Origin of the sequence: Deinococcus psychrotolerans, from assembly GCF_003860465.1 — a bacterium.
Classification (GTDB): domain Bacteria; phylum Deinococcota; class Deinococci; order Deinococcales; family Deinococcaceae; genus Deinococcus; species Deinococcus psychrotolerans.
The window spans coordinates 2,244,933-2,301,052 of sequence record NZ_CP034183.1 but is presented as its reverse complement, the minus strand read 5'-3'; the positions used below and the strand labels follow the sequence as shown (position 1 = coordinate 2,301,052).

Annotated in this window: 54 protein-coding genes (2 of these 54 cut by a window edge); 28 read left to right on the top strand and 26 right to left on the bottom strand. The window is 62.1% G+C overall.

Annotated features, from left to right (window positions below; translation table 11 throughout):
- Positions 1-824, top strand: the 3' portion of a protein-coding gene (locus tag EHF33_RS11340) for an agmatine deiminase family protein (protein WP_124871469.1). The gene continues 247 nt to the left of window position 1, outside the view; 824 of the gene's 1,071 nt are visible here — the last part of the coding sequence; its start codon lies off the left edge, out of view; it ends in the stop codon at positions 822-824.
- Between the two features lie 143 nt (positions 825-967).
- On the opposite strand, the gene EHF33_RS11335 is transcribed toward EHF33_RS11340, so the two are convergent.
- A complete protein-coding gene (locus EHF33_RS11335; RefSeq protein ID WP_124871467.1) occupies positions 968-1,927 on the bottom strand; it encodes a potassium channel family protein in 960 nt (319 codons plus the stop codon).
- Between the two features lie 64 nt (positions 1,928-1,991).
- On the opposite strand from EHF33_RS11335, the gene aguB reads away from it, so the two are divergent.
- Together aguB and EHF33_RS11325 are read left to right on the top strand one after the other, a co-directional pair.
- On the top strand, positions 1,992-2,897 hold the full coding sequence (gene aguB / locus EHF33_RS11330; protein WP_124871464.1) for an N-carbamoylputrescine amidase: 906 nt from the start codon (positions 1,992-1,994) through the stop codon (positions 2,895-2,897).
- An 80-nt stretch (positions 2,898-2,977) separates the two neighbouring features.
- Positions 2,978-3,919, top strand: coding sequence for a hypothetical protein (locus EHF33_RS11325; RefSeq protein ID WP_124871461.1), 942 nt, complete (start codon positions 2,978-2,980; stop codon positions 3,917-3,919).
- A gap of 16 nt (positions 3,920-3,935) precedes the next feature.
- Here EHF33_RS11325 and EHF33_RS11320 read toward each other — a convergent pair whose 3' ends face one another.
- Positions 3,936-5,216: a DUF4127 family protein gene (locus EHF33_RS11320; RefSeq protein WP_124871458.1), complete on the bottom strand. Its 1,281-nt coding sequence runs from the start codon at positions 5,214-5,216 to the stop codon at positions 3,936-3,938.
- Positions 5,217-5,271: 55 nt separating this feature from the next.
- Complete coding sequence (locus tag EHF33_RS11315; protein WP_124871455.1) at positions 5,272-5,799, bottom strand: M23 family metallopeptidase; 528 nt, start codon at positions 5,797-5,799, stop codon at positions 5,272-5,274.
- A gap of 104 nt (positions 5,800-5,903) precedes the next feature.
- On the opposite strand from EHF33_RS11315, the gene EHF33_RS11310 reads away from it, so the two are divergent.
- From EHF33_RS11310 to EHF33_RS11285, 6 genes are all read left to right on the top strand, one after another.
- Positions 5,904-6,725, top strand: a complete 822-nt coding sequence (locus EHF33_RS11310) for a hypothetical protein (RefSeq protein ID WP_124871452.1) — start codon at positions 5,904-5,906, stop codon at positions 6,723-6,725.
- Positions 6,726-6,897: 172 nt separating this feature from the next.
- Complete coding sequence (locus tag EHF33_RS11305; RefSeq protein ID WP_124871449.1) at positions 6,898-8,421, top strand: sugar ABC transporter ATP-binding protein; 1,524 nt, start codon at positions 6,898-6,900, stop codon at positions 8,419-8,421.
- Positions 8,418-9,416: an ABC transporter permease gene (locus EHF33_RS11300; RefSeq protein ID WP_206431582.1), complete on the top strand. Its 999-nt coding sequence runs from the start codon at positions 8,418-8,420 to the stop codon at positions 9,414-9,416. Before EHF33_RS11305 ends, EHF33_RS11300 begins: the two co-directional genes overlap by 4 nt.
- 121 nt (positions 9,417-9,537) lie before the next feature.
- Positions 9,538-10,488: an ABC transporter substrate-binding protein gene (locus tag EHF33_RS11295; protein ID WP_124871447.1), complete on the top strand. Its 951-nt coding sequence runs from the start codon at positions 9,538-9,540 to the stop codon at positions 10,486-10,488.
- A 141-nt stretch (positions 10,489-10,629) separates the two neighbouring features.
- Complete coding sequence (locus tag EHF33_RS11290) at positions 10,630-11,637, top strand: sugar phosphate isomerase/epimerase family protein (protein WP_124871445.1); 1,008 nt, start codon at positions 10,630-10,632, stop codon at positions 11,635-11,637.
- Positions 11,634-12,770 carry a Gfo/Idh/MocA family protein gene (locus EHF33_RS11285; protein WP_124871443.1) on the top strand — a complete coding sequence of 379 codons (1,137 nt, stop codon included), beginning with the start codon at positions 11,634-11,636 and terminating at the stop codon, positions 12,768-12,770. The genes EHF33_RS11290 and EHF33_RS11285 overlap by 4 nt, the downstream gene beginning before the upstream one ends.
- A gap of 10 nt (positions 12,771-12,780) precedes the next feature.
- Here the strand turns inward: EHF33_RS11285 and EHF33_RS11280 are convergent, their stop codons facing one another.
- Entirely contained in the window at positions 12,781-13,677 is an 897-nt protein-coding gene (locus EHF33_RS11280; RefSeq protein ID WP_124871440.1) for an ROK family protein, read from the bottom strand.
- An 81-nt stretch (positions 13,678-13,758) separates the two neighbouring features.
- Between EHF33_RS11280 and EHF33_RS11275 the strand changes: the two genes are divergently transcribed.
- The 3 genes from EHF33_RS11275 to gcvP all read left to right on the top strand — a co-directional run bounded on the left by EHF33_RS11275 (position 13,759) and on the right by gcvP (position 18,053).
- Positions 13,759-14,547, top strand: coding sequence for an SDR family oxidoreductase (locus EHF33_RS11275; RefSeq protein ID WP_124871437.1), 789 nt, complete (start codon positions 13,759-13,761; stop codon positions 14,545-14,547).
- Positions 14,548-14,653: 106 nt separating this feature from the next.
- The gene (locus EHF33_RS11270) at positions 14,654-14,914 is read left to right on the top strand and encodes a hypothetical protein (protein WP_124871434.1); all 261 of its coding nucleotides are present in this window, start codon (positions 14,654-14,656) and stop codon (positions 14,912-14,914) included.
- A 289-nt stretch (positions 14,915-15,203) separates the two neighbouring features.
- Positions 15,204-18,053, top strand: a complete 2,850-nt coding sequence (gcvP, locus tag EHF33_RS11265) for an aminomethyl-transferring glycine dehydrogenase (protein WP_124871431.1) — start codon at positions 15,204-15,206, stop codon at positions 18,051-18,053.
- Positions 18,054-18,086: 33 nt separating this feature from the next.
- Here the strand turns inward: gcvP and EHF33_RS11260 are convergent, their stop codons facing one another.
- Positions 18,087-18,554: a DUF4411 family protein gene (locus tag EHF33_RS11260; protein WP_124871427.1), complete on the bottom strand. Its 468-nt coding sequence runs from the start codon at positions 18,552-18,554 to the stop codon at positions 18,087-18,089.
- Positions 18,551-19,738, bottom strand: a complete 1,188-nt coding sequence (locus EHF33_RS11255) for a helix-turn-helix domain-containing protein (RefSeq protein WP_124871424.1) — start codon at positions 19,736-19,738, stop codon at positions 18,551-18,553. The genes EHF33_RS11260 and EHF33_RS11255 overlap by 4 nt, the downstream gene beginning before the upstream one ends.
- A gap of 152 nt (positions 19,739-19,890) precedes the next feature.
- On the opposite strand from EHF33_RS11255, the gene EHF33_RS11250 reads away from it, so the two are divergent.
- Entirely contained in the window at positions 19,891-20,334 is a 444-nt protein-coding gene (locus EHF33_RS11250; RefSeq protein WP_124871421.1) for a hypothetical protein, read from the top strand.
- 4 nt (positions 20,335-20,338) lie between these two features.
- Complete coding sequence (locus tag EHF33_RS11245) at positions 20,339-20,527, top strand: hypothetical protein (protein WP_124871419.1); 189 nt, start codon at positions 20,339-20,341, stop codon at positions 20,525-20,527.
- Positions 20,528-20,755: 228 nt separating this feature from the next.
- Here the strand turns inward: EHF33_RS11245 and EHF33_RS11240 are convergent, their stop codons facing one another.
- Both EHF33_RS11240 and EHF33_RS11235 read right to left on the bottom strand, forming a co-directional pair.
- Positions 20,756-20,995: a toxin-antitoxin system HicB family antitoxin gene (locus EHF33_RS11240; RefSeq protein WP_124871415.1), complete on the bottom strand. Its 240-nt coding sequence runs from the start codon at positions 20,993-20,995 to the stop codon at positions 20,756-20,758.
- Entirely contained in the window at positions 20,992-21,426 is a 435-nt protein-coding gene (locus EHF33_RS11235; RefSeq protein WP_124871411.1) for a putative toxin-antitoxin system toxin component, PIN family, read from the bottom strand. The genes EHF33_RS11240 and EHF33_RS11235 overlap by 4 nt, the downstream gene beginning before the upstream one ends.
- A 496-nt stretch (positions 21,427-21,922) precedes the next feature.
- On the opposite strand from EHF33_RS11235, the gene ppk1 reads away from it, so the two are divergent.
- Positions 21,923-24,172: a polyphosphate kinase 1 gene (gene ppk1, locus EHF33_RS11230; protein ID WP_124871408.1), complete on the top strand. Its 2,250-nt coding sequence runs from the start codon at positions 21,923-21,925 to the stop codon at positions 24,170-24,172.
- 33 nt (positions 24,173-24,205) lie between these two features.
- On the opposite strand, the gene EHF33_RS21110 is transcribed toward ppk1, so the two are convergent.
- A complete protein-coding gene (locus EHF33_RS21110; RefSeq protein WP_164473460.1) occupies positions 24,206-24,358 on the bottom strand; it encodes a hypothetical protein in 153 nt (50 codons plus the stop codon).
- An 88-nt stretch (positions 24,359-24,446) separates the two neighbouring features.
- Between EHF33_RS21110 and alaS the strand changes: the two genes are divergently transcribed.
- Positions 24,447-27,134: an alanine--tRNA ligase gene (alaS, locus tag EHF33_RS11225; RefSeq protein WP_124871405.1), complete on the top strand. Its 2,688-nt coding sequence runs from the start codon at positions 24,447-24,449 to the stop codon at positions 27,132-27,134.
- 72 nt (positions 27,135-27,206) lie between these two features.
- Here the strand turns inward: alaS and EHF33_RS11220 are convergent, their stop codons facing one another.
- From EHF33_RS11220 to def, 4 genes are all read right to left on the bottom strand, one after another.
- Positions 27,207-28,556 (bottom strand): BCS1 and AAA domain-containing protein, encoded by a 1,350-nt coding sequence (locus EHF33_RS11220; protein WP_124871402.1) that lies wholly within the window; start codon positions 28,554-28,556, stop codon positions 27,207-27,209.
- Between the two features lie 169 nt (positions 28,557-28,725).
- On the bottom strand, positions 28,726-29,694 hold the full coding sequence (locus tag EHF33_RS11215) for a GNAT family N-acetyltransferase (protein ID WP_124871398.1): 969 nt from the start codon (positions 29,692-29,694) through the stop codon (positions 28,726-28,728).
- A gap of 49 nt (positions 29,695-29,743) precedes the next feature.
- Positions 29,744-30,694, bottom strand: coding sequence for a methionyl-tRNA formyltransferase (gene fmt / locus EHF33_RS11210; protein WP_124871395.1), 951 nt, complete (start codon positions 30,692-30,694; stop codon positions 29,744-29,746).
- Positions 30,691-31,359 carry a peptide deformylase gene (def, locus tag EHF33_RS11205; RefSeq protein WP_420889942.1) on the bottom strand — a complete coding sequence of 223 codons (669 nt, stop codon included), beginning with the start codon at positions 31,357-31,359 and terminating at the stop codon, positions 30,691-30,693. The genes fmt and def overlap by 4 nt, the downstream gene beginning before the upstream one ends.
- A 183-nt stretch (positions 31,360-31,542) precedes the next feature.
- Here def and EHF33_RS11200 point away from each other — a divergent pair, with 183 nt between their 5' ends.
- From EHF33_RS11200 to EHF33_RS11190, 3 genes are all read left to right on the top strand, one after another.
- A complete protein-coding gene (locus EHF33_RS11200) occupies positions 31,543-32,040 on the top strand; it encodes a DcrB-related protein (protein ID WP_124871392.1) in 498 nt (165 codons plus the stop codon).
- Positions 32,041-32,304: 264 nt separating this feature from the next.
- A complete protein-coding gene (locus EHF33_RS11195; protein WP_124873110.1) occupies positions 32,305-32,718 on the top strand; it encodes a hypothetical protein in 414 nt (137 codons plus the stop codon).
- A 176-nt stretch (positions 32,719-32,894) separates the two neighbouring features.
- Positions 32,895-33,983 (top strand): M20/M25/M40 family metallo-hydrolase, encoded by a 1,089-nt coding sequence (locus tag EHF33_RS11190; protein WP_124871389.1) that lies wholly within the window; start codon positions 32,895-32,897, stop codon positions 33,981-33,983.
- Positions 33,984-33,990: 7 nt separating this feature from the next.
- Here the strand turns inward: EHF33_RS11190 and EHF33_RS11185 are convergent, their stop codons facing one another.
- Positions 33,991-34,710: an ABC transporter ATP-binding protein gene (locus tag EHF33_RS11185; RefSeq protein ID WP_124871386.1), complete on the bottom strand. Its 720-nt coding sequence runs from the start codon at positions 34,708-34,710 to the stop codon at positions 33,991-33,993.
- Positions 34,707-35,861 (bottom strand): ABC transporter permease, encoded by a 1,155-nt coding sequence (locus EHF33_RS11180; RefSeq protein WP_124871383.1) that lies wholly within the window; start codon positions 35,859-35,861, stop codon positions 34,707-34,709. The genes EHF33_RS11185 and EHF33_RS11180 overlap by 4 nt, the downstream gene beginning before the upstream one ends.
- Positions 35,862-35,967: 106 nt before the next feature.
- Here EHF33_RS11180 and EHF33_RS11175 point away from each other — a divergent pair, with 106 nt between their 5' ends.
- Positions 35,968-36,678: a metal-dependent hydrolase gene (locus tag EHF33_RS11175; protein WP_241191146.1), complete on the top strand. Its 711-nt coding sequence runs from the start codon at positions 35,968-35,970 to the stop codon at positions 36,676-36,678.
- A gap of 177 nt (positions 36,679-36,855) precedes the next feature.
- Positions 36,856-37,839, top strand: a complete 984-nt coding sequence (locus EHF33_RS11170; RefSeq protein ID WP_124871380.1) for a serine/threonine-protein kinase — start codon at positions 36,856-36,858, stop codon at positions 37,837-37,839.
- 46 nt (positions 37,840-37,885) lie between these two features.
- Here the strand turns inward: EHF33_RS11170 and EHF33_RS11165 are convergent, their stop codons facing one another.
- Positions 37,886-38,323: a 23S rRNA (pseudouridine(1915)-N(3))-methyltransferase RlmH gene (locus tag EHF33_RS11165; RefSeq protein WP_124871377.1), complete on the bottom strand. Its 438-nt coding sequence runs from the start codon at positions 38,321-38,323 to the stop codon at positions 37,886-37,888.
- 195 nt (positions 38,324-38,518) lie between these two features.
- Between EHF33_RS11165 and EHF33_RS11160 the strand changes: the two genes are divergently transcribed.
- From EHF33_RS11160 to EHF33_RS11150, 3 genes are all read left to right on the top strand, one after another.
- The gene (locus EHF33_RS11160) at positions 38,519-40,606 is read left to right on the top strand and encodes a DUF5693 family protein (RefSeq protein ID WP_206431581.1); all 2,088 of its coding nucleotides are present in this window, start codon (positions 38,519-38,521) and stop codon (positions 40,604-40,606) included.
- Positions 40,603-41,571: a polysaccharide pyruvyl transferase CsaB gene (gene csaB, locus EHF33_RS11155; RefSeq protein ID WP_124871374.1), complete on the top strand. Its 969-nt coding sequence runs from the start codon at positions 40,603-40,605 to the stop codon at positions 41,569-41,571. Before EHF33_RS11160 ends, csaB begins: the two co-directional genes overlap by 4 nt.
- 103 nt (positions 41,572-41,674) lie before the next feature.
- Complete coding sequence (locus EHF33_RS11150; protein WP_124871371.1) at positions 41,675-42,229, top strand: type I phosphoribosyltransferase; 555 nt, start codon at positions 41,675-41,677, stop codon at positions 42,227-42,229.
- Between the two features lie 54 nt (positions 42,230-42,283).
- On the opposite strand, the gene tatA is transcribed toward EHF33_RS11150, so the two are convergent.
- The 8 genes from tatA to EHF33_RS11110 form a co-directional block, all read right to left on the bottom strand.
- A complete protein-coding gene (gene tatA / locus EHF33_RS11145) occupies positions 42,284-42,577 on the bottom strand; it encodes a twin-arginine translocase TatA/TatE family subunit (protein WP_124871368.1) in 294 nt (97 codons plus the stop codon).
- Positions 42,578-42,733: 156 nt separating this feature from the next.
- Positions 42,734-43,723: a hypothetical protein gene (locus EHF33_RS11140; protein ID WP_124871366.1), complete on the bottom strand. Its 990-nt coding sequence runs from the start codon at positions 43,721-43,723 to the stop codon at positions 42,734-42,736.
- Between the two features lie 50 nt (positions 43,724-43,773).
- Entirely contained in the window at positions 43,774-44,982 is a 1,209-nt protein-coding gene (locus tag EHF33_RS11135; protein WP_124871362.1) for an ABC transporter permease, read from the bottom strand.
- Positions 44,979-45,746, bottom strand: coding sequence for an ABC transporter ATP-binding protein (locus EHF33_RS11130; RefSeq protein WP_124871358.1), 768 nt, complete (start codon positions 45,744-45,746; stop codon positions 44,979-44,981). Before EHF33_RS11130 ends, EHF33_RS11135 begins: the two co-directional genes overlap by 4 nt.
- A complete protein-coding gene (locus EHF33_RS11125; protein ID WP_124871355.1) occupies positions 45,743-47,092 on the bottom strand; it encodes an efflux RND transporter periplasmic adaptor subunit in 1,350 nt (449 codons plus the stop codon). Before EHF33_RS11125 ends, EHF33_RS11130 begins: the two co-directional genes overlap by 4 nt.
- A 145-nt stretch (positions 47,093-47,237) precedes the next feature.
- Complete coding sequence (locus EHF33_RS11120) at positions 47,238-47,966, bottom strand: YIP1 family protein (protein ID WP_164473459.1); 729 nt, start codon at positions 47,964-47,966, stop codon at positions 47,238-47,240.
- Between the two features lie 107 nt (positions 47,967-48,073).
- On the bottom strand, positions 48,074-49,078 hold the full coding sequence (locus EHF33_RS11115; RefSeq protein WP_124871349.1) for a CPBP family intramembrane glutamic endopeptidase: 1,005 nt from the start codon (positions 49,076-49,078) through the stop codon (positions 48,074-48,076).
- Between the two features lie 27 nt (positions 49,079-49,105).
- On the bottom strand, positions 49,106-50,140 hold the full coding sequence (locus EHF33_RS11110) for a threonine aldolase family protein (protein WP_124871346.1): 1,035 nt from the start codon (positions 50,138-50,140) through the stop codon (positions 49,106-49,108).
- A gap of 143 nt (positions 50,141-50,283) precedes the next feature.
- On the opposite strand from EHF33_RS11110, the gene EHF33_RS11105 reads away from it, so the two are divergent.
- Both EHF33_RS11105 and EHF33_RS11100 read left to right on the top strand, forming a co-directional pair.
- Positions 50,284-51,030 (top strand): CoA transferase subunit A, encoded by a 747-nt coding sequence (locus EHF33_RS11105; protein ID WP_124871343.1) that lies wholly within the window; start codon positions 50,284-50,286, stop codon positions 51,028-51,030.
- Positions 51,031-51,032: 2 nt separating this feature from the next.
- The gene (locus EHF33_RS11100; protein ID WP_124871340.1) at positions 51,033-51,662 is read left to right on the top strand and encodes a CoA transferase subunit B; all 630 of its coding nucleotides are present in this window, start codon (positions 51,033-51,035) and stop codon (positions 51,660-51,662) included.
- Positions 51,663-51,726: 64 nt separating this feature from the next.
- Here EHF33_RS11100 and EHF33_RS11095 read toward each other — a convergent pair whose 3' ends face one another.
- Positions 51,727-52,440, bottom strand: coding sequence for a peptidylprolyl isomerase (locus EHF33_RS11095; protein ID WP_241191145.1), 714 nt, complete (start codon positions 52,438-52,440; stop codon positions 51,727-51,729).
- Between the two features lie 133 nt (positions 52,441-52,573).
- Between EHF33_RS11095 and EHF33_RS11090 the strand changes: the two genes are divergently transcribed.
- Together EHF33_RS11090 and EHF33_RS11085 are read left to right on the top strand one after the other, a co-directional pair.
- Positions 52,574-53,332, top strand: a complete 759-nt coding sequence (locus EHF33_RS11090; protein ID WP_124871337.1) for a phosphodiester glycosidase family protein — start codon at positions 52,574-52,576, stop codon at positions 53,330-53,332.
- Between the two features lie 31 nt (positions 53,333-53,363).
- Positions 53,364-54,884 carry a Ppx/GppA phosphatase family protein gene (locus tag EHF33_RS11085; protein WP_124871334.1) on the top strand — a complete coding sequence of 507 codons (1,521 nt, stop codon included), beginning with the start codon at positions 53,364-53,366 and terminating at the stop codon, positions 54,882-54,884.
- Positions 54,885-55,132: 248 nt separating this feature from the next.
- Here EHF33_RS11085 and EHF33_RS11080 read toward each other — a convergent pair whose 3' ends face one another.
- Positions 55,133-56,120, bottom strand: partial view of a tyrosine-type recombinase/integrase gene (locus tag EHF33_RS11080; RefSeq protein ID WP_124871331.1) — the 3' portion only. 197 nt of this gene lie beyond the right edge of the window; 988 of the gene's 1,185 nt are visible here — the last part of the coding sequence; the start codon falls outside the window, past its right edge; its stop codon occupies positions 55,133-55,135.

Here is a 56,120-nt window from a genome sequence, read left to right as displayed (position 1 = left end):
CCAATGTCACCTACCACCGCCAAGCCCTAGACGACGTATGGCTGCGCGACAGCGGCCCGATTTTCGTCAGGCGCGGCCAGCAAGTCGGCCTGATCAATTGGCGCTTCAACGCTTGGGGCGGCAAATTTGAATTTGAAAACGACAACCAAGTACCGGAATATGTGGCGGGAGCGCTCGGCATGGCGCACTGGGACAGGCCCGAGGTGCTGGAAGGCGGCGGCCTGGAAGTCAACGGCGCGGGCGTGGGCCTGACCACCCGTTCGTGCTTTTTGACGGATACCCGCAACCCTGATTTGACCGAAGCGGGGTACGCGGCGCTGCTGCAACAGACGCTGGGCTTAGAAAAATTGCTGTGGCTCGGCGGCGGCCTGGAAAACGACCACACCGACGGCCACATCGACACCATCACCCGCTTTGTGAGTGAAACCACTCTCGTGACCAGCGTGGAGAGCGACCCTGACGACGCCAACTTTGCCCCGATGCAGCGCAATCTAGCTGCCCTGCGCGAGATGACCGACGCGAGCGGCCAGCCTTTCACAGTCGTGGAGTTGCCGCTGCCCGCCGCCCGCTTGGAAGGCGCAGAAGGCCGGCTGCCGCCCACCTACGCCAACTTTTATATCGGCAACGGCTTTGTGGTGGTGCCGCAGTACCACGACGCCAACGACAAAAAAGCTTTGGAGGTGCTGAGGCCGCTTTTTCCGGGCCGCCAAGTCATCGGCCTGCCCAGCCGCCAACTTATCGAGGGCGGCGGCTCGTTTCACTGCGTCACTCAGCAGCAGCCAGCGGGCGAGGTGTGGAGGGGCAAGGAGGTTGAGCTGTCCTAAATACGGCCAGACTGCCGTTTCGGAATTCCTCGTTTTGGGCAAAGCGGCGTCTTGACCAGAGAAGCGCCGATGACGACGCTTGGCCGCACCTCTTTGGGCCTGCCCGCTCCGCCCGGTTTATCTCAAGATGAGCGCTGTTTTCCTTAGCTTCCCACCCCCGCCACTTCGGCCGCCGTTCCGGCCAGCAGCAAGGTGTCGGTGCTCAGCAAGACTTCCTGCGGACGAGCACGCAGAGCTTGGTTGTTCCGCCAAATCGCCACCACCAGCGCTCCGCTGTCTTGGCCGAACTGCTCGATGGTTTTGCCCACGTAACTGCTCGGCACCGCACCCTCGCGCACTGCGAAGTGGCCGGAATCAAGGTCGCTGTTCAGGAAGCGGGCCAAGTGCGGCGCGATCATCAAGCGGGCGATTCGGTTGCCGCTGAGCTGATAAGGGTTGACCACTTCGCTGGCCCCCGCCCGGCGCATTTTGCGGGCCGCACTTTCATCACTGGCCCGCGCAATGATTTTGAGTTCTGGCACCAAGCCCCTGGCTGAGAGCACCACATACAAATTGGCCGGATCAGAATGGATGACGCTGACCAGAGCGCCGGCCCGTTCAACGCCTGCCCGCTTGAGCACTTCCTCGTCGGTGGCGTCACCGCCCAGCACCTGCAACCCGTGCGCCGACGCGTAGGCCAAGCGCTCCGCGTCGGTGTCGATCACCACCACGCTGCGGCCCGCTTCCTTGAGGGCGGCGCAGACCGCTTCACCGACTTGGCCGTAACCGCACACCAACGTATGACCCCTGAGCATGTTCAATCGCCGCTCCTTTCTGCGCCGCGCCCTTTGCGGATCGACCACGCCGCGCAGCGCACTTTCGGCCAAGACGGTCAGCAAATACAGCATCAGCCCGATGCCCACCACCATCAAAACATCAGTGAAGTACTCGCCTGGGCGGCTGAGTGGATGCACTTCATTGAAGCCCACGGTGGTCAGCACCATCAGCGTCATGTACACGCTGTCTGACCAGTTCCAGCCTTCCAGCCAGTAGTAGCCCGACGCGCCGCCACCGATGAGGGTCAGCAGCACCAACACCAACCAGATCGGGCGCACGCTGGACATACACCTAAGTATGAAGGGTTGGCAAGCTTGCCTTCTTGCGGCGGGTTTGAGCTACCCTCAAAGCATGTCCATTCCCGCTGCGCCAACGCCTTCAACCGTCAATCTGGCCGTTATTCAAATGCACGTCACCGACCAACTCGCCGACAACCTGACGCGGGCCGAGCAGCATGTCAGAGACGCCGCCGGGGCAGGCGCGAACGTCATTTTGCTGCCGGAATTGTTTGAAAGCCTGTACTTTTGCCAAGTGGAGCGCGAAGACTACTTTGCTCTGGCGCGTCCGGTGGAGGGTCACCCCTTTTTGGGCCGCTTTCAAAATCTGGCCGCCGCACTCGGCGTGGTGTTGCCGATCAGCTTTTTTGAAGCGGCGGGCCAGACCCATTACAACTCGCTGGCCTGCATTGACGCGGACGGCAAAATGCTCGGCGTCTACCGCAAAGCCCACATTCCTGACGGTCCAGGCTACGAAGAAAAATACTATTTCACGCCCGGCGACACCGGCTTCAAGGTCTGGCCGACCCGGTACGGGCGCATTGGCGCGGGCATCTGCTGGGATCAGTGGTATCCCGAATCGGCGCGGGCCATGCTGCTGCTCGGCGCTGACTTTTTGCTGTACCCCACCGCCATCGGCTCAGAACCTGAGGGCGTGGAAAGCCCCAACAGCCACGCCATGTGGCAGCGGGCCATGCAGGGCCACGCGGTCAGCAACTCCAGCTATGTCGGCGCGGCCAACCGCATCGGCGCTGAAGTGGTGGCGGGGCTGACCCAGACCTATTACGGGCACAGTTTTATTAGTGATTACACCGGCGAATTGGTGGCCGAATTTGGGAGCGCCGAGGAAGGAGCGCTGATTCACCCGATGAACTTGCAAGAAGCCCGCAAATTTCGGGCAGGCATGGGCTTTTTTCGGGATCGCCGGCCCGAACTCTACGGCCCACTGCTGACCATGGACGGCGTGACGCGGCGGGGCTGAGCCATGCCCCAACTCCAGCACCAACTTCAGCCCCAGCGCCCACTTTTGAGCGCCCTCAGCGGCGCTAGAGTAAAGCGGCCATGACGCGCTTGCTGCTCCTCACCTCTGCCGGCCTCGCGCTTCTGAGCGCCTGTGCGCCGATGGCCAGCATCAGTCCAGTGGTGTACCAGCCGCCGGGTTTGGCCGAGCAACTGCGCTTTACCCAGCGCCCGGTGGGCAGCCCCGACGTGCTGATCTTCGGCATTTCGGGGCGCTGCGGCCCGCCTTGCCAAGCGCCGCAGGACAACTGGGATTACCTCGGTGAGCGCGGCACGCTGGCGACCATTGCCAAGGTCTTCGAGCAGCGCGGCCTCAAGACCGAAGTTCACGGGTACGCCGAGCGCATCACCGCCGATTTCACCTCGCGCCGCTCCAAGTTGCCCCAGCGCGGCGTCCTCGATTTGCTCAGCGACTACCAGCGGCTGATCAAAGCGTATGTCACGGGCCGCAGCAACCCGGCCCGCATCGTGTTGGTGGGCCACTCGCACGGCGCGGTGTGGGCCCACTACCTGAGCACCCTATTTGGGCAGGTGCCGATCGCCGCCCTGATTGATTTGGACGCCAACTGCGCGGCCTGGAACGTAGACCACAGCCCCGAACTGTTGGCGGCCCAATCGGCGGTCTGGGGCAACGACCCCCAGCGCTCACCGCTGCTGGCCTGCAACAGCGTGCTGGTGAACGGCAAAACCGTGCGTCTCAAAGACACCGTCTGGCCCAATGTGGCGGTGAATCTGGAAGTGCAGAGCAAACGGTGGCCTGCCAGCAGCGGCACGACGCCCGGCCTTTACGTCAACTACCTGTTTGAGCTGACGCCCAACCAGCGCTTGGACGGCAGCAAGAGCGGCATCAAGACCTTTGTCTCGGCGCGTGAAGACCACAGCGGCGTGTCTTATGCCAAAAGTCAGGCGATTGGCTGGGTGGCTCAGCAGCTCGAAACGCTGCCCTGGCTGACCCAGCAGACTGCCATGCCCGCTTCGCCTTGAAATAAATAAAGCAAGCTCAGGGCAGCTTCTTCAACTCGAATTGCCATTCGAATGACCGGCCCCAAGGAAAAGAAGCCTCGGTCAGGGTGTAGCGCTGGGCAAATTGCAGCGGGAAATCCTTTTGGGCCAGTGCCAGCGCCACCTGCGAGGCTTTGGCACTGCTCAGCTCGGCTTCGGGCAGGGCTTTGCGAATTTGCGGGCGGAGCTGAGCGCTGTAGATCACGTCGTTGGTGTACTCGCGGGCCAGCAGCGCGTCTTGCTTGATCGGGTCAGCGCCGTGCAGCACCAGCTTGGCGTGGGCCAGCGCCGAGCCGAGGTTGTTGCCGGGCGTGCCCCACGCGGCCAGCGCGGCCAAATTCTCCGGGCGGCGCAGGGTGGTGAGGTCACTCCACAGCCCCGGATTGCCCTGATTGACCGCGTTGACATCCACCACCGCCACCTTGCCCCGCCGCAGCAGCGCCGAAACCCGCAGCGCCGCTGTGCGCGAGTCGCCGCCGTTGTAGACATATAACGTCAGCAGCGCACTCTCCCCCGCCGCTACCAAAGTAAAGCCGGTGGCCTGAGCGTGCAGGGCCACGCTGCGCGACAGGGCAATCCCCTCGTATTTGATGACCGCGTCCGCCTTTGCGGGGTCGCTGTACTCCACTTTGACGCGGGCGGCTTCCGGCGCGAGGGCGCGAGCCACCAAGCTGCTCAGCACCTCGTCCGCGCCCGGATAAACCAGCACGTTGGCGGGCGCGGTTTTGGCGAGTTCCGCGCCTTCTTGCGGTGCGGGCGAGCCGGGCAGGGCGTCGTCCCAGGTGATGTGCAACTCCCTAAAGGTGCCGTCGGCGGCCCAGCTCAGCATCTCGCGTGCCACTGCCAGATTCCGCGCCCGGTCGGTGGCGTCGGGCGAGCGCGGCAGGGTGATAAAGGCGTAGATCGGCTGCTTCTCGGCGGCTTTGGTTTTCAGGACTGCAAGCCGCGCCAGGGCAGCGTCCACGCTGATGGGCGAGGTGCGCGACTGCACCAGCCCGCCGTAAGCTAGCGCGTCCAGCGAGACGATCAGCGGCAGGTCTTGCGGTGTGGTCTGGGCGGCCAGCCACGCCTGAAGGGGGGCTTCGGCTGCTCCCTGCTTCAGTGCGCCGAGCAGCCACTGGGGAGCCAGCCGCACGTCGGGGCTGACGAGTCCGGCGATGTCGGCAGGCAAGGTGGAAGTGGCCGGGCGCGAGTCGAGCGGCAGCAGAATCTGGGCCTGGGCAGCAGGAAGCAGCAGCACAGCGGAGGCGAGCAGGCGGTGGGAAAAGCGGGACGTCATGCGTTTAAGCTAGCGAAGAAAAGTGAGGAAAGCGGTCAGGGAGAAGAGCCAGCGGTCAGTTTTTGAGCCACGCCTTCTTCAGCAGCGGATAAGGATTGATGGCCCCGCCGCTTTGGTAAATCCCGTAATGCAGGTGCGGCGGCGTGCCTTTGGCGTTGCCACTGTCGCCGACGTAGCCCACCACTGCGCCCGCCTTGACCCAGTCGCCGCGCTTCAAATTGGGATAGCGCTCCAGGTGCGCGTAGTAATGTCTCGCGCCGCTTGGCCCCAGAATCATCACCGTTCGGCCTCCCAGACGGTCGGGCCCGACGTTCAAAACCATTCCCTCAGTGGTCGCCACGATCTCCGTACCGCGCGGCGCGAAGATGTCCACGCCCTCGTGTCTGCGCCCCTCTGAGCGGGCACCCCCCCAGGTATCGGCGAAGCGCACCCCCGGCAGTGGCAGCGGCAAACTGCTCGGCGTGGGCACGGGAGCCGACAGCAGCGCCGCGTACCGCTGGGCATTCTGGATGAAGGGCCAGGCCAGATAAGTGCCGCCCGCAAGCAGGATAAGAGTCAGGAGCCAGCCGAATAAACGGCGCATAGAGCTGTATTTTCAGGCTTACGGGTGAGGACGGCTTGAGCGGCGGACGCAAATTAACCGGGCCTTTCGTCTGCGGATTATGAAAACAAGCTATCTCATAGGGCGTGACGAATCTCAGCACCAACGATTCCACGACAGGGCGCAGTTCGTTCGCCGTCGGGGGCCGCGAGGCGTCGCGCACCACGCCGAGCACGGAAAGGAAAGTTATGATGAGCCATGACCTCCAGCACCCTCGATGTTCGCGGCGCACCTTTCTTGAGTGGGCCGGGCTGGGCTTCCTGAGCCTGCCCGCTGCCAGTTCGCTGCAAAGTTCAGCGAAAGCCGCACAACGCAACCCCGCGCCCTCAGTCGCCGCGCCCAAAATTATGCTGATTCGCCATGCCGAGAAACCCAACGCTGATGTCGGCAGCCCGCTGGGCATCACCGCTGCAGGTCAGCCCGATCCCAAATCGCTGACGGTGCGCGGCTGGCAGCGGGCCGGAGCGCTGGCGCAACTGTTCAGCCAGGCTCCACTGCTGGGTGAGCCTCACTTCAGCGCCTTAGCGCAGCCGACCCGGCTCTTCGCCTCGGCAATAGGTCAGGGCAGCACCAGCCAGCGCCCCGCCGAAACGCTGATGCCGCTGGCCGAGCGCCTGAGCCTCACGCTTGAGCAGCCGTACCTCAAAACCCAGACCGACTTGCTCGGCCAGATGCTCGGCGCAGCGGCGCGGAAGGGCGGCGCTCAGGGGGCCGTGCTGGTGGCCTGGGAACATGCCCTGATTTCCGAGATGGTACAGGCCATCACCGGGCAGCCTGATTTGATTCCAGCTCAGTGGCCCGACCAGCGCTTCGATCTGATCTGGGTGCTGGACTGGCAGGGGGGCAGCCAGTACTTTAGCTTGACGCAGGTGGATCAGCGGCTATTGGCGGGCGACATCGGACTTTAAGGAATTGGCCGCTCAATAACGCGCAGGCCGTTCGAGCGCCGAGCCGCCGCCTGCCCATCCATCGGCCACTAGAAAATCGATTTCGTTGACCCGATTTTGTGTTATCTTCACTTCACCGACAATCCACACGCCTTGATCACCCTCTTCTGTCCCGCGCTTTGCAGGTGAATTCTTGAGTCAACCTTCTTACGCCGCCGAATTCAAATCCATCACCAAGTCGTTTGGCCCCGTCGAGGTGCTGCACGGTGTCAGCTTTGGCATCTTGGCGGGCGAGGTGCAGGCACTGATCGGCGAGAACGGCGCGGGCAAGTCCACCCTGATGAAAATTCTGGGTGGCTACCAGCCCCCGACTTCCGGTGAACTGATCATCGCCGGGCAGCCCGCCACGCTGCACAGCAGCCGCGACGCCGAGGCAAGGGGCGTGGTGCTGATTCACCAGGAATTCAACCTCGCCGACGATCTGACGGTGGCGCAAAACATCTTTCTGGGGCGCGAGATCGGCGGAGCGCTGCTCAACGACGCGGCCATGAACCGTGAAGCGGGCGCGGCGCTCCTCCGGCTGGGCGTCACGCTCGATCCTCGCTCACGGGTGCGCAACCTCAGCGTGCCGCAAAAGCAACTCGTCGAAATCGCCAAGGCGCTGGCGCGTCAGGCCCGCGTGCTGATCATGGACGAGCCGACGGCAGCCCTGACCGTGCGCGAAACGGAAGTGCTGTTCGGGCTGATTCGCCAGCTCCGCAGCGAGGGCGTGACCATCCTCTACATCAGCCACAAGCTGGAGGAAGTCAAAGCGCTGGCCGACACCGTGACGGTTCTGCGTGACGGCGCGGTGGTCCAGACTGGCCCAGCCGCCGAACTGACCCCGCACCAGATGGCCAATTTGATGGTCGGACGTGAGCTGGAGGATATGTTTCCGGTCAAGGGGCAGCCGACTGGTCAGGAACTGCTGCACGTCGAAGACCTGAGCGTGCCGGGCTGGGCGCGGGGCATCACCTTTACCTTGCGGGCGGGCGAGGTGTTGGGCCTGGCGGGGCTGGTCGGATCGGGCCGCACCGAGCTGTTCGAGGGGCTGCTGGGGTTGCGCCCGCGCACGCTGGGCAAAGTCCGCATCGCCGGAAAGGCCGTGCGCCTCAACTCTCCCCAGGATGCCGCCCGCGCCGGATTGGTCTACCTCTCCGAGGACCGCAAGGGCAAGGGCCTGCTGGTGGATTTCAAGTTGCGGCCCAACCTGACCCTGATGACGCTGGAACACTACGCCCACCCGCTGCTCAACGTCAAAGCCGAGCAAGTGGCGCTGACCAAAGCGGTGGGGGACTACGGCATCCGCAGCGGGCGGCTGGATGTTCCGGCCAGCGCCCTGTCGGGCGGCAATCAGCAAAAGCTGGCGCTGGCCCGCATTCTGGAAGTCAACCCGCAGGTGATCGTGCTGGACGAACCGACGCGGGGCGTGGACGTGGGAGCCAAGCGCGAGATTTATCTGCTGATTCACCAACTGGCGGCCAGTGGCAAAGGAGTGATCGTGGTGTCAAGCGAACTGGCCGAGCTGCTGGGCCTGTGCCAGCGCCTGCTGGTGGTGCGGGAAGGCCAGATCGTGGGTGAACTCAGCGGAGCCGAGATGAACGAACAGGAAGTCATTCAGTACGCCACCGGCCTCAAGGTCGCTTCGGCCCAACCCGCCCACAGGGAGAGCGCGTGACCACCAAACCCAGCGATATTCAAACCTCACCCCGCCCTTCAATCCTCAGCCGGATCGGTTCGCTGGGGCCGCTGCTGGGCCTGGCGGCGCTGATGATCGTGGCGACCCTGCTCAACTCTGACTTTCTGACCCTCGCCAATCTGTCCAACGTGCTGACCCGCGCCGCCTTTATCGGCATCATCGCGGTGGGAGCCACCTTCGTGATCATCTCCGGCGGCATTGACCTTTCAGTGGGTTCAATGGCTGCGCTGATCGCCGGGTCGATGATCCTGGTCATGAACGCCATCAGTCCTAGCCTCGGCTCGGTGGGCATCATCCTCATCGGGATGCTGTGCGCCCTGCTGATCGGCGCGGGCGCGGGGCTGCTGCACGGCACGGTCATTACCAAAGGCCGGATCGAGCCGTTTATCGTGACGCTGGGCACGCTGGGCATCTTCCGCTCGGTGCTGACGTACCTCTCGCAGGGCGGCAGCATCTCGCTGAACAACACCCTCAGCGACGCGTACAGCCCGGTGTTTTACGGCAAGCTGCTGGGCATTCCCATTCCGATTCTGGTGTTCGCCGCCGTCGCGCTGCTGGGCGGACTGATTCTCAACCGCACCCGCTATGGCCGCTACGTACAGGCCACCGGCAGCAACGAGCAGGTGGCCCGCTACGCCGCCGTCAATGTCACGCAGGTCAAGATCATCACTTACGTGATTCAGGGCGTCTGCGTGGCGCTGGCCACCCTGCTGTATGTGCCGCGCCTCGGCAGCGCCAGCCCCAGCACCGGCCTGCTGTGGGAGCTGGAAGCCATCGCCGCCGTCATTATCGGCGGAACGGCCCTCAAAGGCGGCTCGGGGCGCATCTGGGGTACGGTGGTCGGGGCGATTTTGCTGGTCACCATTGAAAATGTCCTGAACCTCACGTCCATCATCAGCGTGTACCTGAACGCCGCTGTGCAGGGCGTGGTCATCATCATCGTGGCGTTCATGCAGCGGGGGAAACGGACGTGAGGGGGCTGCCGCAGGGTTTGCCACCTTAGCAGATTCGCTGCGCTCGCTCCCCCCTTTCCTGAAGAGGGAGGGCAACCGATAAAACCCCTTAGTTTCTTAGCCTCTCGTCAAAGGAGTCACCATGAAACAGTTCAAAACGCTCGCATTCCTCTCCCTCACACTCCTCGCTTCCGCCGCGCTGGCGCAGACCAAGCAGGTCATGGGCGTTTCGATTCCCTCCGCCGATCACGGCTGGACGGCGGGCATAGTTTACTGGGCCAATCAGGCCAAAGCCGAACTCGAAAAGCAGTATCCGGGGCTGACCGTCATCGTCAAGACCGCCAAGGACGCCAACGAGCAGGCCAACCAGATTCAAGACCTGTCGGCAGTCAACAAGATCAACGCGCTGGTGATCTTGCCGCAGGAAAGCGCTCCGCTGACCCGTCCGGTGGGCAACCTCCAGAAAAAAGGCGTGTTCACAGTGGTCGTTGACCGCGCCCTGACCGACCCCACCGCTCAGAGCGCCTACGTGGCGGGCGACAATCCGGGCCTCGGTAAAGTCAGCGCCGAGTACGTGGGTAAAACGCTGGGCGGCAAGGGCAACGTCGTGGTGCTGCGCGGCATCGCCACCGTGATCGACAATCAACGGGTGGACGGCTTCGAGAGCACCCTCAAGGCCAAGTACCCGAACGTCAAGATTCTGGACAAGCAGTACGCCAACTGGAACCGCGACGACGGCTTCAAGGTCATGCAGGATTACCTGACCCGCTTTCCCAAAATCGACGCGGTGTGGGCACAGGACGACGACATCGCCGTGGGCGTGCTCAAGGCCATTCAGCAGGCCGGGCGCAAGGACATCAAGTTCGTGCTGGGCGGCGCGGGCATGAAGGAAATGGTCAAGAAAGTCCAGGACGGCGATCCCCTCATCACCGCCGACGTGACCTATCCGCCCACCATGATCCGCGACGCCATGCAGCTCACCGCCAAGTCGATCATGACCAAGGCGGCCATGCCCAAGTCCACCATCATTCCCAGCGTGCTGATTACCAAAGCCAACGCCGCAAAGTTTTACTACCCGGATTCACCGTTCTGAAGTTCTGAAGCGATGGGGCGGGCCAGATGCGCTCGCCCCTTTGTGTTGCCTAACCTGCTTTTCAGTTTGAAGGCAGGGAATTTGGGACAATGAACCCTGCTTCTCAAGACCATCATCCGAACCTACTCAGGAGGATTTCCTATGCTCAGACCCATCACTTTGTTTACCGGCCAGTGGGCCGATTTGCCCCTCGCCGAACTCGCACCGCTGGCCAAACAAATGGGCTTCGACGGCCTGGAACTGGCCTGCTGGGGCGATCACTTCGACGTGCAGCGGGCGCTCAAGGAAGACGGCTATGTCCAGAGCGTGAAAGACCTGCTCGCCCAGCACGGTCTCAAGGTCTACGCCATCGGCAATCATCTGGTCGGGCAGGCCATCTGCGACCTGATTGACGAGCGCCACAAGTCGATTGTGCCCGCCCACGTTTGGGGCGACGGCGATGCCGAGGGTGTGCGCCAGCGGGCTGCCCAGGAAATGATGGATACTGCCCGCGCCGCTCAGAAGTTGGGCGTCAGCGTGGTGACGGGCTTCACGGGTTCAAGCGTGTGGCACAGCATTTACGCCTTCCCGCCCACCGATCAAGCCTACTGGCAGCGCGGCTTCGACGACTTTGCCAAGCGCTTCACTCCGATTCTGGACGTGTTTGAGGAAGTCGGCGTCAACTTTGCCCTGGAGGTTCACCCCACCGAGATCGCCTTCGACACCACCACGGCGGAGCGGGCACTGGAAGCGGTGGGCCAGCACAAGCGCTTCGGCTTCAACTACGACCCCAGCCACCTGGCGTATCAGGGCGTGGATTACGTGGGATTCTTGCGGCGCTTCCCCGACAGGATTTACCACGCCCACATCAAGGACGTGTGGTGGAATCACGGCAGCGGTGAGGTGGGCGTGTTCGGCGGCCACACCACCTTTGGTGACGGCAGGCGCTTCTGGGACTTCCGCTCGGTAGGGCGCGGCGACGTGAACTTTGAAGCCATCATCGTGGCGCTGCACGACATCGGCTACGCGGGGCCGCTGAGCATCGAGTGGGAAGACGCTCGGATGGATAGAGTCTTCGGGGCCACCGAGAGCGCCGCCTACACCCGCAAGCTGGACTTCCCCGCCTCGGACGTGGTGTTCGACGCGGCCTTTGCCAAGGATGAAGCGTGAGCGACTATCAACGCCCTTTAAGACTGGCGATGGTCGGCGGCGGCAAGGACGCCTTCATCGGCGCGGTTCACCGGCACGCGGCGGCGCTGGATGGGCGCTATGAGTTGGTGGCCGGAGCGCTCTCCAGCACGCCGGAACGTTCCAAAGCCTCGGCTGCGGCACTGGGCCTGCCGCCGGAGCGCAGTTACAGCACCTGGGAAGAATTGCTGGCGGGCGAAAAAGGCCGAGAAGACGGCGCGGAAGTCATCAGCATCGTGACGCCCAACCACATGCACTTTCCAGTGGCGCTGGCCGCCGTTCAGGCCGGGTTTCACGTCATCTGCGACAAGCCGCTGGTGCATACATTGGCTCAGGCGCAGGAACTTCAAGCGGCAGCCGAGCAGGCCCAGAGCGTGTTTGCTGTCACCTACAACTACTCCGGCTACCCGCTGGTGCGCCAGGCCCGCGAGATGGTGCGCGGCGGGCAACTCGGTGAGATTCGCAAAGTCATTGCCGAGTACCACCAGGGCTGGCTGGCCGCTGGAAGCGAGGGCAAGCAGGCCGACTGGCGTACCGACCCGGCCCGCAGCGGCCCCGCCGGAGCGCTGGGCGACATCGGCACACACGCCGAGCAACTGATCAGCTTTGTAACGGGATTGGAGATGGAGGCGGTGGCCGCTGATTTGACCCACTTTGTCGCGGGCCGGGCGCTCGACGACGACGCCAACATGCTGCTGCGCTTTGAAGGCGGCGCGAAGGGAATGCTCAGTGTTTCGCAAATCGAGATTGGCCGCGAGAACGACTTGCGTCTGTCGGTCTTTGGCACTAAAGGCAGCCTGAGCTGGCGGCAGGAAGATCCCAACGTGCTCATTTACGACCAGCTCGACGCCCCGCGCCAACTGCTGACACGCGGCGGGCCGGGGCTGGGCGCAGCGGCAACGGCGGCCACCCGCCTGCCTGCCGGACACCCCGAAGCGTTTATCGAGGCATTTGCCAACATCTACAGCGACGTGGCGGACGACATCTGGGCGAGGCAGCGGGGCGAGAATATTGAGACGCTCTACCCGACCCTGCAAGACGGCGTGCAGGGCGTGGCCTTCGTTGAGAAAGTGCTGGAAAGTGCTGGGATGGATGGAAGGTGGGCGAAATTCTGAAGAGAAGAGCTTAAAACCCCCGCCCCGCCCACAGGCCCGCGCCGATCAGTCCGGCGTCTGAGCCGAGTTCGGCGTGAACCACTCGCGGCTGATAACGCTCGGGAAACTGGGCGAGGCTGTCTTGCACCCGCGCCAGATAACCGCCGCGCAGGCCCACGCTGCCGCCCAGCGCCACTTTGGTGACGCCCAACAGCGCGGCGATGTCGGCCACCTTCCAAGCGATTAACGCGGCCGAGCGGCGGTACACGGCGTCGGCCCGCTCGTGGCCCGCTTCGGCAGCGTCAGCAAGGGCGCGGGCGTCGGGCAAGCCCAATGCCTGAGCCTGCCTGCCCAGCGCCGTGCCGCTGGTTTCAAATTCCAGCGGCCCCAGTGCGCCGAGGGGCGGCACCTCAGCGCCCGCATGCCAAATCGCAGGCACGCTGACAAAACCCAATTCAGCATCCAAACCGTTGGCCGCCAGATGAAGCTGCCCGCCCAGAATCAGCCCCGCGCCGACGCCGGTGCTAACGGTGATGAACATAAATTCGCTGGCCCCACGCCCCGCGCCCGCCGCGTACTCGCCCCAAGCGGCGGCGCGGGCGTCGTTGAGCGCCGAGCAGGGCAAGCCGAGCGCCGAGGCGAAGGTGTCAGCCAGGGGGATGTCGGTCCAGCCGGGGAAGGTGTGGGCAGCGGTGGCGGTCACGCGCCCAGCCGCCACCGCGCCCGCACAGGCCACGCCCACGGCGGCAGCTCGCCCGGCCAGCGGCGCGGCCAGTTCGAGGGCCGCCGCCATCACCGCGTCCGGCGTGCTGGGCTTGGGGGTGCGGGCCTCGCGGCGCTCAGTGACGCGCTCGCCCACAATGAGGGCCGCCCGGAGCGACGTGCCGCCGATGTCAACGGCCAGAAGGGGCATGGAGTCAGAAGGCATGGCTCAATTTTAAGCGGAAGCGCCGGCCCCCAGAAGCTCTAGACTCAACTCCACAACCTTAACTTGATCGCAGGAGGCCCAATGGACTTACAACTCACAGGAAAAACGGCGCTCGTGACGGCGGCCAGCGCAGGTCTGGGGTACGCGACGGCGGCGGCGCTCTCGGCGGAGGGAGCGCGGGTGGCGATCTGCTCTCGTGATCTGGCCCGCGCTCAGGCAGCGGCCCAACAGATTCAAGACGCGAGCGGCAACGAAATGCTGGCTTTTGGGGCCGACGTTGCCAGCGAAACCGACTTGACCCAGCTCTTTGCCGAAATAGACGCGGCTTTTGGCAAGCTCGACATTCTGGTATGCAACGCGGGCGGGCCACCAGCGGGCAACTTCTCGGCACTCAGCGAGGCGCAGTGGGCAACAGGTTTTCAACTCACCCTGATGAGCGTGGTCAGAAGCGTGCGGCTGGCCTTGCCACTACTGAAAACGGCGGGCGGCGGGCGCGTCCTGACCATTCTCAGCAGCAGCGTCAAGAAACCGATTGACAACCTGACTTTATCGAACACCTTCCGGCCCGCCGTGCAGGGACTGTGTAAGAGTCTGTCGCTGGAACTGGCGGGCGATAACATTCAGGTGAACGGCTTAGCGCCGGGGCGCATTGAAACCGGGCGGATCAACGAGCTGGACGACGCGCTCGCCGCCAAGCAGGGCAAGAGCCGGGCTGAAGTTCGGGCCGCTTCCGAGACCCAGATTCCAATGAAGCGCCTCGGCCAGCCGGAAGAATTTGGGCGGGTGGCGGCCTTTTTGTGTTCGCCCGCCGCCAGCTACGTCAACGGCAGCGTGCTGCTGGTGGACGGCGGGGCCGTGACCAGTTTGTAGACACTGCTTTACGGACACTGACTTTACGAATACTGCCAAAGTTTGGGCCTGGGCCGCACGCCCGGATGTGACGCCCATGTCAGAAGCGGTGTGGTTTGCTGAAGGCATGCAAGCTGACCCCAAACACCTGACTGTTCACGCGGTTGGGCCGATTCGCGCCGCCGAGCAGGGCACCGAATACTTGGAATGTGAGACTTCACTCGGCACCATCGCCATCCTCGGCTCGGAGCGCAGCCGCTGGAATATCGGCGTGGTGGAAGCCGAAGAATTGCCGTTTGAAGCGGTCATGTTTTGCGTTCCTGCCCAGAGTGGAGCGCACGCGTACTGGGTACCGGAAGAAACCACCTTGTTTTTCCCGGCGATCTGAAGGCACTCAAAAGCGTTTTTTGACCCATGATCCGGTACACAGACTGAAGCGGGTGAGCTGAGGGCGCAGAACTCCCCTGCCCTGAGCTCACCCGCTCGGCTTTGCCTTTAGAATGAAGGGGACTTGTTTGCTCGCCTGCCCCTCCCCTACCCAACGACTAACCCGCACAGGCGGGCGTGTCTGTTTGGCAAACACGGCCCTTACTGCAATCTCGGGGGCCGTTTCGGGCTATTCAGTGGTGAGTTGACCCTGCCCCCTCCGCTTCCAGACCACCAAAGGAGTCCTGCCCATGCGCCCCCTCTCTGAACTCTTGCAAACCGACGACTTTACCCGCCGCCACATTGCCCCCAGCCCCGCCGAACAAACCGAGATGCTGCGTGAGCTGGGCGCTGACACTTTGGAAGCCTTCATCGCTTCGGTCGTGCCCGCCGCCATCGTGCGCCAGAACGAAATGCAGGTGGGTGGCCCAGTCACCGAGGCGCAGGCGATTGCCGACTTGAAGAAAGTGGCGAGCAAGAACAAGGTGTTCAGGAGCTACATCGGGATGGGGTACAGCGGCACGCACACGCCGCCTGTGGTGCTGCGTAACATCTTGGAGAATCCGGGCTGGTACACCGCCTACACGCCGTATCAGGCTGAGATCTCGCAGGGGCGGCTGGAAATGCTGCTCAACTTTCAGCAGATGGTGATGGACATGACCGGCATGGAAGTCGCCAACGCCAGTCTGCTGGACGAGGCCACCGCTGCCGCCGAAGCCATGACGCTTGCCAAGCGCACGGCCAAAGCCAAGGGCAACGTGTTCTTTGTGGCCGACGACGTGCATCCGCAGACGCTGGACGTGATTCGCACGCGGGCCGAGTACTTCGGCTATGACGTGGTGGTAGGCGCAGCGGACACCGAAATGCCAGAAGGCACTTTTGCGGCCCTGATTCAGACCCCCGGCACTCACGGGGACTTGCACGACATCACCCCGATTGCCGAGAAGTTGCACGCTTCGCAAGCGGCGCTGATCGTTGCCACCGATCTGCTGGCCTGCGCCTTGGTGACCCCGCCCGGTGAGCAGGGGGCCGATATTGTCATCGGCAACTCGCAGCGCTTTGGCGTGCCGATGGGCTTCGGCGGGCCGCACGCGGCGTTTCTGGCTTGCCGCAGCAGCTATCAGCGCTCGATGCCGGGGCGGGTGATTGGCGTCAGCAAGGACAGCAAGGGCAAAACTGCGCTGCGAATGGCGATGCAGACCCGCGAGCAGCACATCCGGCGCGAGAAGGCCACCAGCAATATCTGTACGGCTCAGGCGCTACTGGCGAACATGGCCGCCGCCTACGCAGTGTGGCACGGGCCGGAAGGCATTAAGACGATTGCCGAGCGGGTGCATCTGCTGACGGGCATGCTGGCGAAGGCCTTGACCAATGCCGGATTGAAGCCGAGCGAGAGCTTCTTTGACACGCTGAGCTTCGAGGGCGATCAGGACGCTATTCGGACACGGGCAGAGGCGAAAGAAATCAACTTCCGGTACAGCGGCGGCAAGATCGGCGTCAATCTGGATGAAACCGTCACCGTTCACGACCTCGCGGATATCATCGAGGTCATCACCGGGCAGGCGGCAGATATGGCGGTGATGGAAGCAGGCGCAACCGAGGGCATTCCGTCCAGCCTCCAGCGCTCCACGCCGTTCCTGACGCACCCCACCTTCAGCGCCCACCACTCCGAGCACGGCATGTTGCGTTACCTGAAGCTGCTGGAGAACAAGGATTACAGCCTGACGCACGGCATGATTCCGCTGGGAAGCTGCACCATGAAGCTGAACGCCACCACCGAGATGCTGCCGGTGACGTGGCCGGAACTGGGAGCCATTCACCCGTTTGCGCCCACCGACCAGACGCAGGGGTACGCCGAGCTGCTGGCCGAGCTGGAACGCTGGCTGGCCGACATCACCGGGTACGACGCCGTGAGTTTGCAGCCCAACAGCGGGGCGCAGGGCGAGTACGCGGGCCTCTTGACCATTCGCAAGTACCACCAGAGCCGGGGCGACTCACACCGCACCATCTGTCTGATTCCGGCCAGCGCCCACGGTACCAACCCTGCCAGCGCGGCCATGATGGGCATGACGGTGGTGGTGGTCAAGACCGACGCGGACGGCAACATCGACTTTGCCGATTTGACCGCCAAGGCCGAGCAGCACAGCGACAACCTAGGCGCACTGATGATTACCTATCCCAGCACGCACGGGGTGTTCGAGGAGAACGTGCGCGAGGTCTGCGAGCTGATTCACCAGCACGGCGGGCAGGTCTACCTCGACGGGGCCAACATGAACGCGCAGGTCGGGTTGACCAGCCCCGGCTTCATCGGCTCGGACGTGTCGCACCTGAACCTCCACAAGACCTTTGCCATTCCGCACGGCGGCGGCGGGCCGGGCATGGGGCCGATCGGGGTCAAGGCGCACCTGACGCCGTTCTTGCCGAACCACAGCATTCGCCCCACGTCTGAAAGCCACACCGGAGCCGTCAGCGCCGCGCCGTATGGCAGCGCCAGCATCCTGCCGATTTCGTACCTGTACATCCGGCTGCTGGGGGCGGCGGGCCTGAAGCGCTCCAGCGAGGTCGCCATTCTGAACGCCAACTACATTGCCCACAAGCTGCGCGGGGCGTATCCGGTGCTGTACGCCGGAGCAGGCGGGCGGGTGGCGCACGAGTGCATCATCGACATCCGGCCCTTGAAAACGGCCAGCGGCATTACCGAGGAAGACATCGCCAAGCGGCTGATGGACTACGGCTTTCACGCGCCCACCATGAGTTTTCCGGTGGCGGGCACGCTGATGATCGAACCCACCGAGAGCGAGCCGAAAGCCGAGCTTGACCGCTTTGTGGAGGCCATGCTGGGCATTCGCCGTGAGATTCAGGAAGTGGAAGACGGCCTGATTGCCGCCGAGGACAGCCCGCTGCGGCACGCGCCGCACACGCAGGACGACCTGATCGCCGCAGAGTGGAACCGGGCCTACAGCCGCGAGGTGGCGGCCTTTCCCGCGCCCGCGCAGAAGCACTGGAAATACTGGCCGAGCGTGAACCGCGTGGACAATGTGTACGGGGACAGGAATTTCGTGTGTAGCTGCCCGCCGATGGAGGAGTGGGTAGGAGCTTAGATTTATAATGAGTTGAACAAAATATGTTAAAAGTCAGTGCCAAGGAAACTCATTAGCAAATGCCGTGAAATTTAAACACTTTACCCCGAATTCATCACAAGCGTCTGGAACTTTACATCTATCGCTCTGTTGTTTTCGGGGTTTTTCATCTGAAACGGCCACTCCGTCCTTTATCAAAGCTGCTGCGATAATGAAAGGGTCTGCGTGATTGCGCTCTGATTCAGGATCAACCAAAGACGGACATCTAGCCATTATCTCTTGAGCACATACAAATATCTCATTAGACATCGGTATTACAAGGCCCATTTGTGTCTTGACCCATTCTTTTGCAGGACTGTTGTGTTTATCCAATTCCATCTGAACGGTAGAGTCTGTTATCATACTACCAGATTTGATAGCGCCATCTATTGCAGACCAAATATGATCGTAAAGTTTTATCTCACGTGGATTCCAACTGTATAGGCGGATGAATATATTAGTATCAATGACATAAGTGGTCACTCAGTATCCATCCATTTTGTGTGTGATGCATTTTTTATATCGGAGTAATGGTTTATATTAGTATTTAAGTAGTCGCCAATATCGCTTGCGCTTATCAGACCACGATCCAGTGACTCAACCACAGCTCCAGAAAATAATTTGCCATTGTCCCTTACAATCAAACGGTAATGAGGAACAATCGCCTTTTTCGACTTATTAGCCTCGGCTGTTTGGCGATAACCGTTTCTAATATCAGATAATATGGCAAAGAAAGTGTTTTCTCTTATCTTTCCCATATCGAACATCTTCCTTAAAATAACCTCCGAGCTAACACAGTACTGAGATGCGATAGCGCTAATATGACTGTTATCGTAGGTTTGATTGCCTTCTAAAAAACGGTTAGCCAGGTCATCACTGGGCACAAGAATCTCACTAGCGACCTTATTGCAGAAATTTTCTATATCCGAGTGGTCACTGTCTGTTAAAAATCCTTCGTCGAAAAAATCTGAAGACACTCCCCCTTTCCTCAGAACTAGGTGAACGAACTCATGCATTAGCGTAAAAACTTTGGAGTTGGGAGTGTATTTTCCGTTCAAAAGTATAAATGGAAGAAAATCTTCACTTACGCATAAACCGATCATTTCTTCCTTATCTACTTTGCTCGTCTGAAAAACAAGTATGTCCTTCTTTTCAAAAACCCCTATCCAATTATTTAAGGCTGTGTACTTTCCGGCCCAAGCTAGTTGGGTTTCTATATCGACGCCAAGCCAGCCCCTTACCTTTGCTGCCGACTCTGAAATATCGGCGTCAAGGGTAAAGAATAGGTTGAGGCTACGGACTTCTCTATTCAGGAGTTGAAATAGTTCAAGCGTATCTCGTCTTCTTTTTTTAGCTCTGCGTATTTCAATCAGAAGCTTACCAGAATAATCTTCTTTTCTTTTGTTATTGACGCTTCTAAAATCCGACAAGGGCGGATCAGAAGCAGGAGGCACAGGAAGTAGAAAAGCTGCCAATGATCTTTTATATGCACCCGCCGCAGTCCTAAGTTGGGGGAAGGTGAGATATCTCTGACCACGTTCGCAATCTTCCAACTTCTCAGTGTTGATCCCTATTTTTCTTGCTGCTTCATCGAGACTTAATCCAGCAGTTTCCCGCGCCCAAGTTAATAGCGCAGGATTTAGTTTTGCCTCTACAGACTTGCTCATCACAAGATTCTCCGACGGTACCCACAATAAATATGACACAGGGGCTTACCTGTGACTACGTTTGGTCAACGATCAGCCCCATCCTCCGCTTTTGCTCGGTGATGGGCGCGGGGCGGGGGGCTAGGGGCTAGGGTGTGGGATAAACTCCTGCCATGACGCAACTTCCAGACGACTTTCGGGAATTTCTGGAGGCACTTAACGCCCATCAGGTACGGTATCTGGTCGCTGGCGCTTTTGCGCTGGCGGTTCACGGCCACCCGCGCTACACCAAAGACCTTGATATCTGGGTGGAGGTCAGCGATGACAACGCCACCAGAATTCTCGCGGCCTTGGAAGAGTTTGGATTTGGAAGCCTCGGGCTGAGTCAGGCCGACTTTCTGACTGAAAATACGGTGCTACAACTTGGGTACGAACCGACCCGAATTGACCTTCTGACCAGCCTCGACGGCGTTTCCTTCAGCGAAGCCTACCCACGCCGGGTTATGGCCTTCCTGTCCGGTACGCAAGCGCCCGTGCTGGACGTAGAAACATTCAAGGCAAACAAACGGGCCACTGGCCGCGCCCGTGACCTCGCCGACATCGAAGCACTGGAGTAAGCACATGACTGAGCGCGTTCGTACCATTAAAAAATTCCGGTTGGGCGAGGAACCCAAGGAAAGCGTCCACTGGCTGACCCGCCCCATCCATGAACGGATTGCCGAGGTGTTCCGACTGCGGGCCCTGTGGCCGGGCACCGATCAGCCGATGCGCCGAGACGTGGTGCGAATAATCAAACTGGGTGAGAAGTAGACGCCCGCGCCATATACAGCCCCTGTCTCTATTCCGGCTGGGTAACTTCTGACACCCGTACCAGTCGGCCATTCGTCGCCAATTCGCCATAATGAATTGACCTCAGCAGTTCTAGTGCCTCCAACCGCTCGGCGAGCGGGTCAACCAGTACTCCAGGTCGCCGCTCTGCGTTTCAAACGTGGCATCTTCCAGAATGGCGCGGTTCATGCGGGCGTCTCGCATTATCCGTCAGAGCAGGCGGTCCTCGGGGCTGGGTTCTACTTTGGGGGCTTTGGCGAGAACAGCGAGGAAGGCTTCACGGTTGCCTTTCGCGGCCCGCTCCAGCAAGTAGTCCTCAGTTTTGAGGGCCGTGACTTTCTCTGCTACTGCCAAAGTCACCAGCTGATTGATGCTCACGCCTTCCTGCTGGGCCAAGAGCTTGAGCTGGAGATGGAGCGAATCAGGGAGCCGGACACTGAGAGCCGTCATGTTGAACCTCCAAGCAAAGCGAGAAATTGAGCGGGCGTAATCACCTGAACGCCGAAGCGCTCGCTGCCGCGAAAATCGCGGAGATTGAAATCGCGGAGATTGAAAGTGATGATGTATTCGCAGGCGGCGTTCGCGGCAAGTTCAAGCACCATGTCATCTTTTGCATCACGCACTTGTGGACGCCACAGGAAATGAATGCGTTGAGAGGTTGCAGCGGCGCACAAGTAATTGAGCAGTGTTTCTACGTCCTCCACGGTGTAACCGATTTGGAGTGCCTCCCGCTTGAGGACACTCTCGTATTCCAACACCAACGGTACAGAGAGCATCATCTCAAATTGTCCAGTTCCTACTTGTTGAAGAAGCGCGTTAGATGCCCCAGACTCTGATCTGAGCGCCGAGTAAATAACGTTGGTGTCTATAACGACGCGCATACAAATATGGTATCACAGGTGTATCCACTTTCAGAACTTGCCCCGACCTCCGTTTTGGCTCGGTGGTGGGCGCGGGGCAGTTTTCAGAAGCCGATTCCCTTACGAGAACGAAAGCCATCCGTTCGCCAAATTTTTTGCGGCTCCCCTTTGCGGCCCGTGCCTGCAAATAAGCTGAACCCCCTACTGCTCCACAAAAAATGCAAGCAGCCCGAGCGCCGCCGCTTCCAGCTCGGTCAGCACCGTCAATTCCTGCACCGGCTCCTCTAAACGCCGCGCGGTCATCGTGCACGACTTGCCCTGTGCCAATCCAACCTTAACCTTTCTTGTTTTGCCTGCGCTGCCCGAAGCGTTAGGCTCATGACACCTTCCCGCGCCCGGCGGGTCAACTCACGCTCCGCTGACTTGTTTGTTTTCTAATATCAGTTCGGCACGGCCCGTTCAGACTCCTTCACCAACAGCCTCATTCTCAAGCAGTCCAAAGCGGTGAATCCAAACCATGAATAAGCAAACCCCCAAACCAGCGCCGAGTGGGGAGCATTCGGCCCCGGAACCCAAAACCGCAGACCTCAAGGTGGCAGACCCCAAGAAGGTGGCGACCCCCAAAACCGCTGTCCCGAAGAGTAAAGGGACAGGCAAAACGCCGCCCAGCAGCGTGGGCATTGAGACCCAGAGCACCAGCGCGGTGGGTGACAGCACGTACCTCAACCGCGAACTCTCATGGCTGGCCTTTAACGAGCGGGTTCTGTTTGAAGCGCAAAACGAGAGCAATCCCCTGCTGGAGCGCCTAACCTACGCCGCCATCTGCGGCAGCAACCTCGACGAGTTTTTTATGGTGCGGGTGGCGGGCGTCCACCGCCAGATCGCCGCCAACGTGACCACCAAGAGTCTCGACGGCCTGCTGCCCAAGGAAGTGCTGAACTTGGTGCGCTCCCGCACCCACGTGATGTTGCAAGGCATCGAAAAAGTCACCCGCAGCATTTTCAAGGCGCTGCAAGAGCGGGGCGTAGAAATTGGGCGGGTCAAGGATTTGGGCAAGCGGGCGCGGGCCACGTTGCGCGAGCAGTACCTCTCGCAGATTCAGCCGGTGCTGACGCCGCTGATCGTCGACCCCAGCCACCCATTTCCGTATATCAGCAACCTCAGCCTCAATTTGGCGGTGCTGATCGACGCCGGAGCGGGCGAAGACCCGGAGTTTGCCCGCGTCAAGGTGCCGGTGGGCGTGCTGCCGCGCATCGTCAAATGCGGCGGTCAGTTGCTGCTCCTCGAAGACGTGATCGCCGAGCATCTCAGCGAGCTGTTTCGGGGCCGCATGGTGCTGCGCTCGCACGTGTTCCGCGTGACCCGCAACACCGATTACGAGTTTGACGAAGAAGAAGCCGAAGACCTGCTCGCCACCATCGAGGACGGCCTGCGGCGGCGGCGCTTCGGCTCGGCGGTGCGGCTGGAAGTCACCCGTGACATGCCTGTTCCGATGCTCGAATTTCTCAGAAGCCGCCTCAAGCTCGCTGACGAAGACATTTTTGAATTGCAAGGCCCACTCGGCACCGCCAACCTGATGGGCCTTCCCGTCGAGCGCCCCGATTTGCAGTTCCCGACCTTCTCGCCCCGCGTACCCGACCTCGGCGGGGAGGACGACGAGGGCATCTTTCACACCCTGAGCGGCGGCGACGTGCTGCTCCACCACCCCTACGACTCGTTTACCAATGTGCTGGCCTTCGTGCAGGCGGCGGCCAACGACCCCGACGTGCTGGCGATCAAGCAGACCCTGTACCGCACCGGAGACGACCCGCGCCTGATCGGAGCGCTCAGGACCGCCGCCGAGAACGGCAAGCAGGTGGTGGCCCTGATCGAACTCAAGGCCCGCTTCGACGAGCAGCGCAACATCTCCTCGGCGCGGCAGCTTGAGCGGGTCGGGGCGCACGTGGTCTACGGCGTCAGCGGCCTCAAGACGCACGGCAAGGTCACTTTGGTGGTGCGGCGCGAGGGCGAGAAGCTCAAGCGCTACGTGCATATCGGCACCGGCAATTACAACCCCAAGACCGCCCGCATCTACACCGACCTCTCGCTGCTGTCGGCCCGCGATGAGCTTGGAGAAGACGTGGCGGCGCTGTTTAACCACCTGACCGGTTACGCCGAGGCCGATTACAACTACCTCTTGGTGGCCCCCGATACCGCCCGCAGTGGATTCCTGAAACTGCTGGAGCGGGAAGCCGCTAACGTCGCGGCGGGCAAACCCGGCTGGGCGCGGCTCAAGTTCAACCAGCTCACCGACCCGCAGATGATCGAGGCGCTCTATAAAGCCTCGCAGGCAGGCGTCAAGGTGCAACTGATGGTGCGCGGCGTGTGCTGCCTGCGCCCCGGTGTGGCGGGCTTTTCCGAGAACATCGAGGTTCGCAGCTTGATCGGGCGCTTTCTGGAACACGCCCGCATCTACGCTTTTGCCGGAGACGCCAGCGAGCATAAATCCCACACCAAAGCCAGCAAAGACCGCGCCCCCGACGTGTATTTTGGTTCCGCCGACTGGATGAGCCGCAACCTCGACAGGCGGGTGGAAGTGATTGCCCCACTGTTTGACGAGAAGCAGAAAGTCAAGCTGCTGAGCTTGCTCGACACCGAGTGGGCCGACACACGCGGCGCGTGGGTGCTGGCGGCCAGCGGCGAATACCTCAAGCTCAGCGGTGACAGCAGCGCTCAAGCCGCCTTCATGGGCGCGGAAGAATTGCCGACGGCCCGGACTTTGGGGTAGAACCTCCCAACTCAGACGCTGCTGGCCCGCCCCTTATTCTGGCGGGCCAGCGTACTTTGGCCCTACGTACGGCCCGCTGCCTCTTAGCCCTTCACCCATCTGCCGCATCGCCTGATTCAGCCGCGCTTGCCGCACACTCAGCCACACCCCGACGCCGATAAATCTGCCCAATAACAGGAGTCCCATACAGCTGAGTATGCGTCCCAACTGACACAGGTTCCCAACGTTCCTTGCCGCACGGCCAGCACTTTGGCCCGCCGTTATACTGCTGAACATGACTTCTGCGCGTACCTCAACTCTGACCACTGCCCAAATCCGCGAGAAATTTCTGCACTTTTTTGAATCCAAAGAGCATTTGCGCTTGCCTTCGCACTCCAGCATCGCCCCCGACCCGACCACGCTGTTTACGGTGGCGGGGATGCAGCCGTTTAAGCCGCAGTTCATGGGCGCTGCCGCCAAGTTTGAAGAGGGCGCGAGCAAGCGCGTGACCACCGCCCAGAAGTGCATCCGGGTGGGCGACATCGAGAACGTGGGCCGCACCCGCCGCCACCTGAGCCTGTTTGAGATGATGGGCAACTTTTCGTTTGGCGATTACTTCAAGCGCGAGGCGATTGCCTGGGCCTGGGAATTTCTGACCGGGCCGCAGTGGATGAACATGAGCGCCGAGCAGATGTACGTGACCATCTACGAGGACGACGATGAGGCATTCGGCTACTGGACGCAGGACATCGGCCTGAACCCCAGCCACATTCACCGCTTTGGCGCGGACGAGAACTTCTGGCCCGCCGACGCGCCCGCCAAAGGGCCGAATGGGCCGTGCGGGCCGTGCAGCGAGATTTTTTATGACCGTGGCCCCAAATACGGCGACGATTCGTGGGCCGATTACCACCAGACCCGCGAGAGCGCCCGCTTTCTGGAAGTCTGGAATCTGGTGTTTCCGCAATATGACCGCCAGGAACCGCAGGCGGACGGCACGCCAACTTTGAAAGATTTGCCGTTCAAGAACATCGACACCGGCATGGGCTTGGAGCGCGTCGCCAGCGTGGTGCAGGATGTTCCCGACTTTTACAGCAACGATGTATTTTTGCCGCTGATCGAGAAGATTGCCGAGCTGTCGGAGAGGCCTTATGAGGGCGAGCAGAGCGTGTCGCACCGGGTGGTGGCCGAACACGCCCGCGCCGTGAGCATGACGGTGGCCGACGGCGTGGCGCTGAGCAACACCGGACGCGGCTACGTGATCCGCAAGATTTTGCGCCGCGCTTCTCGGCACGCCTACCTGCTGGGCCTGCGCGAGCCGAGCATCTACAAACTGGTGCCGCTAGTCGTGCAGAGCATGGGCGAGGCGTATCCAGAATTGAAGGAAAACCAGAGCCGGATTGAAGCGGCACTGAAAGGCGAGGAAGAACGGTTTTTGCGGACGTTGGAGAGCGGTATTCAGCGGTTGGATGCCTTGCTGAATCAGCAGGAAAAAGGCAGCGTATTGAGTGGTCAAGACGCCTTTACCCTCTACGGAACCTACGGCTTCCCCATTGACCTGACCCGCGAGATTGCCGAGGAGTACGGCGTCAGCATTGACGAGGCGGGCTTTGACAAAGCGCTGGCCGAAGATCAGGAACTGGCACGGGCGGGCAGCAAGTACGGCAAGTCCGAACTCTTCGGCGGCGCAGACGAAACGCTCGCGGACGTACCGCCCACCGAGTTTGTCGGCTACGGGCAGCTTGAAGCGTCGGGATTGGTGCAGGCCATCCTCAGCGGCGGTGAGAGCTTGCCTCACCTTCCGGCGGGCAGCGAGGCACAGGTGGTGCTGCACCGCACGCCCCTGTATGCCGAGGGTGGTGGCGAGGTGGGTGACACCGGACGGCTGGAATGGGACGGCGGCGAAGCGCAAGTCTTAGACACCCACAAGACCGCGCAGGGCGTCTTCCTCCACCGCGTTCTGGTGCAAAGCGGCGAACTGGTGGTGGGCCAGAAGGTGCAGGCCAGCGTCAACCCCGAGCGCCAAGCAACTGAGCGCCACCACACCGCCACCCACCTGCTCCACGCGGCCCTGCGGGCGATACTGGGGAGCGGCGTGCAGCAAAAAGGCTCGCTGGTGGCCCCCGAACGCCTGCGCTTTGACTTCTCGCACGGCGCGGCCCTCAGCGCCGACGAACTCAGTCAGGTGGAGCAACTGGTCAACCGCTGGATCACCGCCAACTTCGCCGTGACCTGGCAGCAGTTGCCGATTGCCCAGGCGCGGGCAGCGGGGGCGATGGCCCTCTTCGGCGAAAAATACGGTGACGTGGTCAGAATGGTGACGGTGGAAGGCGGCGTGCCTTACGGCAGTGCAACCGTGACCAGCTTAGAACTCTGCGGCGGCGCACACGTGGAGCGGACTGGCGATATCGGCGCGTTCGTGATCGTGGGTGACGAAAACGTGGCGGCGGGCGTGCGGCGCATCGAGGCCCTCACCGGAGACGTGGCGGCCCGCTGGGTGCGCGAGCGCCTCACCTCTGCGGGCAAAGCGGCCAGCAACCTGAATACCAGCCCTGAGCAGTTGCCGGAGCGGGTGGCGCAGCTTCAGGCTCAACTCAAAGCGGCTCAGCAGGAAACCGTGCAGGTGCGCCGCCAGCTTACTCAGGCCCAGATGGGTGGGGCGGGCGAAGGCGGTACGCAAACCCGCGAGCTGGGCGGCTTCAAGGTGGCAACGGCGCGTCTCAGCGGCATTGAAGCGGGCGAGCTACGCGGCGCGGCAGACAACCTGCTCGACAAGAGCGGCGCGGATATGGCGATTGTGGTGGGCGACAAGGGCTTAGTGGTCAAGGCTACCAAGGACGCCGTGACGCGTGGCGCACACGCGGGCCAGCTCATCGGCAAGCTGGCGGCGGCAGGCGGCGGCAAGGGCGGCGGGCGTCCTGATATGGCACAGGCGGGCGTGCAAGACCCGGAAGCGGCACTGGGAGCGCTAGAAACAGCGTTTTAAGAGAGTCCAAACCGAAAAGAACTCCGGCCACCCTGCGCCGGAGTTCTTTTATTTGGAGGGTTTGGCAGTCGCTCAGGCGCTTTGCAGCCGCAGCCGCGTGGGGCAGGGCTGGGCCTTCGCCACAGCCAGCTCGGTGACGCACAACTCGGCCCAGTCGCTTTCCGCCGCGTTCAGGTTGCCGCGCCGCTCAAGCAAATACTCCTGCACGCGGGCCATGCTGAGGGTCTGTTCGGGGATGCGCTGGGCAAGCGCACCAGCGCGGGCTTCTGGCAGTTCGGGAAAGAAACGGCGCAGCATTCCGGCAATTTGGGCGGTACTGGCGTTGCTGATCTGAATGTGGCGATCAGCCCGGCCCGGACGGATCAGCGCTGGATCGAGGTCGCCGAGGTGGTTGGTGGTCATGAAGGTCAGGCGGCCCTCACCCGCAGCCACGCCGTCCAGCGCGTTGAGCAAGCCGTTGAAGCTCAGCTTGACGCTGGGGCTGCGCGGTTCGCGGCCCTTGAACACGGCGTCGATGTCTTCCAAGAGCAGCAGGGCGCGGTTCGGCAAGCTGGAGAGCAGGGCGCTGAGCCGGTCATCCGAGAGGTCGGGCGTAGCCAGATTCAGCACGCAAATGTTCAGTCCCGCTGCGCCTGCCAGAGCCGCCACCAAGCTGCTTTTGCCGTTGCCGGGAGGGCCGTGCAGCAAGTAGCCTCGGCGGTAAGGAATGCCCATCTCGGCGTACCAGGCCTGATCGGTGCCAAATTCCAGCACGTCGGCCAGCACGTTTTCGAGCAGATCCGCCGCGTAGACCAAGCTGCTCAGGGGCCGAACCTTGCGGCGCTCGGCCACCTGCCAGTCGTTGTACTGGGGAATATGAATCTCCAGTTTGCCGCTGTTGGCTCCAGCAGTGGCCGTGTACGCCTCGCGCAGCAGCTCCGGCAAAATGTGGCGGGAAGCCGCGAATAGCCGCAGGGTCAGCGTCTGGGTGTAGCCGAGCAGCCGCTGATCCTGACCGCTCTGTTTTTCGCGGCTGGGACGGGCCAGCAGCCAGTGGCCCCGGTAGCGCAGCAATGTCTGGCCGCTGAGCGGAATCAGGCGCACGGTGATGTCGTCGCCGTCAGCGTCGGTGCCCACCGGCAGATTGTGGCCGCCGAGTTGCTCGTTATAGCGCGTGACAATCCCGAGGTGCCGCAGCCGCTTACCCTGCGGCTGGGCCGCCAGCCAGGCGGTCAGCCAGGTGTAGGCCACGTCGTCGCCCTGCACTTCGATGGTGAGGGTCAGGCGGTTCTTGAGGCGCTGAATGATCTCGCTGGGCAAGTTGCGCAGGTAAGCGGCCACCGCGCCCAGAATGCCGAGCATCAAACCCCCCTGAGCGAAGGCGTTACCGCTGAAGGTCGTGGAAATCAGGTGAATAAAATCTTGAAAAAAAGTATGCAACATAGCAAGGGGGCGCTGCCAGTGCAGAGGCAGGCATTCTGAGGGGAAGCAAAAGTTGAACAGCGGGGAGGCCGGAAGCCAGTCGCGCCGCAGTAGCTTGACCCTTCAACTTTAGCGGCAGCCTCACGCTTACGCCTGTGCCAAATGGAGGCGCAGAGCTAGGCCAACTGGCTCAGCTCTGCGCCTCCGCTTTCCAGGCCATCCACAACTGGGCAGGCTGCGGCACGAAGCCAACAACGTCGTTGATGGCGATCATAGGGGCATTGGTGGCATCGTTGCCGGTCTTGACGTGCAGATAGCCGCGCCGCTTGGCTTCGCTGAGCGCCAGCAATTTGAGTGCCAAAGCCAACCCCTGACGGCGGTGAGCGCGGGCCGTAGCGGTGAAGCCAGTCATCAGGGTGTCTGGCTGGGCGCTCACTGGATTGAGTTGCGACAGGCCCACGATTTCGCCTTCCCTGACTGCCACAAACCACAGCGAGAAATCAAGGTTGGGATTGGCGTGAATAGGTGTCCAGTAGCGCTCAAAGCTGGGGAAGGTAAACACTTCGTCCGGCGGATGCGGCTCGTCTTGGCTGGCCGATTCATCGAAGGTGTAGAGCTGCCGCTCTTTATCGGGGGCAGCGTACTCGGCAAAGGTCAGTAGCTGGTAGCCGCCCGCTTTTGCCCGCGCTAGGGCCGAATCGAGGCCGCTCAGATTGGCGTCGGCCAGGTTGAGCGCCGACTCGCGTTCACGCTGCTCCTCCACAAAACCGCGCTCAATCAGAAATCTGAGTGACCGCGACGCGTCCTCACGCACCGAGCTAAACAGCTTGATGGCGCTCAGGCTGCGCAATTCTTCTTCCAACCGTTCCCAAATGTGCTTGCCGATGCCCTGCCCTTGCCATTCAGGCTTTACCTGCACGTTCACCGCAAACTTCTGCGGGTGAAACATCCACTCCTGCTGGGTATACACGCCAAGCCCAACCGCTTGCCCACCGACTTCAGCAACGTAACGCCGCAACACCAAATCCGCTCGGCGGTTGGCGTTCTGGCGCTGCACGTCGGCCAGTGTAGTTGGCTCATCGGGGTGAAGGCGGTTGTGAAGCGCCACCCGGAACGGCAGATCGTCCGGCGTAGCTGGCCGCAAGGTGAGTTGAATCATGCTTGAGGGTCTAGCGTAAAGCTATGGGGCGGCGCATCGGCACACTGGCTTAGGACTGGCGACCCGCTTGTCCATCAAACCTCTCCCCCACCTTCAAGCTGCTGCCGCGTTGCCAATCGGCGGCAGACATGGCTTTTTTGCCTTCCGGCTGCACCGTTCGGATGAGCAGTGCGCCCTCACCGCAGGCCACCCGCAGTCCCTCGGCGCTGACTTCGAGCAGTTCGGCAGGCTGGCCCGCGCCTTCAGTGGGCCGTATATCAAGCAGCTTGAGCCGTTTTCCGCCCACGAAAGCGCTGGTTTGCGGCCAAGCATACACGCCCCGGTAGCGGTCATAGATGGCCTGTGCCGAGTCCGCCCAGCGCACGTCCCCGTCCGACTTGTCCAGCATGGCGGCGTGGGTGGCCTGAGCGCCGTTTTGGGCAGTGGGCGTCAGGGTATCCAACGTGTCCAGCGCCTGCACGATCAAGCGGGCAGCTTGGGTTTGCAGCGCCGCCGAGAGGCTCAAGCTCGTCCAGTCCGGCGCAATCGGCAGCGCTTCTTGAAGCAAAATCGGCCCGGTGTCCATGCCTACATCGGTCTGCATGATGGTGGTTCCGGTGGTGTCCAGGCCGGAAATCAGCGCCCACTGAATCGGGGCCGCGCCGCGCAACTGGGGCAGCACACTGGTGTGGGTATTCAGGAAACCGTATTTCGGAACTTCCAAGAGGGCGGCGGGCAAAATCTTGCCATACGCACAGGTCACGGCCACTTCCGCGCCGCTGCCGCGCAACACCGCTTCAAAGTCGGTGTTCTTCTTGAGACGAGTCGGCTGCGCGAGTGGCAAGCCGAGTTCGGCGGCGCGGGCGGCAATCGGCGGCGGCGTCAGCTTCAGGCCGCGCCCAACGGGCTTGTCTGGCTGGGCCACCACCAAGACCACCTCGTGCGCGGCCAGAATAGCGTCCAGCACCGGCAGCGCAAATGCAGGCGAGCCAAAAAACGCCACCTTACGGCGCTGGCTCAACCTTCCAACTCTTTGAGGTTGGCTTTGGCCTGGCGCTGGAGTGCGCTCAGTTCCCGGCGGTACTCGTCGGTCACGCTGGCAGGCAAATGATCCAAGAACAGCACGCCGCTGAGGTGATCCATTTCATGCTGAAAGACGCGGGCCAGATAGTCCTCGGCCTCGACGCTCTGAGGGTGGCCGTCCAGATCAAAGTAATCGATCCGCACGGCACGGTTTCGCTTGACGCCTTCTTCGTAGATGTTGGGAATGCTCAGGCAGCCTTCGGTGAGATCCGCATCTTTTTTCTTGTTGAGTACCGTCATCACCGGATTGACGAACACGAAGTCGCGCAGCACCTTGCTTCTGAGGGGCCGGTCTTGGCCTTCGTTTTCTTCTTCGTCGTCTTCGTATTCCACCGCCACGAAGAGGCGCTGCGACAAGCCGACTTGCGGCGCGGCAATCCCGACCCCCCGCGCTTCAAACATGGTTTCGAGTAAGCTGCGGGCAACTTGTTTGAGGCTGGCGGCGGCGTAACCCGGCACGTTTATGGGCGCGGCAAAATCGCTGACGGCATTGGCTTTGCGGCGCAGCACCGGATCGCCGTAGAGACGTATCGGATAGGCGCTGGGCTGGGGGCGCAGCACTTTGGGTTTGAGCGCAGGGGGTTTGAGGACAGGATTAGGCACAGTGCCGCTTATTTTACGGCATTCGGGCCAGGCTGCAGGAACACGCCTCACCAAGTGGAGTGCCCAGCCCCGAGCCTGGGTGCCTGAGTTTGGGTATTGGGTTCGGGTATGTTCGGGTATCCACTCTTGAATATCTATCCAGCCGCTCACCCTCCATCAGCTCCTCACTGCTAGCCTGCATTTATGAAACGCCCCGCCGTGTTGCTGCTGGCCCTCCTGCTCGGCAGCAGCCAAGCCGCCACCTTTAAGAGCAAAGCCTACCCCTACACCCTCAGCGTGCCCGACGACTGGCAAAGCAAAAAAGTCGCGGGCGTAGACGTGGCCCTCGCCGCGCCGAGCAGCGGCGGCAGCGTGCCTGCCAGCTTCAATGTCACCGTAACCAAATCGGCCACCTCACTCAAAGTGACGCTGGCCGACGTGCGGGCCTTGGCGCTCCAGCAAGCCGGCGAAGCAGTCAAAGACCTTCAAATGCTCAGCGACGCCGACGTCAAAGTCAGCGGCCTACCGGGCCACCTGCTCAACTACGTCGGCAGCCAGCAAAACGTGCCGATGCACTGGGTTCAGGTGTTTACCATCAAAAACAACCTGACCTATATTCTGACGTTCGCCGCGCCGCAGGCCAACTTCGACGCCGACAAATTGATTGCTAACGCCATGCTCAACAGCTTCAAGATCAACTGAAGGCTGGGCGCGTGAGGAGGCCAGTTCGCTGAGCGCAGCAGGCCCAACGCGCCGAGCGTTCAGAAGGCTTTAGGTGTGTCTCACGCTGGCCAAGCGTCGGCGTCTTACCGTTGAAAAGGAAGAACCCATACCATTTTCTGCCGCCCGCTTCTCGGCGTGGTTCAGGCAGTCAGGGGAAGTGGGTAAGGAGGCACCATCATGGCTTTTGATCTCAACAGCTTGACCAATCTGTTCGGCGGCACCCAAGACCCCCAGGCCCAGCAAATGCACCAGCGCATGTCGCAGGCGGCCGATCCCCGCGACACCAACGGCGACGGCGTCGTTAGCCCCGAAGAAGCCGCCGCTTACGTCCACAGCTACTTGCAGCAGGCCAGCCCCGAAGAGCGCAGCCAGGTGCTGGGCGGCTACTTTCAGAACATGCCGCAGGAGCAGCGCCAGCAGATCGGCAATGCCATCGTCCAAGACCCCAACAACCCTGTGCAGAGCGTCAATGCCAACGATCCGGCTGAACTTGCCAACGCCTACAGCCAAGCCGCGCAGGCTCCGGTACAAAATGGCAAAAGCCCCTTGGAGTCGGCGTTCGGACAAGGCGGAATGCTCAGCAGCCCCCTCGTCAAAGCCGGATTGGTGGGCTTGGCCGGCGTGATCGGCAGCCAACTCCTGCGCGGCAACCGCTAAAACCCAATTGACCTTGAGTCTTGCTTAAGTACGTCAATGTTTAGCTTTAGATAAATAGAGCGGAGTGGGCAGAGGCCGGTAGGTGCCGCTCTGCCCAAGACGCGGAATCCCGAAACGGTAATCTAGCCGTACTGAGCTACGGCCTAAACTGCACCCAAGTGGTTTAGACTGGGGCTGTGCCGCTTGCTTACCTGACCCGCATTGCCCAAACGCCCGCGCCCACCTTTCACGAGGAGGAGCGGGCGCAGCTTATTGAAACGCTGTGGCGAGAACTCGGCTACCGCCCCGAGCGTGACGCGGTGGGCAACGTTTTGGTCAAGCTGGGGCCGAGCGTCAGTTTGTCGAGCGCCGCTTCGCCGCACAGCAAAGCCCTGCTGCTGGCCGCCCACCTCGATACCGTCTTCAGCTCACAAACGGACGTCACCGTGCGCGAGGAAGGCGGACGCTTGGTCGGCCCCGGCGTGGGCGACAATTCATCGAGCTTGGCAGTGCTGAGCGCTTTTTTGCGCGACCTCGATCCGGCTCAACTGCGCCGCCCGTTGTGGCTGGCAGCCAATGTCGGCGAAGAAGGGCTGGGCGATTTGCGCGGCGCAAAGGCGCTGCTCTCGGCGCACGCTCCTGAACTTTCGGCGTTTGTGGCGGTCGACGGCTACCTCGGCGTGGCCGTGACCAAAGCGGTGGGGGTGCGGCGCTACCGCGTGACTTTCACGGGTCAGGGCGGCCACTCGTGGGGCGACCAAGCGCCCAGCGCCCTGCACGCGCTGGGACTGGCGATCACTGCGCTCTACGCCCTGCCGCTGCCGCAGAGCCCGCGCACCACCCTAAATGTCGGCACGGCGTCGGGCGGCAACAGCGTCAACAGCATCGCGGGCAGCGCCGAACTGCTGCTCGATTTGCGCTCGCTCGACGCCCAGCTTCTGGCCGACCTCGACAACAAGGCCCGCTACGCCGTGCAGGGCGCGGCCAGACAAGCGGGCGTGCAGGTGCGCCTCGACCAAGTGGGCGACAGACCCGGCGGCAACCTGCGCTCCGATACTTTGCTACGGCTGGCGCGGCTGGCTTCTCAGCCGGTGGGCATCGACCTCAAAACTGCCGCCAGCAGCACCGACGCCAACGCCGCCGCGCCGCACGGCGTGCCGTCGATGGCGCTGGGCGTGTACCGGGGCGGCAATGCCCACCGGGAAGACGAGTGGGTGCAGCCAAGTAGCCTCAGCGTGGGGCTGGGCATTTTACAGCGCTTCGTGCGCGGCTACATGCACGAGTGAGGGGAAGTTATTGGCTCCCCTCCACGCTCACTTCGCCGTCTCTGACCCGCAAATGATAATCGGCGAGGGCGGCCACGTCGGGGTCGTGGGTGATCAGCACCACCGTCTTGCCTTCGAGCGCCGGGCGGGTCAGCAACTCCAAAATCACCTCCCCGCTGCGGGTATCTAAGTTGCCGGTGGGCTCGTCGGCCAGCAGCACCGCCGGGTCAGACACCAGAGCGCGGGCGATGGCAACCCGCTGGGCCTCGCCGCCGGAAAGGTGCGAGGGCAGGTGGTGGGCACGCTGCTCCAAGCCGACTTGCGCCAGCAGCGCCCGCGCCCGTTCGCGGCGCTCTTTGGGCGGCACCCCGGCCAGCATCAAAGGAAATTCGACGTTCTCCTGAGCGCTGAGAATCGCCACCAAGTTGTGACTTTGAAAGACGAAGCCGTAATTCCCCAACCGGAAGTCGGCCCGGCCCGCTTCGCTGAGGCTGTGAATATCGGTGCCGCCCACCCGCACCGTGCCGCCGCTGGGGGTGTCGAAGCCCGCCAGCAAATTGAGCAGGGTGCTTTTGCCGCTGCCGGATGGCCCCACCACCGAGGTCATCCCCGCCGCGAAGGTGTGCGAGAAGGGCCTGAGCGCCGTGATCTGGCCGTCGCCACTCGGATAGGTACGGCTGAGGTTCTCGGTCTGAAGCTGAATTTTGGGCGTCACCAAGCTCGTTGGCGGCAAAACTGAAGCGGTCATACGCGCCCCAGCGCTTCGTTGATGCTCAGGCGCGAGGCCGAGCGGGCGGGCAGCAGTCCGGCGAACAGGCCCAGCAGCAGCGAAATGAACAGGGCCAGCAGGGTCAGGCGCGGAGTCAGCGCCGCCGCGTCGAAGCCCGCCAGATTCTGGGTGTACAGGTTCACACCCCAGATGCCCACCAGCCCCAGCAGCAGGCCGCCCACACCGCCCACCAGCGAGAGCAGCAGCGACTCGGTCAGCACCAGCTCACGCACGAAGCTGGGGCGTGCGCCGATGGCCCGCAAAGTCCCAAACTCACGGGTGCGCTCGAAAACACCCATCATCACGGTATTGGCCACGGCCAGGCCGCCCACGATCAGCGAAATCAGCGAGATGCCGAAACGCACCGCGTCGCTGATTTTGAGCGCCCTATCGGCAAAGCTCAGGAAGTCGGCCTGGGTCTGGGCTTCGAGCTTGAGTTCATTGGCCAGCGCGGTGGCGACAGGCTTGGCCTGACGCGCGTCGTTGAGTTTGAGCACCACCATCGAGATGCGGTTTTGTGCACCCTCAGCGGCCTGCATGGTGGCCAGCGGCAAAAAGATGAACGAGTCGTTCAGGCCGCCGGATTTGTCCAGCACGCCCACCACCTTGACCGCGTTGCGGCGGTTGAGCCGCAAGACGCTGCCGACTTTGAGTCTCAGGTTTTGCGCGGCTTTGGCTCCCACCACCGCCACGCCGCTGTCACCGGCCTTGAGGAGCCGTCCCTGACCGATGTTGACGGTGCTGAACACTGCATTGATGCCCTGCTCGGCGGGCAGGCCGTACAGCACAGCGCTCTGCGACGGATCGAGGCCGCCCCGAATCGCCATGATGACCGGCGTGACCCGCGCGATGCCCAGCTTGGCACTCAGCTTCTGGATGTCGTCCACGGTGCTCTGCGGCAGGTTAGGCTGCGGCGCGATGCCCTGATTCAGGCCGTTGAGCGTGACCTGAATATCCGGCCCGATACCGCCGAGTTCGTCGTTAAAGACTTTGCGGATGCCCTCGCCCAGCGACAAAAAAATCACCATGCTGGCCACCGCCACCACGATCCCCAAAGTCGTCAGGAAAGTTCGGATGGGTCTACGGGTCAGCCCTCGCCGGGCCAGCGTCCACAAGTCTCGCCTTTGCACACCCGCCAGATTAGCGCCTGCCGACAAGCAGGGTGTAGGCCAAATGACAGGGCGAGCCGCTTACGCGGTGCATCCTTAACGCATTCCCAGCTCTAGAGGAGATTTTATGACGCAGTCCAGCACATCGGCTTCCAATCTGACCATCCGCTTTTTGGGCCACTCGGCGTTTTTGTTTAGCGCAGGCGACCAGCAAATCCTGATCGATCCGTTTCTGAAGGGCAATCCCAAGTGCCCGGTGACGCTCGAAGAAGCGCTGAGCTGGAAAGTGGACGCGGTGCTGCTCAGCCACGCGCACGGCGATCACTGGGGCAACGCGCTGGACTTTGGCAAGACGGGCACGATGATCATCGGCACGGCGGAAATCGCCGGTTACGCCGCTCAGCACGGCGCGGTCAACACCACCGGGGCCAACATAGGCGGCACGGTGCGCGGCGACTGGGGCGCGGTGACGCTGACTCCAGCGTGGCATTCCAGCAGCTTTCCTGACGGCACTTACGGCGGAATGCCCACCGGCCTGATGATCGAGATGGGCGGCAAGCGGGTGTACTTTGCCGGTGACACCAGCCGGTTTTCCGACATGGCCCTGATCGGTGAAGGCGGCCTCGACCTGGCGATCTTGCCGATTGGCGATCACTACACCATGGGGCCACTGGAAGCTGCCAAGTGCCTCGATCTGCTGAAGCCCAAGGCCGCCATGCCGATGCACTACGGCACCTTCCCGGCGCTGAGCGGCGACCCGAAAGTCTTTGCCGCCGAAGCCGAAAAGCGCGGGGTTACGGTCTACCTGCCGCAGCCGGGAGACAGCGTCACCCTCTAAGCTCTGCGCAGTATCTGACGACCCATCAAGGTAACGTGATAAAAACGGGGGCCACCGCGCCGTCCGTCCGTTAGAATGTTGTCATCTGGCGGTGGTTATCCTTGAACCTGAACACCCCGTACTTGCGTGTGCAGTTTAAATCCACAATCCCGCTCCACCCTTAGGACTCTTTTTATTTTGACAAACGCTGATCTCCCTCAACTCGCTGGCTACACCCTGAGCCGCCCGATTGGTCGCGGCAACACTTCCCTGGTGTTTTTGGGAAGTGCGGACGCCGCGCCGGAGCGGGAGATGGCCATCAAAGTCCCGCTGGGCACCACCCTCGCCAATCACACAGCGGCGGAGCGGTTCGGCAACGAGGTCAGGCTCTCGCTGCAATTTCGCCACCCGCATCTGGTGCGCGGCTACGCGGGCACGGCGTTCGGGCCGGGGGCTTACCTCGCCATGCGCTACTTTGCCGAAGGCACCCTGGCCGAGCTGCTTGAAGGCCGGGTGCTGCCTTACGAAGCGGCCCTGCGGGTGCTGGCCGACGTGACAGCTGGGGTGGCGTACTTGCACCAACAGGGCGCGGTGCATCAAGACATCAAAACCCAAAATGTCTATTTGAGTGGCGGCCGCGCCGCGCTGGGCGATTTCGGCAACACCTACTTCGTCTCGGCAGGGGGCAATATTTCGGGCAGCCCGTTTTACATGGCCCCAGAGATTTATCACGGCGAAGCCAGCAGCATTCAAAGCGACGTGTACAGCCTCGGCGTGCTGTGTTTTGAGTTGCTGGCTGGGGTACGGCCTCACCTCGGCAACAGCTACGAAGAGCTGATGATCTCGCACCTGACCCGCTTTCCCGCGCCCGTGACGGCCAGCAACCGGCAGGTGCCGCGCACCTTGTCGCGCCTCATCGAGCTGGCGATGGCCAAAAAATCCCATGACCGCCCCAGCTCGGCGGCGCTGCGCCGCGCCCTTCTGGAAGCGCTGGGAGAAGAGGACGAGCAAGTTGAGATTGAACCCTCCGAGTTGCCGCCCGCTCAGCGCAGCATCATGGGCCGCCACCAACACACCGACGCCGTGCCCACGCCGCGAACGCCTGGCGGGCCATCCGAAGAAAGCCCGAAGCCGCAGAAACCTGGCGCAAAAAGCTGGAATCCGTTCAAGCGCGGGAAGTGAGAGCGGCGGGGCGAGTTGGCACAGCTCGGAACGTGTACTCCCCGCTTCAGCGGTGGTACGGCTCACCCGCCGAGATGGTCGCGGCGCGGTAGAGCGCTTCGCTCATGACCACCATAGCCAGGTCGTGCGGCAAAGTCAGGTGGCTCAGGCTCCACAGCGCACGGGCCTGAGCACGGAGGCCGTCACTGTGCCCGTCGGGGCCGCCGATACAAAAGGCCAGCTCTCCAGTGCCCTGCACGCCCTGCTTTTCGATGTACGCCGAGAGTTCCTCACTGCTCCACTCCACGCCGCGCGGATCGAGCGCGATGACCGGGGCGCGGCCCGCCGCCCGCAGCATCGCCTCGCCTTCCTTTTGCGGCGTGCTGCCGCTGAGGTGGGTGAGTTTGAGCTTGTGGTAGCGCCCCAGCCGCGCCGTGTACTCTTGCCAACCGGCGCGGGCGTAGGCCAGTTTGGGTTCTCCAACGGTGATGAGGTGCAGGCGCATGGCCTTTACTTTATCCGCCGCGCCGGCCCGCAGACCTCCGGAGCGGCGAGGTCTCATCCAATTCCCAACCTGGCGTTTCTGGTCATCTTTAGAATACCTTGATACAGTGAGTGGCTTGCACCCGTTACTCAGCGGTGTATCTGTGCCGAGTTCAGCCCCCGCTCTCACCACCCGCGCCGTACCAAGGACAGCGAAATGACCAATGCCAACAAGCCCACCAACGCCCTCAGCGCCCTGCCGCTGCCGACCCGCTCGCGCTTTCAGCCGATCTTGCTGGGCGTCTTGGCCCTGAGCCTGATTCCCGCCGGACTGCTGGCCGTCAGCCGAGTCGCTTTTGAAAACAGCGAGAAAAATGTGGCGCTGGTCATGGATTACCCGGCCCTCTCGCAGCAGGCCAAGGAAACAGGCCAAGACCCCAACGCCCTGCTGCTGCGCTACAAAAAGCTGGGCGTCAACGGCGTGGCGGTGTTTGAAGACGTGGTGGCCTCCACCATTCAGCGCGGCGACGCTTACTTTTTGAGCGGGGCCGAGCTAAAGGCCCGCAATCCCGGCGCGGTGGGCATCAACCCCGAGTGGTCGTATATGAGATCGATTAAGCCGGGCACGGTGGAAAACCTGGTGAACAGCTTCGGCTACATTTCCAACGCCGGAGCCATCAGCGAAGCGCAGGCAGCCAATCTCGCGCTGCCCAAAGACCAAAGACCAGAGTTGCCCGCCGCCGTCTACAAGCCGCTCGACACCAACACCCTGAATGTGGCCGGACAAAAGTGGATCGGCTGGGCGGTTGACCCGCGCTACTTGCCGGCTGGCCCCGACACCGAGCGCATCAAGCAGCTTCAAGACGAAGGCTTCGTGGTGGTCTACCGCCCCTGGCCGGATCAGCGGGTGCGCGACCCCGGCAAGAACTGGCCGGATGTGCCGTTCATCTCATTTACCGGAGCCAAGGTCATCGGCGCGGGCAATCCGAGGGTGCTGCAAGACATCAAAGACCGGCTGGGCAAGCGGATACCGACCATCATCGAAAACAGCGTGCAGCAGGGCTTACCTGAGCTGATCAAAGACCGCACCGCCGCACGGATGTTCAGCCTCAATCCCAGTTGGCAAAACAGCCTGACCCCCGACGAAGTGGCCAGCAAATTCGGACTGGCCGCCCGCGAACGCACCCAAAGGATTTTGTATCTGCGCCCCTTTCCGACGCAGGGCGAAACCGAAGTCTTCCTGAACAACCTCACCAAACTGCTGGCCACCCGCGATATCAAGATCACACTGCCCATCATTGAAAACTACGCGCCCAGCGACGTGCTGCGCTGGCTGACCATGCTCGGCACGCTCTCGGCGCTGCTGCTGCTGGCGCTCAGCTATCCGCTGCCGCGCCTCGGGCTGTTGGTGGCGGGCGCGGCGCTGCTCGGCGCACTGGGCCTCAACGGGTTTCAGCCGTATCCGGGCCTGGCGCTGGTTTCGGCCATCACTTTTCCGGCACTGGGGCTGGTGCTACGGCGCAAGCAGATGACCGATTGGTACCTGGCCACCGGCTTCAGCTTGCTGGGCGTGCTGTACGTCAGCGCACTGGGCACCGACAAAAACAGCATGCTGGGCCTCGACCCGTTCAGCGGCGTGGGCCTGACTTTGGTGCTGCCGATTGCTTTGGTGGCGCTGAGCTTCTTGCCGCGCCAGGACATCCGTCAAACCGTCAGGGACTTGTTTGCCATTCGCCTGACGCTCGGCGACGTGATCATGATGGGCGTGGCGCTGGGGGCCTTCGCTGTGGCGGTGCTGCGGCGCGGCAATACCTCAGCGGTGGGCGTCAGCGACACCGAAGCCAAAATCCGCCAAGACCTGCAAGACGCCATCATTCGCCCGCGTTTCAAAGAAGTCTTCGGTCACCCGCTGCTGCTGCTGGGCTTGTCGGGCACCTTGCCGGGGTACTTCACCATTTTGGCGCTCCTGGGCGGTTTAGAAGGGCAGGCGAGCATCCTCAATACCTTCTCGCACTTTCACACGCCGCTGCTGATCAGCCTCACGCGGGCGCTGCTCGGGCTGGCGGCGGGCTTGCTGCTGGGCTATCTGGTGGTCTGGGCGCTGCGAGTGGCGATTCGGATCTGGAACAATTACGGCGGCTGGAACGGCGGCAACCCGTCTTCAGGCACCCCAGCCGCGCCGCCCAGCCAGCCCTCACTGGGAGAAACCCTGCGCCGCCCGCTGATGCCGCGTACCGAGGCCCGCATGACGGATATTCGTCCTGAAGACGGACTGGGCCTAGACCGTTTGGGAATGAAGCCCTGAACGTCACGGTCAGCGGCTATTACGGGTTTGGCAACACCGGAGACGAGGCCATCGCACTGGCGATTTCGCGGGAGCTCAAAGGGCTGGGCCACTCTCCCCTGCTGCTCTCGCAGACGCCGACCCAGACCGCTCAGCTTTACGGCTGCCGCAGTGCGGGCCGGATGCAGCCGCTGGCGCTGGTGCGGGCGATTGCCAGCGGCGAGGTGCTGCTCTCCGGCGGCGGCGGGCTGCTGCAAGACAAAACCAGTTCACGCACCCTGACGTATTACCTCAGCGTCATCCGCTTGGCACGGACGCTGGGCAAGCGGGCGGTGGTGTTTAACCAGAGCATCGGGCCACTCAGCGAGGCAGGCAGCGTGCAGGTGGCCCGCACTCTGCGCGGCGTGCACGTGATCGTCAGGGATCGGCAGAGCTTGGAGACGCTCGGCAAGCTGGGGATCAAGGGACGGCTGGGCGGCGATCCGGCTTTGCTGCTGAGACCTTCGGGCAACATTGTCAGAGACAGCAACGCGGTGATTCTGGCTCCACGCGGCGACGTGAAAGACGCCACCGAGCGCCTGACCAGCCTCGCCGCTCAGCTGAGGGCCAGCGGGCGGCGGGTGATTGCCCTGAGCTTTTACCCGCCGGAAGACGACGCAGCGGCCCACTCGCTCGGCGCGGATGAGGTCCTCAGCACCCAAGACCCGCAGGTGGCCTTAGATGCCATCGCGGGCGCGGGGGCAGTGGCAGGCGTGCGCCTCCACGCGCTGATTCTGGCAGCGGCGGCGGGCACTCCTTTTGTGGGGCTGAGTTACGATCCCAAAGTCAGCGGCTTTTGCTTGGACGCCGGAGCGCAGAGCTTTCCCACTCACGTTGACGCCGAAACCTTGCGGACAGCTTTGGAGCAGGCCCAACCGGATTGGAACGAAGTCGCGGCCATGCAGGCGCGGGCGCGGGAAAGTTTTGAATGGGCCTTGGCAAAATGAAGCGGGCCTGACCGCGCAGTAAAGCAGCTCGGCAATTACAGCGCAGGTCAAGGCGCGGTGCGGAGTGGGCCACCGCGTCCCCCCGGCGCGTTAAGCTCAGTCCATGACAACCTCTACAGGTGCCAATCCGTACCAGATCACTGTCGGCTCCGTGACCCGTCAACTCCGCCTGGTGCCGGTGGGCCAAATGGGATTCGTGCCGCTGATCGAGTTTATCGGCGACAGCGAACTGACCAAAGCGGCGGCGCAGGCGCTCGTCCCGCTGATTCCGGAAGGCACCGAGGCGCTGCTCACCGTCGTGACCAACGCCTTGCCGCTGACCCACGAACTCAGCGACTTGTCAGGGCTGCCTTACCAGGTGGCCCGCAAAAAACGGCGCACTTATATGCAAAATCCGCTGATTCAGGAAATGCCGGGCCTGACGCTGGGCGTCTCCGAGACGCTGTGGCTGGACGGCCCCCACGCCGAGCGGCTCAGCGGCAAAAAAGTGGTGATCGTGCAAGACGTGATCGCCACTGGATCGATGGCGATGGCCCTCGCCCGCTTAACGGAGCGGGCAGGCGGCACGGTTCACGGCTACCTCGCCGCCTTCAAGCAAGGCGAAAATACTTTGCCGATGCAGTATCTGCAGGAGTTGCCGAAGTGGGTTCAAAGCTGAGCGCGGGAAGGTAAGACAACTTTGCCCACCTTCCCGCGTCTTTGGTCTTCGCTTTTAGAGATGAGACTCTTGGCCGAGGTGCTCGGCGGCGGGAGCGGGCACTGCCGCGATCACCTGAACGGTCTGGCCCGCCGGCAAGATCTGGGGTTGGGCCACTGCCTGGGTTTGAGCAGCCGGCTCCGACAAGCTGGCAGACAAGTCGCTGCTCAGACCGCTGGTGTGTTGGCGAAACTCGCGCAAGGTCTGGCCGAGGCTCTTGCCGAGTTCCGGCAGTTTGCGGGGGCCAAAAATCAGCAGAGCGGCGAGCAAAATTAAGATCAGGTGACCGGGTTCTAGAATGCCGAGCATAGTGCCTCCGAGCGGGGGATTGGCCCTCAGCCGATTGGAGCTGCTTGGGTCTGTTCCCGCGTTCCTTTAGTCTGGAGAGGGCAGGGAGCGGGCAGATGAAAGGGTGAAGGCTTTGAACCGCCAGTAAGGAGATAAAGAGGGAAAGCTCTCCAAGCTTTATCCTTGAGCTGAGGTCATGATCAGGCCCACAGACATGGACAACCAATCCATGCCTTGGTCCAATCGATTATCCACAAAACGCGGCATACCGCTCCACCAACGACTCGGCTTTTCATCTTCCGGGCCGCGTCTCTGCGCATCTGAAGGCAACTCAGCTTCTCGCGCAGCCAGCGTCAACTGACTCAGATAACGCTCCATCACGCGCAGCAAGGCCAAACGCTGAGCCAGTGAATTGCGCGATCTGGCAAAGTGAAAACGCAAGCCCTTCTCCTGACTCATACTGATCACCATAGGCAAGCCGCTGGGACACTCAACGTGGGCGTAAGCCGTTTGCGCTGGAAAATCAGCCCGTGCTACGCCGCTCTCCGCTTCAGCCCACCCGACTTGAAGCGCGATCACCCCGCACAACAGTGACCCATATTCATCCTGAAGCTGATAAATCCGCTCAAGCATCTGTGCATACTCGCTGCCCACCAAGCGGTCTTCGGCACTTTCTGGCCACCACATCAAGTAATCGTCTTCAGGGAGGGGCTTGTCCTGCTCCAAAACAAAGAGCGGAAAATGGAAAGGATCGAAAAGTGACCTTCCTTCAGCGCCCTTGAGCGGTAAAGGGGCAGGAGCAAAATAACCCGCTGTAGCACCAGCTTTTAGGGCCATTTGCTCCACACTTATGAAATGGCTGGCCGCTTGTGGAGTGGCCGCCGAATAGATGAAAATCCAAAATGCTTGCTGATGCTGATATGCCAGTAAAGGAACTTCCAGCAGCATATCCTGACCTGTTTCATCCTGGGTCAACTGTGGAGCAAGAAACTGGGCGATTTTAATTCCTACAGCTTCCCAGGCTTCAAGGTGGCGGCCAGACAGCCGAACAAGATTGAGCGCGTCGGCTTCTGAAGTCTGTGCCGTGTCCCAAGACTCCACTGGCACTACCGGCCAGTCTAAGTTGCTGAAGAGTACTGGTTGGTTCGTTTTTTTGCGCCTGAACATGGCTTGATTTTCGCAGATAAATCAGACAAAACATTGACTATCTGGCAGAGTCACTCGTAACGCAGCGCTTCAATCGGCGGCAAAGCGGCGGCGCGTTGGGCGGGCCAGACGCCGAAGATCACGCCGGTCAGAGCACTGACGACCAGGGCCAGCAGCGCCACCCCCGGCGACAAGATCACCTGCGGGAAGAACTTCGGCGCGGCCAGACTGACCAAAGTAACGGTCACGACGGTCAGCAAGTAGCCGACTAAGCCGCCCAGAGCCGTCAGCGTCACCGCTTCGATCAGAAACTGGCCCAGAATCGTGCCGCGCCGAGCGCCCAGCGCTTTGCGGAGGCCGATTTCGCGGGTGCGCTCCGTGACCGATACCAGCATGATGTTCATAATGCCGATGCCGCCGACGAGTAAGCTCAACCCGCCGATGCCCGCCAGCAAAATCTGCAAGACAGTGGTGATCTGCGAGAACTGCTGCACGAACTGATCGAGGTTGATGACCTGAAAGTTGGTGCTGCCGCGCCGCCGCTCCAAGATTTGCTTGAGGCGGGCTTCGGTGCGCACAGCGTCGGCCTGTGGACTGATCTTGAACTGCAAAAAGGAGTAGGTGCCGCGCTCGGTGTAATTGCGCCAAACATACGACAAAGGAACATAAGCGCTGTCTTGCCCGCCACCAAAAACCCCGCCCTGCGGCTGGGTCACGCCGATGACGGTGAATTGCTCGCGGCTCACCGTCTGGCCTTTTGCACCCAGCATCTCCAGCCGCACGGCCTTACCGACGGGGTTTTGATTGGGGAAGAGTTTATTGGCGGTGGTGGACAAAATCACCATCACCGGAGCCGCGCCCCTTTCCTCGGAGGCAGTAAAAAAGCGCCCGCTGCTGAGGGTCACGTCACGGGCCTTTTCGGGGTAATCTGCCGCCACGCCGCTGGCCTGCACACTGACGCTTTTGCCCGCAGCGCTGGCCTGCAAGCCCACCGGAACAGAACTGATGTTGGTGATCGGCAAGCTTGCCAGAGCATCGACGTCATCTTGGGTGAAGTTGGGGCTGGGTTTACCACTGGAAAAGTCCTGCTGCACGAACAAAGTGCGCCCGCCGATGCTATCGAGCTGCTTGGTAATCGTCTGCGTCGCCATTTGCCCGAGGCTGAGCATAGTGGTCACCGCAAAGACCCCGATGATGACGCCCAGCATGGTCAGCAGACTGCGGAGCTTGTTGGAGGCAATCGCGGAGAGGGCGGTTTGAATATTTTCCAGAACGTTCACGCGCCGGCCTCTGGCGCTCCGAACTGGTCATCTGGAAGGTCTTCATCCAAATCGTCGTCCAGCACCGGACGCCCGTCCGAAATCAGGCCGTCGCGCAGCCAGATGATGCGCTGTGCCCGCGCTCCGACTTCTTCTTCGTGCGTCACCAAGACGATGGTGCGGCCCTCGGCGTGCAGCTCGTCAAACAGCCGCAAAATGCCCTTGGTGCTTTTGCTGTCGAGGTTGCCGGTGGGTTCGTCGGCCAGCAGCACTTTGGGGTCTTGGACGAGGGCGCGGGCAATCGCCACCCGCTGCTTTTGCCCGCCGGACAGTTCGCTGGGCTTGTGGCCGAGGCGGTCGCCTAAGCCCACCCGCGTCAGGGCAAGTTTGGCCCGCTGACTGCGCTCACGCATTCCCACCCCCCGGTAAGCCAGCGGCAATTCCACATTTTTCTGGGCGCTGGTGCGGGCCAGCAGATTAAAAGCTTGAAACACGAAGCCGATGCGCTCGTTGCGAATCTGGGCCAACTCGTCTTCGCCCATCTGACTCACGTCGTCGCCGCCGAGGTGATAACTGCCCTGCGTGGGTTGATCGAGGCAGCCCAGAATATGCATCAGCGTGCTTTTGCCGCTGCCAGACGGCCCCATCAGCGCCACGTACTCGCCTTCAAAAATATCCAGGTCAATGCCCGAGAGCGCGTGAACTTCAGCGTCGCCCTCGCCCTCATAGACTTTGGTGATGCCGGACAGTTGAATCACTGGTTGACGCACGGCGGCCTGACTCATGGCGCTCGGCGGCTCGGCGCGGAATACAGCACGCGGCTTCCGGCTTTGAGACCAGGGTCTGGGGTGTCCACTATCAGGTCGCCCGCTTTGAGGCCGGTTACGGCGGCGAGGTTGGCGTTGCGGTCTTGCTGGGTAACCGTCACAGGCTGTGCGGTGCCGACGAGTTGAGCGCCTTTGGGTGTGCCGGGCGTGACTCTAAAGACTTTGAGGGTGTTGCCCTCTCCCTCCAAAGTGGCTTCGATCGGCACCGTCACGGCGTCTTGGATGCGGCGCACGGTCACGACGGCGGTGCCAGTAAAGCCCGGCTTGACTTTGCTCACGCCCGATTTTCTGACGTCGGGCAGCCGGATTTTGACCACCACGCTGGCCGCGTTGCCGCTGGCGTCGGCGGTGGGGTCTATTCGGGCCACCGTGCCGCTAAAGGTCTGGTTGGGCAGCGCGTCGAACGTTACCACAGCAGGCTGGCCGCTTTTCAAATCGGGGGCGCGGGTTTCGTCAAAAGGCACTTGCAAGTAAAGCTGGGCCGGATCGGTGATCACCACAGCAGGGCTGGCGGTGGCGTTGCCCGCCGTGATGCCCACCGCACTGACCACCCCGCCCGCCGGAGCCTTGAGTTCGGCGTCCGTCAGCGCGGCCCCGGCATTGGCCAGCCGCACGCGGGCGCTTTCTAGGGCTGAACGCGACTGGGCCACGCTGGCGGCGCTGCTCTGGGGACTGCGGTTTTTGGCGTACCGCAAATCCGCCTCGGCTTGATCGCGCTTGCGGGCGGCGTCATCGCGGCTGGCCTGCGCCGCCTGTAAATCCTGAGCGCTGACGGCTCCCAGCGCTTGCAATTTGGCTTGACTCGCCAGCGTGGCTTCGGCGGTTCTCAGCGCCGCTTCCGCGCTCGCCCGCGTCAACTGAGCGTTGGTGAGGTTGCGGCTATTGTCTTGGGCGGCGTCGCTAGCAGCAGCCTCGGCACGGGCAATGTCAGACTGCGCCGCGTCAAAGGCGGCCTGAGCGCTGGCAAGGTCGCGGACTTGGGCGGCGGTGTCCAGCTTGGCCAGCACCTGACCCACCTGCACGGTGTCGCCCACTTTGACGTTCACCTGCGCCACGTTGCCGTTCACGGCGAAGTTGACGCTGCGGGCCACTTCAGCTTTGGCGCTGCCAGTGCCGCTGACAGTGCGAGTAAAAATCTGGGTGGTGGCCGCTACCACGTTGACCGGCAGTCCGGTAGGGCCGCTGGGCCGCAAGAAGGCAAACGCGGTGATCCCGACGCTGATGACCACCAGCGCGGGCAACCAAAAGCGGCGCACGAAGCTGGGGCGGCGCTTTGGATTACCGGCAGATGTGGGTGTGGTCATGGGGTGACTCCTCGCTGGACGCTCATGCCTCAAGAACTATCACGCGGCGGCAGGGTGGCGCGACTTACTTTTGGTGGAGGCTGGCTTTCCGTAGAGGTCGGCTTTCGGCGGAGGCTAGGCAAGAAACGCCGTGCATCACAGACGCTCAGCCTGCCACCAAGCTGGTCACGGCTTTTGAAACCAGGTAGCTGGCCAACACCAAGACCGCCAGCAGCGCCGCCGGAAACAACACGCCGCGCCAGGCTTTGGTTTGGTTGCCGGTCAGTACCCGGAAGCCGATGAAGGCGAGGATAAATTGCCACAGGTAAATGGCGTAACCGACGTAGGTGCTGACTTTGCTGATGGCCAAGCTGTTGAACGAAGCCTGCAAAGCCTGGGTATACGGCTGCAAGGCTTTTTGCAGCTCCAGTCCGCTCAGGCCCGTCAAGTTGGGCGCAGCGACAGTGATTTCCGGCGCAAAGAGAGCGCCCAGCGGCAGCAAGAGAATCGCCCAAATCAGCGAAGGGAAAAAGACCGCTCCGTACACTTCGGCGGCGCGTCCTTCCTTGCCTGCGCCCAGTGTGCCCAGACCCCACAACAACAACCACAGCAGCACGCTGATAAAGGTGGTGGCAAAAGCCGCCGCGCCGTAGCCAAACAGCGGTGAAATAGCCAGGCCGCCAGATAGGGCGCTGGACTGGGCCGACAGTAAATGACGGGCCAGCACTGTGGTCGAAATTCCGCCGACCAGGGTGGCCAGGGCCACCAACCACAGGTAGCGGCTGGGCTTGGCAGGCAGGCGGCCCAACGCTTCAAAAAAGGCTCTCGGCTGAGTGATCAGGTCAGCGAGATTAGGCGCAGGAGCAGGGGCGGCAGACTTAGAAAGATTGGTCATCAGCAGTTGGCCTTTTTGGAGAGGGTGAAAGTCACAGGGAGCGCTTGAGTCTTGATACGTGACGATATACGTGACCATGCGGCGACGAGTTGCCGAGCCGGTGCGGGTTACAGCCCTTTGACATTCAGCTCTGGGAAAAAGATCGGCACCGTCGCCAGTCCCACCACCGCCAGCACCAACACCACCAAGACCAGAGTGCTGGCAGTCCAGACGGGCCAACTCGGAAAGCGCAGGGCAGGCGCGGGTGAGGTGCGCGGCGTGAGCCACAGTGTGCCCACCACCAGCGCCGCCACGCCGATCAATAAAGCGGCCAGGCCCAAACTCAGCGGTATGGTGGTGCTGGCGAGGTCGCCAGTCAGGGCGTTCATGTCGCGCCCCTGCAACAGTGCGCCGAGGCCGACGGCCAGCGCGTTGTTGAGGATATGCACGCCGACGCTCGTCCACAGCGAGCCGCTGTACTGCACGCTGCGGGCCAGCAACCACGCCAGCGGCAAAATGGCGATGACCTGAGCGGGCGCACCATGCGCGAAGCCGAACAGCAAGCTGGAAACGACGGCAGCGAAGATTGGTCCCCGAACCCATTCCAAGCCGCGCAGCAGCAGCCCCCGGAAAGCGATTTCCTCGGCCACCGGAATCAAAAAGCCCGCCACCAGCAGCAGCACCCACATGTCGTAGCCTTTAGAGGCGAACTCCGGCACGGTCTGAGCGCCCTGCGGCCAGAGGCTGAGCACGAACAGCAAGAGGGCCCGCGAAGCGACGAAGCCCAACCCGAATGCGCCGAACATCACACCCCAGTTGGGCCTAGTGCGCCAGCGCAAATCTTGGAAGAGGGCCAGCGCGGTGCGGCGCATGGTCAGGCCAAACACGATGACGGTGCTGAGAAAAGCCAGCAGCAGAGACACACCCAGCGGCAAGTGGAACACGCGTGTGGCCAGCGCCGAGATCAGGTTTTGCATTCCCAGCACGATCAGCGCCGCCCAAGCTCCCTCGGCTGGGGTGATGGGGGGCTGGCCCGGCTTCAACTCGGCAGGCAGCGGCGCGACTTCGCCGGCAAACAATTCGGAAACCGGGTGCAGATCGGGGGAGGTTTTGTAGGGCGGCAGATCGGCCATGCCGTTAGGTTAGCGCCCGCCTTCCCCCTAAGCGGTGAGTACCCTTACCGCCCGCTCCAGCATTTCATCGGTGATTTGGTAGTGCAGCACAAAACGCACGCTGTCGATGTCGAGAGCGCTGGCGAGTAGACCCTGCTCGGCCCAGCGCTCCACTTTGCTCTGGGCGTCGGGAATGGTGGCGTAGATGATGTTGGTCTGCACCGCCGCCAGGTTCACGGCGTAGCCTGCATCTACCAGCGCTTCGGCCAATTTGCGGGTGCGGGCGTGGTCGGCGGCTAAGCGGGCGGGGCCGTCGCGCAGGGCCATCAGACCCGCCGCCGCCAGGATTCCGGCCTGACGCATGCCGCCGCCCAGCATCTTGCGGTAGCGGTGCGCCCGCACCAAGTCGGCTTTTGCTCCGGCCAGTACGCTGCCCACCGGTGCGCCCAGCCCTTTACTCAGGCACAGCGACACGCTGTCAAAGGGTGCGGCGACCTCGGCCAAACTCACGCCCAGCGCCGCCGCCGCGTTGGCCATGCGTGCGCCGTCGAGGTGCAGCGGCAAGCCTTCTTCATCGGCCACCGTGCGAATAGCTGCCACCACATCTAAAGGAATGACGGTGCCGCCCATTTTGTTGTGGGTGTTTTCCAAGCTGATCAGGCCCGTCGGCGATTGGTGAATGCTGCGCCTCACTGCACGCCGAACTTGCTGCGGGTCAGGCACACCCAGCGGCGCAGGCACGAAACGCGGCACCACTCCCGAAAAGGCCGCCATCATCCCGAGTTCCCATTCGTAGATGTGCGAGCCCTCGGCGCAGATGACTTCCTGGCCGCGCGAGGTGTGCATGGCAATCGCGGCCTGGTTGGTCATGCTGCCCGAGGGCATAAACAGCGCCGCTTCCTTGCCGAGCAGCCGGGCCACCTCACTTTGCAGGGTGTTGACGGTAGGATCCTCGCCGTAGACGTCGTCACCCACCACCGCCTCGGCCATCGCCAAGCGCATTTCGGGAGTAGGCACGGTGACGGTATCGGAGCGCAGATCGATACGCTGCGTGGGAACAGGCTGAACGTCTTGAAAAGTCATGCCGGAATGCTAGCGCCACAAGCCCGTATGAGCGCTTTATGGACGTGATTGCCGCACGCCAAACGGCAGCTGGGCCGCCCCTCTCCAGATTCCGTACTAAAGTGGGCCAAGAACTTCAATTCAACTTGCATTTCAGGAGAGCCATGAACAAGGTCTATCCCAGCGCTCAAGCGGCGCTTTCGGACATAGTGCAGAACAATCAGACGGTGGCGGTGGGCGGTTTCGGGCTGTGCGGCATTCCCGAAGCGCTGATCGCGGCCCTCAGAGACAGCGGCGTGACCGGCCTGACGGCGGTCAGCAACAACGCGGGCGTGGACGGTTTCGGGCTGGGGCTGCTGCTGCAAAGCCGCCAGATTCGCAAAATGGTCAGCAGCTACGTGGGCGAGAACAAGGAATTCGAGCGCCAGTACCTCAGCGGCGAACTGGAGCTGGAATTCACGCCGCAGGGCACTCTGGCCGAGCGGATGCGGGCGGGCGGCGCGGGCATTCCGGCCTTTTACACCAAGACGGGCGTGGGCACGCTGGTGGCCGAGGGCAAAGAACTCAAGGACTTTGACGGCCAAATGTACCTGCTGGAGCGCGGCATCGTGGCCGACGTGAGCTTGGTCAAAGCCTGGAAGGCCGACAGGGCAGGCAACCTGATCTACCGCAAGACCGCCCGCAACTTCAATCCGGTGGTGGCCACCTGTGGGCGCGTCACAGTGGCGGAAGTCGAAGAGATCGTGGAAATCGGCGAGCTTGACCCCGACGCCATCGACACCCCCGGCATCTATGTTCAGCGGGTGGTGCTGAATGCAGAGCCGGAAAAACGCGTCGAGCAGCGCACCGTTCGGGCCGCCGTTGCCACATCGGCCGCGCCCGCAGCTTCCGCCGCTGGCGAGGAGGTTTAAGCATGCCTTGGACGAGAAACGAAATGGCCGCCCGCGCCGCTTTAGAGCTGAAAGACGGCATGTATGTCAACTTGGGCATCGGCCTGCCCACGTTGGTCGCCAACTTTATTCCTGAAGGCGTCAGCGTCACCCTGCAATCCGAAAACGGGCTGCTGGGCATCGGCCCCTTTCCAAGTGACGCCGAAGTGGACGCCGACCTCATCAACGCAGGCAAGCAGACTGTGACGGCCCTGCCGGGAGCCAGCTTTTTTTCCAGCGCCGAGAGCTTTGCCATGATCCGGGGCGGGCACATCAACTTGGCGATTTTGGGTGCCATGCAGGTCAGCGAGTCGGGCGACCTCGCCAACTGGATGATTCCCGGCAAGCTGGTCAAGGGCATGGGCGGCGCGATGGACTTGGTGGCCGGCGTGCAGCGGGTGGTGGTGCTGATGGAACATGCGGCCAAAGACGGCAGCCCCAAGCTGCTGCGCGGGTGTAACTTGCCGCTGACAGGCCTGGGCGTCGTCAACCGCATCATCACCGATCTGGCGGTGCTGGACGTGGTGGAAGGCGGCCTTAAGGTGCTGGAACTGGCCCCCGGCGTGACTTTGGACGAACTGCGGAGCAAGACCGAGGCACGGTTGGTGGACTGAACAACGCCGCCCGAATCAAGATGAGATTCGGGCGGCGTTGCTTTTATTCATTACTCCTCAATTTTTACTTGCCACCTGTCATCTCCACCTGAATTTCCACGCTCTGAATGCTATCGGGCTTGATGGCCGAGTCGGGCTTTTGCGGGTCGATCTTTTGCAGGGCGTCCACCACTTTTTGCCCGTCCACGACTTTGCCGAATACGGTGTATTGCCCGTTAAGGAAGGTCGCGGGAGCCAGCGTGATAAAAAACTGGCTCCCCTGCGAGGACAGGCTCTGCGAGCGGGCCATGCCCAGCACGCCCGCCGCGTCAAACTTCAGCGCGTCGTCAAGTTCCACGTAATAGCCGTAGCCGGGGCCGCCCGCACCCGTGCCGGTGGGGTCGCCGCCCTGCGCCATAAAGCCGTCGAGGACGCGGTGAAAGGGGTTGCCGTCGTAATAGTGATTAAGCGCCAAGAACACGAAGCTATTGACCGCTTTGGGCGCTTGCTGAGCGTAAAACTCCAATGTCACGTCGCCCTTGGTGGTCTTGAGAACGGCGCGGTAAGTTTTAGCCGGATCAATGACCCATTGGGGCTTGTCAAATTTCAGCACGGGTTTGTCGGATAAGGGCGTAACCGGCACCCAAGCGGCGTGGGCCGAACCCACTGCCAACAAGCCCGCCGTGAGCAGAGCGGCTTTGCTGACCTTGCGGCGCGGCTGGTTGGGACGCAGTTGGGCGGAGGAATCGGAAGTCATCAGGCGGGGGGCCAAGCCGATCAGGGTGAGAAATGGGCGCATGGCGTTAGGGTAGCAAGCGGGCCGCGTCAGTGGATTGGAGAATGCTGGGGCGTGATAGGGACTCGGGTTAAATCGGTGACCTCCCATCCCCGCTCATCTCCCCCACCCGCTCAGGCGGCATGATGAGCGCCTTATGCGCCGCGTTTTCTGTTTTTTGATCCTCACCCTCAGCGCCTGTGCGCCCAGCCACGCGCTTGAAGTCAGCCAGACCGTCTGGGGCGGCGCGAGTTACACCGTCACCACGCTTGACCTGAGCCGCGACACCTTGCGCCTCTACTGGCAAAACCCGGGCACCAAACAGCCGTTTTTACGCTTCCAAACGCTCCGCACTTTTCTGGCTGGGCGCGGCGAGAAGGTCTTGTTTGCGACCAACAGCGGCATTTACACCCCAGAATATGCTCCGCTGGGCCTGCACATTGAGGGCGGCCAAACGCTCCGGCGACTCAACAATGCCCGCAGCAGCGCGGGCGGCGGCAATTTTGCGCTCAGGCCCAACGGCGTGTTTTGGATAAAAGGCCAGCAAGCCGGCGTCACGGAAACGGACGCTTACGCCGCCAGCACCCTAGCGCCGGATTACGCCACCCAGAGTGGCCCGCTGCTGGTCATCGGCGGCAAACTCCATCCCGAATTCAACGCCCGCAGCACCAGTTTCAAACTCCGCAGCGGCGTGGGCGTCTGCAAGGGCGGCCCAAACGGAATCAGCACGGTCAAGTTTGCCATCAGCGCCGCGCCGGTCAACTTTTATACCTTCGCCACCTTCTTCCGCGACGCTTTGGGCTGCCCCGACGCGCTGTATCTGGACGGCTCGATCAGCGCGGTGTACACGCCCCAATTGGGCGACGGGCAGTTTGTCAATTACGCGGGCATCTGGGCCGTGACAGAGAAACGCTAGAGCAGCGGCATCCAACCGCTATGCTCACTTTATGCGCGTTGCCGTTGCCGATATTGGAACCAATTCCTGTCACCTCCTGATTGCTGAAGCGCGGGGCAGCAGCTATCAAGTGCTCGACACCCTCAAAGAGCGCACTCGGCTGGGCGCGTGCTTGGACGAGCAGCGCAACATCACCCCCGAAGGTGAGCGGCGGCTGACCGAAGCCCTCAAGCAGTTTCAAGAACTCGCCCACGCCGCGCAGGTCTCCGAGGTGCGGGCCTACGCCACCAGCGCCATGCGCGAAGCGCCCAACGGCAAGGAGGTGGCCGCGCGGGTCAGTGAAGCCTCCGGCGTTTATCCGGTGATGATCAGCGGCGAGCGCGAAGCTCAACTGACTTATCTGGGCGCGGCCCACAGCGTCGAGTTTGGAGCCGACAACCTGCTGCTGGATTTGGGCGGCGGCAGCTTGGAACTGGCACGCGGCGGCCCCGAGCAGCCGGATCACGTCATCAGTTTGCCGCTGGGCAGCGTGCGGCTGCACCTGACGCATCTGCAAAAGGAGCCGCCCGGGCCCCGCGCCGTCAAAGCCTTGCAGCAGCTCGTGACAAAAGCGCTTGAGCCGCACTTGGGCACCTTCCGGGTCGGCAGCGCCACCCGCGTTTTCGGCTCCAGCGGCACCTTCGAAGCGGTGGGCGCGGCGATTGCCCAGCGCCGGGGCGTCTTGGGCGTTACCGAAATCAGCGTGGGCGGCTTTTCGTTTGAAGTCTCGGCGCTGGGCGACTTGGTGCGCGACCTCCAAAAACTGACCCCAGCCGGACGCATCAGAGCGGGCATCGATCCGCGCCGCGCCGACATTATCGTGGCGGGAGCGGCCATTTTGGAAGCGGCCCTCAGAGCGGTGGGAGCCGAGCGGGCCACCGTCAGCGAGGGAGCGATGCGCGAAGGAATGGTGATCGAGGAACTGGCCGCCCAGACCCACTGGGAAAGCGGCCTGAGCGCCCGCCAGCGCAGCGCCGCCGCCTTGGCCGAGCGCTTCATGGTCAGCTTGCCGCACGCCCGCCAAGTCACCGCGCTGGCCCAAGACCTGCTCTCACGCCTCCAGCGGCGGGGGGAGTCTTTTCCCGAAGAAGCGCCCAGCTTGCTCAGCGCCGCCGCTTTTTTGCATGAAATCGGCCAAAGCGTTTCGCAGAGCAGTCACCACAAGCACAGCGCCTACCTGATTCGGCACGCAGGTCTGCGCGGTTTTGACCCCCGCCAACTCGAACTGATTGCCCAAATTGCCCGTTATCACCGCAAAAGTGCGCCCAAGTCCAGCCACATCGAATTTCAAGCCCTCAGCAGCATTGACCGCGAAGGGGTGGCCAAGTTGACGGCCATCTTGCGGGTGGCCGACGGCCTAGACCGCACCCACAGCAGCCAGAGCCAGATCGTGGATTTGCACCGGGAAGGCGGCAGCTGGGTTCTCACGGTAGCGGGCGTTACCGCGCTGGATTTGGCCGGAGCGCAGGATAAAAGCGACGTATGGCGGCAGGTATACGGCGAGCTGAAGGTGGAAGCGGCGCAGGGAAGCTGAGCGCACTGAGCAGCGCTGCGTCCCTGCAAGGCTTGTATTTTGCCCGCGCCTCCGCTAAAGTCTTGAAGCCTGCTGCGTGCGGGTGAGTAAGGCGATGTAGCTCAGTTGGTTAGAGCGAACGACTCATAATCGTTAGGTTTCTTGGTTTAAGTCTGACAATCCATAACAGAAAACCCCATCCTAGATGAGGTTTTCTTTTTTTAGGGCTGGACAACCTACCTTGGCGGGTAATCGGCGGGTAATGGCCTCTACCTATCCATCGATAGCACATGGTCAAGCGATGCTACTGCCGCCCGCCGCTCACGCTCAAAAACTGACTGGTAGCGGTCTAGCGTGAGAGACAGACGCGAATGTCCGAGTACTCGGCTGACTGCGGCTTGCATCGGACTGTTCGCCAGTGCCAGCGTTGCAAAAGTGTGCCGCAAGTCGTGAACCCGTTTGCGAGGCACGCCAGCCAAGTCACACAGCCGATGCATCTGCTTGAGGACAACACCCAACTCAAGTGGCTTCCCTCTGGTCGTAGTGAAGACATACCCATTGTTGGGCCACCCTGCATAGTTTGCCTCCAGACGTTGGCCGACTTGGTGTTCCTTTAGCATGGTGAGCAGATACGGTGATAAAGGAATATCCCGAATGCTGGTGCGCGACTTGGGTGGCCCCTCCACTGGCCGACCCCCGACCAAACTGCGGGTGCGGCGCACGTGAAGGACAGCAGAAGCGAAATCAATGTCTTCCCACTTGAGGCCGCACGCTTCACCGTTTCTCAGGCCACTTCGCACCACAAGGCTAAAAATAACGCTCCATCGGTCATCTTTGGTCTTCTTAAGAAATTGAGTCGTTTCCTCCTCGGTGAACGCGCATTCTGACCACGATTTGGGCTGATGACGTTTGGCCGGTTCGGGACGAACATGCACACAGGGGTTCTCATTGACTCCAACCAGCTTGCGCTTGGCGGCATCCTTGAAAGTCTGGTTCAGCAGAGTACGAATGTGGGACTGCACCGAGGCCGACAACGGTGCGCCGCCCTTTTTCATCTGGTTCAGGCTGGCGTAATAATGCTCCAGCACCAGCACCGTTACGTCTTTGAGCATCATCTTCCCCAACGTGGGGGCGATATATCGCCGAGCCTCAACACGGTACTCATAGATGGTCTTAGGTGCCCGCTTGCCTTCCTTGCTCTCCAACAGCATCTCAATAGCTTCCATCAAAGTCACCCGATTGGGGTTCCCGAGGACG

Coding starts and splice junctions, on each gene's coding strand:
- EHF33_RS11335 (WP_124871467.1), bottom strand. CDS start 1,927: ATGTCCAGCGTGCGCCCGATCTGGTTGGTGTTGGTGCTGCTGACCCTC.
- aguB (WP_124871464.1), top strand. CDS start 1,992: ATGTCCATTCCCGCTGCGCCAACGCCTTCAACCGTCAATCTGGCCGTT.
- EHF33_RS11325 (WP_124871461.1), top strand. CDS start 2,978: ATGACGCGCTTGCTGCTCCTCACCTCTGCCGGCCTCGCGCTTCTGAGC.
- EHF33_RS11320 (WP_124871458.1), bottom strand. CDS start 5,216: ATGACGTCCCGCTTTTCCCACCGCCTGCTCGCCTCCGCTGTGCTGCTG.
- EHF33_RS11315 (WP_124871455.1), bottom strand. CDS start 5,799: ATGCGCCGTTTATTCGGCTGGCTCCTGACTCTTATCCTGCTTGCGGGC.
- EHF33_RS11295 (WP_124871447.1), top strand. CDS start 9,538: ATGAAACAGTTCAAAACGCTCGCATTCCTCTCCCTCACACTCCTCGCT.
- EHF33_RS11290 (WP_124871445.1), top strand. CDS start 10,630: ATGCTCAGACCCATCACTTTGTTTACCGGCCAGTGGGCCGATTTGCCC.
- EHF33_RS11280 (WP_124871440.1), bottom strand. CDS start 13,677: ATGCCTTCTGACTCCATGCCCCTTCTGGCCGTTGACATCGGCGGCACG.
- EHF33_RS11275 (WP_124871437.1), top strand. CDS start 13,759: ATGGACTTACAACTCACAGGAAAAACGGCGCTCGTGACGGCGGCCAGC.
- EHF33_RS11270 (WP_124871434.1), top strand. CDS start 14,654: ATGCAAGCTGACCCCAAACACCTGACTGTTCACGCGGTTGGGCCGATT.
- gcvP (WP_124871431.1), top strand. CDS start 15,204: ATGCGCCCCCTCTCTGAACTCTTGCAAACCGACGACTTTACCCGCCGC.
- EHF33_RS11255 (WP_124871424.1), bottom strand. CDS start 19,738: ATGAGCAAGTCTGTAGAGGCAAAACTAAATCCTGCGCTATTAACTTGG.
- EHF33_RS11250 (WP_124871421.1), top strand. CDS start 19,891: ATGACGCAACTTCCAGACGACTTTCGGGAATTTCTGGAGGCACTTAAC.
- EHF33_RS11245 (WP_124871419.1), top strand. CDS start 20,339: ATGACTGAGCGCGTTCGTACCATTAAAAAATTCCGGTTGGGCGAGGAA.
- EHF33_RS11240 (WP_124871415.1), bottom strand. CDS start 20,995: ATGACGGCTCTCAGTGTCCGGCTCCCTGATTCGCTCCATCTCCAGCTC.
- EHF33_RS11235 (WP_124871411.1), bottom strand. CDS start 21,426: ATGCGCGTCGTTATAGACACCAACGTTATTTACTCGGCGCTCAGATCA.
- ppk1 (WP_124871408.1), top strand. CDS start 21,923: ATGAATAAGCAAACCCCCAAACCAGCGCCGAGTGGGGAGCATTCGGCC.
- EHF33_RS21110 (WP_164473460.1), bottom strand. CDS start 24,358: ATGGGACTCCTGTTATTGGGCAGATTTATCGGCGTCGGGGTGTGGCTG.
- alaS (WP_124871405.1), top strand. CDS start 24,447: ATGACTTCTGCGCGTACCTCAACTCTGACCACTGCCCAAATCCGCGAG.
- EHF33_RS11220 (WP_124871402.1), bottom strand. CDS start 28,556: ATGTTGCATACTTTTTTTCAAGATTTTATTCACCTGATTTCCACGACC.
- EHF33_RS11215 (WP_124871398.1), bottom strand. CDS start 29,694: ATGATTCAACTCACCTTGCGGCCAGCTACGCCGGACGATCTGCCGTTC.
- EHF33_RS11200 (WP_124871392.1), top strand. CDS start 31,543: ATGAAACGCCCCGCCGTGTTGCTGCTGGCCCTCCTGCTCGGCAGCAGC.
- EHF33_RS11195 (WP_124873110.1), top strand. CDS start 32,305: ATGCACCAGCGCATGTCGCAGGCGGCCGATCCCCGCGACACCAACGGC.
- EHF33_RS11185 (WP_124871386.1), bottom strand. CDS start 34,710: ATGACCGCTTCAGTTTTGCCGCCAACGAGCTTGGTGACGCCCAAAATT.
- EHF33_RS11175 (WP_241191146.1), top strand. CDS start 35,968: ATGACGCAGTCCAGCACATCGGCTTCCAATCTGACCATCCGCTTTTTG.
- EHF33_RS11165 (WP_124871377.1), bottom strand. CDS start 38,323: ATGCGCCTGCACCTCATCACCGTTGGAGAACCCAAACTGGCCTACGCC.
- EHF33_RS11160 (WP_206431581.1), top strand. CDS start 38,519: ATGACCAATGCCAACAAGCCCACCAACGCCCTCAGCGCCCTGCCGCTG.
- EHF33_RS11150 (WP_124871371.1), top strand. CDS start 41,675: ATGACAACCTCTACAGGTGCCAATCCGTACCAGATCACTGTCGGCTCC.
- tatA (WP_124871368.1), bottom strand. CDS start 42,577: ATGCTCGGCATTCTAGAACCCGGTCACCTGATCTTAATTTTGCTCGCC.
- EHF33_RS11140 (WP_124871366.1), bottom strand. CDS start 43,723: ATGTTCAGGCGCAAAAAAACGAACCAACCAGTACTCTTCAGCAACTTA.
- EHF33_RS11130 (WP_124871358.1), bottom strand. CDS start 45,746: ATGAGTCAGGCCGCCGTGCGTCAACCAGTGATTCAACTGTCCGGCATC.
- EHF33_RS11125 (WP_124871355.1), bottom strand. CDS start 47,092: ATGACCACACCCACATCTGCCGGTAATCCAAAGCGCCGCCCCAGCTTC.
- EHF33_RS11120 (WP_164473459.1), bottom strand. CDS start 47,966: ATGACCAATCTTTCTAAGTCTGCCGCCCCTGCTCCTGCGCCTAATCTC.
- EHF33_RS11115 (WP_124871349.1), bottom strand. CDS start 49,078: ATGGCCGATCTGCCGCCCTACAAAACCTCCCCCGATCTGCACCCGGTT.
- EHF33_RS11110 (WP_124871346.1), bottom strand. CDS start 50,140: ATGACTTTTCAAGACGTTCAGCCTGTTCCCACGCAGCGTATCGATCTG.
- EHF33_RS11105 (WP_124871343.1), top strand. CDS start 50,284: ATGAACAAGGTCTATCCCAGCGCTCAAGCGGCGCTTTCGGACATAGTG.
- EHF33_RS11100 (WP_124871340.1), top strand. CDS start 51,033: ATGCCTTGGACGAGAAACGAAATGGCCGCCCGCGCCGCTTTAGAGCTG.
- EHF33_RS11095 (WP_241191145.1), bottom strand. CDS start 52,440: ATGCGCCCATTTCTCACCCTGATCGGCTTGGCCCCCCGCCTGATGACT.
- EHF33_RS11090 (WP_124871337.1), top strand. CDS start 52,574: ATGCGCCGCGTTTTCTGTTTTTTGATCCTCACCCTCAGCGCCTGTGCG.
- EHF33_RS11085 (WP_124871334.1), top strand. CDS start 53,364: ATGCGCGTTGCCGTTGCCGATATTGGAACCAATTCCTGTCACCTCCTG.